This is a genomic window from Providencia sp. PROV202 (assembly GCF_028479565.1).
In the GTDB taxonomy this organism is placed as follows: domain Bacteria; phylum Pseudomonadota; class Gammaproteobacteria; order Enterobacterales; family Enterobacteriaceae; genus Providencia; species Providencia zhijiangensis.
Map to the genome: position 1 here is coordinate 115,343 of NZ_JAMPNV010000012.1, position 57,671 is coordinate 173,013.

The 57,671-nt window shown below is 44.2% G+C and carries 60 protein-coding genes (2 of these 60 running past the window's edge); 35 read left to right on the forward strand and 25 right to left on the reverse strand.

The genetic code is table 11. From position 1 onward, the window contains the following. The 7 genes from PR799_RS09580 to PR799_RS09610 all read left to right on the forward strand — a co-directional run. A protein-coding gene (locus tag PR799_RS09580) for a fimbria/pilus outer membrane usher protein (protein ID WP_272521844.1) crosses the window boundary here: on the forward strand, positions 1-2,240 show its 3' portion. The gene continues 256 nt to the left of window position 1, outside the view; the window shows 2,240 of its 2,496 coding nt (coding positions 257-2,496); its start codon lies off the left edge, out of view; it ends in the stop codon at positions 2,238-2,240. Positions 2,241-2,251: 11 nt separating this feature from the next. After that, a complete protein-coding gene (locus PR799_RS09585; RefSeq protein WP_272521845.1) occupies positions 2,252-3,226 on the forward strand; it encodes a fimbrial protein in 975 nt (324 codons plus the stop codon). A gap of 9 nt (positions 3,227-3,235) precedes the next feature. Beyond that, entirely contained in the window at positions 3,236-3,742 is a 507-nt protein-coding gene (locus PR799_RS09590; protein ID WP_272521846.1) for a fimbrial protein, read from the forward strand. Between the two features lie 10 nt (positions 3,743-3,752). Next, on the forward strand, positions 3,753-4,247 hold the full coding sequence (locus PR799_RS09595) for a fimbrial protein (RefSeq protein ID WP_272521847.1): 495 nt from the start codon (positions 3,753-3,755) through the stop codon (positions 4,245-4,247). 258 nt (positions 4,248-4,505) lie between these two features. Then, positions 4,506-4,790 (forward strand): helix-turn-helix domain-containing protein, encoded by a 285-nt coding sequence (locus PR799_RS09600; RefSeq protein ID WP_442959915.1) that lies wholly within the window; start codon positions 4,506-4,508, stop codon positions 4,788-4,790. Positions 4,791-4,969: 179 nt separating this feature from the next. Further along, positions 4,970-5,197: a helix-turn-helix domain-containing protein gene (locus PR799_RS09605; protein ID WP_272521850.1), complete on the forward strand. Its 228-nt coding sequence runs from the start codon at positions 4,970-4,972 to the stop codon at positions 5,195-5,197. Between the two features lie 77 nt (positions 5,198-5,274). Further along, positions 5,275-5,562 carry a helix-turn-helix domain-containing protein gene (locus PR799_RS09610; RefSeq protein ID WP_272521851.1) on the forward strand — a complete coding sequence of 96 codons (288 nt, stop codon included), beginning with the start codon at positions 5,275-5,277 and terminating at the stop codon, positions 5,560-5,562. 67 nt (positions 5,563-5,629) lie between these two features. On the opposite strand, the gene PR799_RS09615 is transcribed toward PR799_RS09610, so the two are convergent. Next, positions 5,630-6,520, reverse strand: a complete 891-nt coding sequence (locus PR799_RS09615; protein ID WP_272521852.1) for a LysR family transcriptional regulator — start codon at positions 6,518-6,520, stop codon at positions 5,630-5,632. Positions 6,521-6,674: 154 nt separating this feature from the next. On the opposite strand from PR799_RS09615, the gene ampC reads away from it, so the two are divergent. Next, positions 6,675-7,817: a class C beta-lactamase gene (gene ampC, locus PR799_RS09620; RefSeq protein WP_272521854.1), complete on the forward strand. Its 1,143-nt coding sequence runs from the start codon at positions 6,675-6,677 to the stop codon at positions 7,815-7,817. Positions 7,818-8,082: 265 nt separating this feature from the next. Here the strand turns inward: ampC and hemN are convergent, their stop codons facing one another. The 14 genes from hemN to greB all read right to left on the reverse strand — a co-directional run bounded on the left by hemN (position 8,083) and on the right by greB (position 22,508). Next, positions 8,083-9,456: an oxygen-independent coproporphyrinogen III oxidase gene (hemN, locus tag PR799_RS09625; protein ID WP_272521855.1), complete on the reverse strand. Its 1,374-nt coding sequence runs from the start codon at positions 9,454-9,456 to the stop codon at positions 8,083-8,085. A 215-nt stretch (positions 9,457-9,671) separates the two neighbouring features. Continuing rightward, positions 9,672-10,190 carry a Der GTPase-activating protein YihI gene (gene yihI / locus PR799_RS09630; RefSeq protein ID WP_154626395.1) on the reverse strand — a complete coding sequence of 173 codons (519 nt, stop codon included), beginning with the start codon at positions 10,188-10,190 and terminating at the stop codon, positions 9,672-9,674. Between the two features lie 441 nt (positions 10,191-10,631). After that, positions 10,632-11,966: an NCS2 family permease gene (locus PR799_RS09635; RefSeq protein WP_272521856.1), complete on the reverse strand. Its 1,335-nt coding sequence runs from the start codon at positions 11,964-11,966 to the stop codon at positions 10,632-10,634. 227 nt (positions 11,967-12,193) lie between these two features. After that, positions 12,194-12,946 (reverse strand): amino acid ABC transporter permease, encoded by a 753-nt coding sequence (locus PR799_RS09640; protein ID WP_154626391.1) that lies wholly within the window; start codon positions 12,944-12,946, stop codon positions 12,194-12,196. A 1-nt stretch (position 12,947) separates the two neighbouring features. Beyond that, a complete protein-coding gene (locus tag PR799_RS09645) occupies positions 12,948-13,700 on the reverse strand; it encodes an amino acid ABC transporter permease (RefSeq protein ID WP_272521857.1) in 753 nt (250 codons plus the stop codon). Between the two features lie 74 nt (positions 13,701-13,774). Then, on the reverse strand, positions 13,775-14,614 hold the full coding sequence (locus tag PR799_RS09650; protein ID WP_036948477.1) for an ABC transporter substrate-binding protein: 840 nt from the start codon (positions 14,612-14,614) through the stop codon (positions 13,775-13,777). Positions 14,615-14,854: 240 nt separating this feature from the next. Further along, on the reverse strand, positions 14,855-15,586 hold the full coding sequence (gene phoU / locus PR799_RS09655; RefSeq protein WP_154626387.1) for a phosphate signaling complex protein PhoU: 732 nt from the start codon (positions 15,584-15,586) through the stop codon (positions 14,855-14,857). A 13-nt stretch (positions 15,587-15,599) separates the two neighbouring features. Beyond that, on the reverse strand, positions 15,600-16,376 hold the full coding sequence (gene pstB, locus PR799_RS09660; protein WP_154602252.1) for a phosphate ABC transporter ATP-binding protein PstB: 777 nt from the start codon (positions 16,374-16,376) through the stop codon (positions 15,600-15,602). A gap of 38 nt (positions 16,377-16,414) precedes the next feature. Continuing rightward, positions 16,415-17,296 (reverse strand): phosphate ABC transporter permease PstA, encoded by an 882-nt coding sequence (gene pstA, locus PR799_RS09665; protein ID WP_036948467.1) that lies wholly within the window; start codon positions 17,294-17,296, stop codon positions 16,415-16,417. Position 17,297: 1 nt separating this feature from the next. Next, positions 17,298-18,254 (reverse strand): phosphate ABC transporter permease PstC, encoded by a 957-nt coding sequence (gene pstC / locus PR799_RS09670; RefSeq protein ID WP_154626385.1) that lies wholly within the window; start codon positions 18,252-18,254, stop codon positions 17,298-17,300. Positions 18,255-18,364: 110 nt separating this feature from the next. After that, positions 18,365-19,408, reverse strand: a complete 1,044-nt coding sequence (gene pstS, locus PR799_RS09675; protein ID WP_154626383.1) for a phosphate ABC transporter substrate-binding protein PstS — start codon at positions 19,406-19,408, stop codon at positions 18,365-18,367. A 452-nt stretch (positions 19,409-19,860) separates the two neighbouring features. Next, positions 19,861-21,192, reverse strand: coding sequence for a two-component system sensor histidine kinase EnvZ (gene envZ / locus PR799_RS09680; RefSeq protein ID WP_154626381.1), 1,332 nt, complete (start codon positions 21,190-21,192; stop codon positions 19,861-19,863). Beyond that, positions 21,189-21,908: an osmolarity response regulator transcription factor OmpR gene (gene ompR / locus PR799_RS09685; RefSeq protein ID WP_036948456.1), complete on the reverse strand. Its 720-nt coding sequence runs from the start codon at positions 21,906-21,908 to the stop codon at positions 21,189-21,191. The genes envZ and ompR overlap by 4 nt, the downstream gene beginning before the upstream one ends. A gap of 114 nt (positions 21,909-22,022) precedes the next feature. Further along, positions 22,023-22,508 carry a transcription elongation factor GreB gene (gene greB, locus PR799_RS09690; RefSeq protein ID WP_036948453.1) on the reverse strand — a complete coding sequence of 162 codons (486 nt, stop codon included), beginning with the start codon at positions 22,506-22,508 and terminating at the stop codon, positions 22,023-22,025. 162 nt (positions 22,509-22,670) lie between these two features. Here greB and PR799_RS09695 point away from each other — a divergent pair, with 162 nt between their 5' ends. The 4 genes from PR799_RS09695 to PR799_RS09710 all read left to right on the forward strand — a co-directional run bounded on the left by PR799_RS09695 (position 22,671) and on the right by PR799_RS09710 (position 28,311). Beyond that, positions 22,671-25,013, forward strand: coding sequence for a Tex family protein (locus PR799_RS09695; RefSeq protein ID WP_272521858.1), 2,343 nt, complete (start codon positions 22,671-22,673; stop codon positions 25,011-25,013). Between the two features lie 448 nt (positions 25,014-25,461). Beyond that, positions 25,462-25,692 (forward strand): ferrous iron transporter A, encoded by a 231-nt coding sequence (feoA, locus tag PR799_RS09700; protein ID WP_154626375.1) that lies wholly within the window; start codon positions 25,462-25,464, stop codon positions 25,690-25,692. A 56-nt stretch (positions 25,693-25,748) separates the two neighbouring features. After that, positions 25,749-28,067: a Fe(2+) transporter permease subunit FeoB gene (gene feoB / locus PR799_RS09705; RefSeq protein ID WP_272521864.1), complete on the forward strand. Its 2,319-nt coding sequence runs from the start codon at positions 25,749-25,751 to the stop codon at positions 28,065-28,067. A gap of 10 nt (positions 28,068-28,077) precedes the next feature. Continuing rightward, positions 28,078-28,311, forward strand: a complete 234-nt coding sequence (locus tag PR799_RS09710) for a FeoC-like transcriptional regulator (protein WP_154602247.1) — start codon at positions 28,078-28,080, stop codon at positions 28,309-28,311. Positions 28,312-28,350: 39 nt separating this feature from the next. Here the strand turns inward: PR799_RS09710 and bioH are convergent, their stop codons facing one another. Continuing rightward, on the reverse strand, positions 28,351-29,124 hold the full coding sequence (bioH, locus tag PR799_RS09715) for a pimeloyl-ACP methyl ester esterase BioH (protein ID WP_154626546.1): 774 nt from the start codon (positions 29,122-29,124) through the stop codon (positions 28,351-28,353). Positions 29,125-29,180: 56 nt separating this feature from the next. Here bioH and PR799_RS09720 point away from each other — a divergent pair, with 56 nt between their 5' ends. From PR799_RS09720 to glpD, 6 genes are all read left to right on the forward strand, one after another. Further along, a complete protein-coding gene (locus PR799_RS09720) occupies positions 29,181-29,864 on the forward strand; it encodes a phosphoribosyltransferase family protein (protein WP_272521865.1) in 684 nt (227 codons plus the stop codon). A gap of 63 nt (positions 29,865-29,927) precedes the next feature. Beyond that, positions 29,928-30,506, forward strand: a complete 579-nt coding sequence (gene nfuA / locus PR799_RS09725) for a Fe-S biogenesis protein NfuA (protein ID WP_036948432.1) — start codon at positions 29,928-29,930, stop codon at positions 30,504-30,506. A 99-nt stretch (positions 30,507-30,605) separates the two neighbouring features. Further along, the gene (gene glpE / locus PR799_RS09730) at positions 30,606-30,929 is read left to right on the forward strand and encodes a thiosulfate sulfurtransferase GlpE (RefSeq protein WP_036948430.1); all 324 of its coding nucleotides are present in this window, start codon (positions 30,606-30,608) and stop codon (positions 30,927-30,929) included. Positions 30,930-30,945: 16 nt separating this feature from the next. After that, on the forward strand, positions 30,946-31,800 hold the full coding sequence (glpG, locus tag PR799_RS09735; RefSeq protein ID WP_272521867.1) for a rhomboid family intramembrane serine protease GlpG: 855 nt from the start codon (positions 30,946-30,948) through the stop codon (positions 31,798-31,800). 27 nt (positions 31,801-31,827) lie between these two features. Then, positions 31,828-32,586: a DeoR/GlpR family transcriptional regulator gene (locus PR799_RS09740; protein WP_036948423.1), complete on the forward strand. Its 759-nt coding sequence runs from the start codon at positions 31,828-31,830 to the stop codon at positions 32,584-32,586. A 258-nt stretch (positions 32,587-32,844) separates the two neighbouring features. Further along, a complete protein-coding gene (gene glpD, locus PR799_RS09745; protein ID WP_272521868.1) occupies positions 32,845-34,347 on the forward strand; it encodes a glycerol-3-phosphate dehydrogenase in 1,503 nt (500 codons plus the stop codon). A 93-nt stretch (positions 34,348-34,440) separates the two neighbouring features. On the opposite strand, the gene PR799_RS09750 is transcribed toward glpD, so the two are convergent. After that, a complete protein-coding gene (locus PR799_RS09750; protein WP_272521869.1) occupies positions 34,441-34,629 on the reverse strand; it encodes a hypothetical protein in 189 nt (62 codons plus the stop codon). A 431-nt stretch (positions 34,630-35,060) separates the two neighbouring features. Between PR799_RS09750 and PR799_RS09755 the strand changes: the two genes are divergently transcribed. Beyond that, positions 35,061-36,644, forward strand: a complete 1,584-nt coding sequence (locus PR799_RS09755; protein ID WP_272521870.1) for an ATP-binding cassette domain-containing protein — start codon at positions 35,061-35,063, stop codon at positions 36,642-36,644. A gap of 47 nt (positions 36,645-36,691) precedes the next feature. On the opposite strand, the gene PR799_RS09760 is transcribed toward PR799_RS09755, so the two are convergent. Genes PR799_RS09760 through PR799_RS09770 form a run of 3 tightly spaced genes read right to left on the reverse strand, consistent with a single transcriptional unit; the run spans position 36,692 to position 38,122 of the window. Then, on the reverse strand, positions 36,692-37,222 hold the full coding sequence (locus PR799_RS09760) for a DUF2569 family protein (protein WP_154626361.1): 531 nt from the start codon (positions 37,220-37,222) through the stop codon (positions 36,692-36,694). 14 nt (positions 37,223-37,236) lie between these two features. After that, entirely contained in the window at positions 37,237-37,596 is a 360-nt protein-coding gene (locus PR799_RS09765; RefSeq protein WP_154626359.1) for a DUF488 domain-containing protein, read from the reverse strand. 28 nt (positions 37,597-37,624) lie between these two features. Further along, a complete protein-coding gene (locus tag PR799_RS09770; RefSeq protein WP_154626357.1) occupies positions 37,625-38,122 on the reverse strand; it encodes a DUF2569 domain-containing protein in 498 nt (165 codons plus the stop codon). A 210-nt stretch (positions 38,123-38,332) separates the two neighbouring features. On the opposite strand from PR799_RS09770, the gene PR799_RS09775 reads away from it, so the two are divergent. Then, positions 38,333-39,250 carry a DNA-3-methyladenine glycosylase family protein gene (locus tag PR799_RS09775; protein ID WP_272521872.1) on the forward strand — a complete coding sequence of 306 codons (918 nt, stop codon included), beginning with the start codon at positions 38,333-38,335 and terminating at the stop codon, positions 39,248-39,250. A gap of 67 nt (positions 39,251-39,317) precedes the next feature. Here the strand turns inward: PR799_RS09775 and poxB are convergent, their stop codons facing one another. Together poxB and PR799_RS09785 are read right to left on the reverse strand one after the other, a co-directional pair. Further along, positions 39,318-41,042, reverse strand: a complete 1,725-nt coding sequence (poxB, locus tag PR799_RS09780; RefSeq protein WP_036948406.1) for a ubiquinone-dependent pyruvate dehydrogenase — start codon at positions 41,040-41,042, stop codon at positions 39,318-39,320. A gap of 300 nt (positions 41,043-41,342) precedes the next feature. Further along, a complete protein-coding gene (locus PR799_RS09785) occupies positions 41,343-42,311 on the reverse strand; it encodes a 3-oxoacyl-ACP synthase III family protein (protein ID WP_272521873.1) in 969 nt (322 codons plus the stop codon). A gap of 368 nt (positions 42,312-42,679) precedes the next feature. On the opposite strand from PR799_RS09785, the gene proP reads away from it, so the two are divergent. The 7 genes from proP (at position 42,680) to PR799_RS09820 (ending at position 48,789) form a co-directional block, all read left to right on the forward strand. Further along, positions 42,680-44,182, forward strand: coding sequence for a glycine betaine/L-proline transporter ProP (proP, locus tag PR799_RS09790; RefSeq protein WP_154626349.1), 1,503 nt, complete (start codon positions 42,680-42,682; stop codon positions 44,180-44,182). A 25-nt stretch (positions 44,183-44,207) separates the two neighbouring features. Next, the gene (gene phrB, locus PR799_RS09795) at positions 44,208-45,632 is read left to right on the forward strand and encodes a deoxyribodipyrimidine photo-lyase (protein WP_272521874.1); all 1,425 of its coding nucleotides are present in this window, start codon (positions 44,208-44,210) and stop codon (positions 45,630-45,632) included. 220 nt (positions 45,633-45,852) lie between these two features. After that, the gene (locus tag PR799_RS09800) at positions 45,853-47,256 is read left to right on the forward strand and encodes an S-type pyocin domain-containing protein (RefSeq protein WP_230088553.1); all 1,404 of its coding nucleotides are present in this window, start codon (positions 45,853-45,855) and stop codon (positions 47,254-47,256) included. Beyond that, entirely contained in the window at positions 47,253-47,759 is a 507-nt protein-coding gene (locus PR799_RS09805; protein WP_154626345.1) for a DUF6392 family protein, read from the forward strand. Before PR799_RS09800 ends, PR799_RS09805 begins: the two co-directional genes overlap by 4 nt. Then, positions 47,756-48,265 carry a DUF6392 family protein gene (locus PR799_RS09810; protein ID WP_272521877.1) on the forward strand — a complete coding sequence of 170 codons (510 nt, stop codon included), beginning with the start codon at positions 47,756-47,758 and terminating at the stop codon, positions 48,263-48,265. Before PR799_RS09805 ends, PR799_RS09810 begins: the two co-directional genes overlap by 4 nt. Then, entirely contained in the window at positions 48,262-48,432 is a 171-nt protein-coding gene (locus PR799_RS09815) for a DUF6392 family protein (RefSeq protein ID WP_336298634.1), read from the forward strand. The genes PR799_RS09810 and PR799_RS09815 overlap by 4 nt, the downstream gene beginning before the upstream one ends. Positions 48,433-48,477: 45 nt before the next feature. After that, entirely contained in the window at positions 48,478-48,789 is a 312-nt protein-coding gene (locus PR799_RS09820) for a monooxygenase (RefSeq protein WP_036966425.1), read from the forward strand. Positions 48,790-48,834: 45 nt separating this feature from the next. On the opposite strand, the gene PR799_RS09825 is transcribed toward PR799_RS09820, so the two are convergent. The 3 genes from PR799_RS09825 to paaZ form a co-directional block, all read right to left on the reverse strand. Next, on the reverse strand, positions 48,835-49,128 hold the full coding sequence (locus PR799_RS09825; RefSeq protein WP_154626343.1) for a type II toxin-antitoxin system RelE/ParE family toxin: 294 nt from the start codon (positions 49,126-49,128) through the stop codon (positions 48,835-48,837). After that, a complete protein-coding gene (locus PR799_RS09830; protein WP_006663118.1) occupies positions 49,121-49,363 on the reverse strand; it encodes a type II toxin-antitoxin system ParD family antitoxin in 243 nt (80 codons plus the stop codon). The genes PR799_RS09825 and PR799_RS09830 overlap by 8 nt, the downstream gene beginning before the upstream one ends. A gap of 201 nt (positions 49,364-49,564) precedes the next feature. After that, complete coding sequence (gene paaZ, locus PR799_RS09835; protein WP_154626341.1) at positions 49,565-51,625, reverse strand: phenylacetic acid degradation bifunctional protein PaaZ; 2,061 nt, start codon at positions 51,623-51,625, stop codon at positions 49,565-49,567. Between the two features lie 326 nt (positions 51,626-51,951). Between paaZ and paaA the strand changes: the two genes are divergently transcribed. The 8 genes in view from paaA to PR799_RS09875 are tightly spaced (at most 20 nt apart) and all read left to right on the forward strand, a layout consistent with a single transcriptional unit that may run on beyond the window. Continuing rightward, positions 51,952-52,890 (forward strand): 1,2-phenylacetyl-CoA epoxidase subunit PaaA, encoded by a 939-nt coding sequence (gene paaA / locus PR799_RS09840; RefSeq protein WP_154626339.1) that lies wholly within the window; start codon positions 51,952-51,954, stop codon positions 52,888-52,890. A gap of 20 nt (positions 52,891-52,910) precedes the next feature. Further along, complete coding sequence (gene paaB / locus PR799_RS09845) at positions 52,911-53,198, forward strand: 1,2-phenylacetyl-CoA epoxidase subunit PaaB (protein WP_036948387.1); 288 nt, start codon at positions 52,911-52,913, stop codon at positions 53,196-53,198. A 10-nt stretch (positions 53,199-53,208) separates the two neighbouring features. Then, entirely contained in the window at positions 53,209-53,967 is a 759-nt protein-coding gene (gene paaC, locus PR799_RS09850) for a 1,2-phenylacetyl-CoA epoxidase subunit PaaC (RefSeq protein ID WP_154626337.1), read from the forward strand. Positions 53,968-53,972: 5 nt separating this feature from the next. After that, complete coding sequence (paaD, locus tag PR799_RS09855; protein WP_154626335.1) at positions 53,973-54,473, forward strand: 1,2-phenylacetyl-CoA epoxidase subunit PaaD; 501 nt, start codon at positions 53,973-53,975, stop codon at positions 54,471-54,473. 10 nt (positions 54,474-54,483) lie between these two features. After that, entirely contained in the window at positions 54,484-55,539 is a 1,056-nt protein-coding gene (paaE, locus tag PR799_RS09860; RefSeq protein ID WP_272521878.1) for a 1,2-phenylacetyl-CoA epoxidase subunit PaaE, read from the forward strand. Between the two features lie 9 nt (positions 55,540-55,548). Continuing rightward, positions 55,549-56,322 carry a 2,3-dehydroadipyl-CoA hydratase PaaF gene (gene paaF, locus PR799_RS09865; RefSeq protein WP_154626330.1) on the forward strand — a complete coding sequence of 258 codons (774 nt, stop codon included), beginning with the start codon at positions 55,549-55,551 and terminating at the stop codon, positions 56,320-56,322. A gap of 2 nt (positions 56,323-56,324) precedes the next feature. Further along, entirely contained in the window at positions 56,325-57,134 is an 810-nt protein-coding gene (gene paaG / locus PR799_RS09870; RefSeq protein ID WP_272521879.1) for a 2-(1,2-epoxy-1,2-dihydrophenyl)acetyl-CoA isomerase PaaG, read from the forward strand. A 2-nt stretch (positions 57,135-57,136) separates the two neighbouring features. Continuing rightward, positions 57,137-57,671: the start of a 3-hydroxyacyl-CoA dehydrogenase gene (locus PR799_RS09875; RefSeq protein WP_272521880.1), read on the forward strand. Its footprint extends 1,058 nt past the window's final position; the window shows 535 of its 1,593 coding nt (coding positions 1-535); it begins with the start codon at positions 57,137-57,139; the stop codon falls past the right edge of the window.

Genomic DNA, 57,671 nt, shown 5'->3' on the forward strand with positions numbered 1-57,671 from the left:
TGACGCTCAGTGACTTAAAAGATGTCGGCGTTAAAGTTGCAGATTATCCGAATTTACACACAGAGGGAAATACCTGTGTCAATCTTACTGCAATTCCAGATGCTAACAGTGAATTTGAATTTGGTTCTCAGCGGCTGTATTTAAGTATTCCGCAAATTGCGTTGAATATGAACCCACGAGGCTACGTCGATCTTGCTGCGATTGATGATGGGGTCAATGCGTTATTACTCAATTATAGCTATAACGGCTCACGTAATACGGATCGTAAAAATGATAAAAATAGCTCTAACTCTAACTATGTAAACCTACGTCCGGGACTCAATGTCGGCCCGTGGCGTCTGCGTAATTACACCACATGGCAAAGTAGTGACGGGCAACGGAATAAATGGGACACGGTATACACCTATTTGAGCCGTAATATCAATGCGATAAAAAGCCAGTTAATTCTCGGGGATAGTACATCACCTTCGGCTATTTTTGATAGTGTGCCCTTTCGTGGAGCCCAGCTTGCCACCGACGATGATATGAATCCAGAAAGCTTGCGAGGCTATGCGCCTGTAGTGCGTGGTATTGCTCGCAGTAATGCGCAGATCACCATTCGTCAAAACGGTTACACCATTTACCAAACAGACGTTGCGGCAGGCCCTTTTGAAATTAACGATCTCTACCCAACAGGGGGAAGTGGAGACTTGCACGTTACGATCAAAGAAGCCAACGGCAGCGAGCAGTATCAAATTATTCCGTATGCTTCTTTGCCGGTTTTACAGCGTGAAGGCTATGTCTCTTACAGTGTGACGGGCGGGCAATACCGCAGCTATGATAGCAGTGTGGATAAAAAACCCTTCGCACAATTCACATTGATCTACGGCTTACCGTGGGGGCTGACTGCCTTTGGCGGGAGTCAAGTGAGTGATAAGTATCAAGCTTATTCCGTTGGCGCAGGACAAAACTTAGGGCGATTTGGTGCGTTATCGATTGACGTCACCCACGCGAATTCCACCTTAAATAATGGCACCAGCGAAAGCGGGCAATCTTACCGCTTTCGTTATAACAAAAACCTGAATGACATCGGCACCAACATCGCGCTTGCGGGCTACCGTTATTCAACTCAAGGCTTTTACAGCCTGGCAGAAGTGTTTGACGGTTATCGAAAAAATGGTTTTAGCCCATTGTACGAACGTCGCCGCAACCGCGGGGAAATCACACTAAGCCAGAGCTTAGGAGATCGTTGGGGGTCGTTATCTGTCGGGTTCGTGAGTGAAGATTACTGGAACAGCGATCGCAAAACTCAGTCTACGACTATTGGCTATAACAATAGTTGGAACAATATCAGTTACGGGCTGAACTACAGTTACAACAAAAATACCAACCCGAACCAAAACAGTGGTGGACGCAATAATAAAGAGGATGATCATCAATTTGCCTTTACGGTCAGTGTGCCGTTTAGCGTGTTCGAAGACACCTTCTATTACAACTTTAACAGTACCAGCAGCAGCGCCAATGGCTCATCGGGCAGTATGGGGATTTCAGCAACTCAGCTAAATAACCGTTTGAATTGGAGCGCGCAGCAAAATTTCCCAACCCGAGATTCTGGCGCGTCAGGTAACTTGAATGGTAGCTATCGTGGGCAATACGGGGAAATTTCAGGCGGAACGGGCTACAGCACCAATAATTACACACTGTATTACGGTGCGAGTGGCAGTGTGGTGGCGCATTCCGGAGGAGTCGTATTAGGTCAGCAATTGGGTGAAACCGCTGCCTTAGTGGAGATTCCCGATGCTGCTAACGTTCCGATATTGAACCAAACCGGCGTACAGACTAACGGGCAAGGCTACGCATTAGTCCCCTATGTCACGGCTTATCGCAGTAATGGGATCCAGATTGATACCAGTAAATTACCAAGTGATACCGAAGTGGAGTTAACGACCCAGAATGTCGCGCCAAGCCGTGGAGCCATTGCCAAAGCCAGCTTCAATGCCAATGTGGGCTATCGCGCTATCATGACCTTACATTTTAAAGATGGCAACCCCGTGCCATTCGGGGCACAGGCGATTTTCCCCAATAATAATCAGCTCAATGCCATGGTGGGGAATGACGGAGAAATTTACCTATCGGGAATGCCGGAAAGCGGTTCATATACCATTCAATATAACGATAAACAGCAGTGCCAAGTGACGTATAACTTAGCAGGCTTACCGAATTATATTGGCTTATATAAAACCACTGCGGTTTGCCAATAAGGAAAAATAAAATGAAAAAATCATTAATTAATATAACATTACTAATATTAAGTGGTGTTGGTTATTCTGAAATAGCGAGGGGGGCTTGTACGCAGAATCCACAACTTCAAGGACTCAGAGTTAACGTACCTGCAAAGTCCATTAATATTCAATACGATGATATAAGCTCCAATGTGGTTTTATATACAGCAAATATTCCATTCGGTATAAGTGGGACAGAAACGCATTTGGTTAATGCGAGGGATTGTGGACAATCGTATTTACGAGGAAATTATCTTTCTGGTTGGAGTGTAAATGCAAATAAAATTGCGCCCACAAATATAGATGGAATTGGTGTAAGAATTAATGCGGTGGGTATTGGTCAATTTAATACTATCTTTGGACCATCTACAACCGGTTGGCGAATAGACAATAACCAATGGGTTTTTGAAGTTATAAAAACAAAACAAGTTATAACATCTGATTACATTAAATCTGGTGATGTTGCCAGTTTAACGATAACAAACTCATCCCCAGCTTCAACTTGGAATGTTTCATCGTTATCCATACCAAGCAATGCGATTAAAATTAATGTACTCGGCTGTTCCTTAAAAAACAATCAAAATACTTACAATATTAATATGGGGACTTGGTATGACACCCAATTTAAAAATATTAATGATACTCAAGGTACAGTTAATATTCCCATTGCATTAAGTTGCTTATCGGGTACCAATATTAAAGTCACAGTAACGTCAGATACAATTGATAATGCCGCAACTGGTCGCTTGGGATTAGTAGGCGCAGATAAAGCCACAGGTATCGCAATTCAATTATTGAATAACGCAGGAACACCTATTGCATTAAATCAAAAATTTACTCAACAAGATGGCGTGACTCAAACAGATTATATTTTTGGTTGGAAAGCCCGTTATATTAAAACTGCGGCAACAATTACACCGGGTACAGCCAATGCCAATGCTACGGTTAATATTCGCTATGAATAGAGGTTTAAAATGAAAAAGTTACTTGTCGCCTTACTATTCTTAAATATACCGATAAGCGTTTATGCAGCAGATACTGTGTATTTAAAATTCACCGGTAATATAAAGGCAGCCACTTGCAATTTATCAACAGGAAATAATTTAGATGTAGATTTAACCACCATTCCTTTAGATACATTTTATAGTGGAACGAAAGCCTCAGATTGGAAGACATTTACTATTGAATTAAAAGACTGTTCCTCATTTATTAATAGCGTGAGGCTCACCTTTTCTGGTACCGCCGATAATGCGGATGTCGCAAGCCTATATAAAAATAGTGGTACTGCCACCAATATAGCCATTCAACTGCAAAGTGGCGATGGCGCTACACCGCTGGGTAATACCAAAATATTAACTATTCCAACCAGCGGGCAACCTTTGGTGAGTGTCCCTCTACGCACACGGGCATTTTCCTCGCTCGGTAATGGTACCGCGGGCACCTTATCCGCCAATATTACTGCCACCATTACCTATTTATAAAAGGCTGATTATGAAAAGAATATTATTCAGTTTACTTGGCTTGTTCGCCCTGCCAGCGATGGCTGAAAGCGTCAATATTTATGTGCACGGTAACGTAGTCGTCATGCCCTGCAAAGTAGAAAACACCAGTTATAACGTGGAGTTAGGTAAGATAAATCGTTGGAATTATCGTAGCCCTGCGCAAAGCCCGTGGGTGGATTTTTCTATCAAATTAGTTGATTGCCCCGTTTCAACAAAAAGTGCCAAATTCAGTGTCAATGGCACTGCCGACGCTATCGACAATAACTATTTTGTGAATACCGGTAGCTCGACTGGCGGTTTACTCCATTTAGCACAAAAGGGTAATAAAGCCACTATCAAGAATGGCAGTGTGCTAAATATCGTTATCAACAGCACCACAAAATCTGCTGAAATTCCATTATCTGCAAGGATGATTAGCCTTCAACCGATGTTCATGCCAGGAGACTTTAAAAGTCATTTAGAGTTTTCACTAAGTTATCCATAAAAAGTGATTATAAATATATCATTCTAATCGCCTAGTGATATTTATATTTTATATCGGTTTTAAGTAAGGAATATCTAATGGCTAATTATATTTCTTGTTGAAAATCAAAATATATTAAAATGGTAGCAATGGTAACATCGGGAATGGAAAATATAAATATCACTGTAAATGTTCGTTATAAATAGATAGGAAATAGATTGTTTATTACATATTTTATGAATATGCAATTCTATTAAACAGTGAAGAAAGGAGTAAATGATGCCAGAATACTATCCTATTTCCCGAATTATTGGTAAAAAGATTACGTATTATAGAAAAATGAATGGAATGTCTCTTTGTGACATTTCTAAAATGATTCATGTCAGTGAACAACAGCAATCCCGCTATGAACGCGGTGTTAATCGTATTAATTTAGATAGGCTTCACCAGTATGCTAGGATATTTAGCATTGACTTAATCGATTTTTTTGATCTCAATGAATATGATGCCGATAATATAAAGCAGAACATTGAAAAACAATCTAATAAAGATAATACTAAATAGTAATTTAAGCATAATCGCCATTTATTGAGAAAAATTTTAATTTATTGATCTAACACTATAGTTTCTTAGAGTGATTAATGTTAAGTTGATAATCATATTGAGCTCATTATACTTTATTAGATCATCGAACTAAGATTGATTTGTTTTGAATTATTACTTTATTCACAGGGATACTCAATATGTCTAAAAATTATCTCATATCTAAAATTATTGGTAGTAAGATCATTTATTATCGAAAAATGAATGGAGTCACATTACAGAAGCTTGCTGATACAATCGGCGTGAGTAAACAACAGCAGTCACGTTATGAAAGAGGAGTTAATAGAATTAATTTAGATAGATTAGCTCAATATGCAAACTATTTTGATATTGATCTTAACCGTCTTTTAGACATCAATGATATATAAGTATTTTAATATCTTCTACTTATTTAATAATCATCGCTAAATAGCTCTCATAATAAATATACCTAGGAGTTAAAGATATGGAGAAAATAGTATCAAAAGCTGTCGGTTTAAAAATAAGAGCCCTTAGAGAGAGCCGCGGCATTAGTGGAAAAAAACTCAGTGAGTTAATGGGAATCAGCCAACAACACTTATCTCGCTACGAAAATGGCGATGTGAATATTCATGTGGATACGCTCTACCATTTTTCACTTATTTTTTCAGTCGATCCTGCCTATTTCTTTGCGGAGTTTAATGAAAGAACGGGCAGCCGCGAGGAGCAAGACAGTAAAAAAAGTTATTACGCCGCTGAGTCAGTGGTTGTTTAATGACTGCTTTTCACAGCTCATTTTATTTTGCAATCGGTGCTTCAGAATTTAAGCACCGATTTATCATCTATAACCCATGCCCGTTATTGGATTCTTCCAGTAACCATTGCTGAAAAATCGCCATTGCTGGTGTCATTGATTTGGATTTTAATCGACTCAGCCAATAACCGCCGAGGGTCACGGAAATATCAAACGGTTGCACCAAATCCCCAGCTCTGAGTTCCCGCTCAAACATGCAACTTGGGGCTATGGCAACACCGTCCATCAGTAAAGCCGCTTCGACCATTAAACAGGAAGAATCAAAAACAGGCCCTTTCACGCGCCACGGTTCCACATTCGCCGCTAAAAACCATTTTTCCCATTCATCTTTACGATAAGAGCGCATCAACGGAAAATTTTGTAAATCAATAGGATGCTTAAGTTTATGAGCGACCTTTTCAGCGCAAAGTACCGTATGCGGCGCAGAAAATAGCGGTGTATTTTCCACTAATGGCCAAAGCCCTTCCCCAAAACGGATCGCAAAATCAACCCCTTCCCCGGCTAAATTCACCACGTTATTGTGGGTCATAATACGCAGATCAATATAAGGATAGAGGTCGGAAAAACGCGATAAACGCGGTAATAACCAACCCACCGCAAAGGTACCCACCACAGAAACATTCAAGACTTCATGGTAATGGCCATCTTCGAATTGCTGCAATAATGCTTCGATTTGGTCGAAAGATCGGCTAACCACAGGCAATAATGCCAAACCTTCATCAGTTAGCGCCAGCCCTCTTGGTAAACGAATAAATAGCTCCAAGCCTAATTGCTCTTCCAGCGCACGCACTTGCTGGCTTACTGCGGCTTGAGTCACATTTAGCTCCATGCCCGCCCGCGTAAAGCTTAAGTGACGCGCTGATGCCTCAAAAGCTCTGAGAGCATTCAGCGGTAAACGGTAACGAGCGTTCTCAGCCATAAGATTTTCTTTTGCCTCATCGAATTTTATATCGTTTTAATTCATGCGCGAAAAGCCGCATACTCCAACACCAGAATCACTCTTCCTTTGGTATGTGACCGCTTTTTGCTTGTCACTCATCATAACTAAAACTTTTATTTAAATGGATATCTGTATGAAAAATCTTTTTCGTCGCGGACGGCTGCTTGTCGCCGTCAGTTTAGCATTAACATCATTATCCAGCGCAGCATTAACGCAGTCTGACGTGGACAGTATTATCAAACCGTTAATGAAACAGCAGCAAATTCCAGGCATGTCGGTGGCAATTTCCGTTGATGGACAACACTTTATTTACCATTATGGAATTCAATCCAAGCAGACCAACGCTCCTGTCACCGATAATACGCTGTATGAAATTGGCTCTTTATCAAAAACATTCACGGCAACACTAGCGTCCTATGCCCAAGTGCAAGGTAAGCTCGATTTTTCTCAGCCCGTGAGTCACTATTTGCCAGAATTAAAAAATACGGCATTTGATAAAGTGACAGTGATGAATTTAGCCACACATACTTCTGGTTTATCTCTCTTTGTTCCCAACACCGTGACGAATAGTGCTGAGTTAATCCAGTATTATCAACAATGGTCTCCAGAAAAACCGATTGGTGAATATCGTTCTTATTCCAATCTCGGAGTGGGTTTATTGGGAATGGTTACCGCAAAACAGCTGGGAACGACATTTTCGCAAGCAACAGATAACATGATGTTACCTGCTTTGGGGATGAAACATACCTATTTGCAGGTACCTCAAGATCAGCAACAGAATTATGCTCAAGGTTATAATAAGCAACATCAACCTGTCCGCGTAACCCCAGAGATCTTAGATAATGAAGCCTACGGTTTGAAATCGACAGCTAAGGATTTGATTCGTTTTCTCGATATCAATATGCAGGTCGTCGACGTGAAAAAAACTTGGCAGGAAGCAGTCGAAGATACCCATACGGGTGTGTATATGACGGATTCTTTTGTGCAAGATTTAATGTGGGAAAGTTATCCATGGCCAGTCTCTTTGGCTCAATTGCAACAAGGTAACCGTGATGATATGGCACTTAAACCGCAAAAAGTTGAAGCTATTCAACCGCCGCTGCCACCAGAGTCTGCCGCTCTCTATAACAAAACCGGCTCTACCAATGGGTTTGCAGCTTATGCTGCCTTTATTCCCGACGAAAAAATTGGCATCGTTCTGCTTTCCAACCAGTGGTATCCAATCCCTGAGCGCATCAACGCCGCCTACCAGCTAATCGAAAAAGTGAAACACTAGCCCTGTGAAATATGCAGAATCTGGAATCTGGAATCTGGAATCTGGAATCTGGAATCTGGAATCTGGAATCTGGAATCTGGAATCTGGAATCTGGAATCTGGAATCTGGAATGTTTTAAATAACTATCTAATAAACATCCAATGTTCTAAATAATTCACGTTGTGGCTAGGCGTCAAACGAGGTTATCTCGGGGAGCATACAAAAGTATGTGACCCGAGTGACCGAGAGCAGACAACAAAGCCACGGCGTGAAGTATGACGAACATTTAGATGACCCGGGAGAATTGGCGAACACGCATTTGACTTCTAAGATAAACATCAAAACACATACACACATTACGAATCAGCAATCGCCCGCGCGGCGTGACTTTTATCCCCGTTTCACTGACTTCCACCAGCCCATCTTCTGCCATTGGTTTGAGTAGTTCCAGGTCTTCTTTGAAATAGGTTTTGAAGTCAATTGGGTAGAGCGCTTCAATTTGCGCAAAGTTCAATTGGAAGTTGCAGATCAATGTTTTGATCACATCACGGCGCAGGCAATCGTCATCTGTTAGCACTAATCCACGCCATAGGGCATGCCCTTTTTCTTCCACTTGCGCGTAGTAGGTTTTTAAATCTTTCTGATTTTGGGCGTAGTTATCGCCGAGCATACTGATCGCAGATACCCCTAATCCTAATAAATCGCAATCCCCTTGGGTGGTATAACCTTGGAAATTACGATGTAAAATTCCTTCTCGCTGTGCCACTGCCAGTTCATCTTCTGGGCGAGCAAAGTGATCCATCCCGATAAATTGATAACCGCCGGATGTCAGCGTTGCGATAGTATCTTGCAGAATATCCAGTTTTTGCTCCGCCGTTGGCAGGTCTTCATCTTTGATTTTACGCTGCGCCGCAAATAAATTCGGTAAATGCGCGTAGTTGAAAACGCTTAAACGATCGGGCGCAAGCTCCGCCACTTTTTTCAATGTAAACGCGAAGCTTTCAGGGGTCTGTTTTGGTAAACCGTAAATCAGGTCGATACTTGTTGAAGTGAAGCCAGTCTCTTTCGCACGTTTAATTAGCGCAAAAATAAACTCTTCATCTTGCTCGCGGTTAACCAGAACTTGCACTTCTTTATTAAAGTCTTGGACCCCCATGCTTAGGCGATTAAAGCCTTCACTGCGCAGATGGTCAATCATGTCGAGTTCGATTTCACGGGGATCGACTTCAATGGACATCTCCGCATCCGGCGCAAAATGAAAATGTTTTTTCAGCAAGCCAACTAAATGACTCACTTGTGCCTTGTCTAGATACGTTGGTGTACCGCCGCCCCAGTGCATTTGAGTCACTGTACGATTTTTAAGTAACGCAGCACGCTGGATAATTTCTTTTTCAATGACTTCTAAATACTCATCCGCTTTATGTTTTTGGCGAGTGACTAGCTTATTACAGCCGCAGAAATAGCACAGTTTGTGGCAAAATGGGATATGCACATACAGAGACAAAGGACGGTCAGGATAACGTTGGGTTGCCTCAATAAAAGCCTGTTCGTTGTAGTCTTGATTAAACTCTAAGGCTGTTGGATAAGAGGTATAACGCGGGCCTGAATAGTTATATTTCTGGATGAGAGAGAGATCCCAAACAATATTTTGCTCTGACATTGATATTCCTTAATTGACCACAAGCTCGAAAGCATCACTGTTAATTATATCTCTTTAGATTATTTTTTAGCTATTTATGTAAAGAGTCTATACCGCAAAGATTATAGCGATGTTAGGAAAAACAGATCTGATGCAACATCAAAGAAAAGGAAGATAGGCGAGAAATTAAGCAGCGTTCCTCCCGCTTAGCACGAGAGGAACAAATAGAGAGGTAATTATTTACTTTTTAAGATGCGCATAATGTCATCAAATTTCTCTTCTTCCTCTTCATCACCGTCTTCGTCCGCATATTCGATACCGAGAATATTCATCAGTTCATCGATGCGATCTAAGCAGGTATCAACATATTGCTGCTCTTGCGCAGTAATGGTTTCGCCATCTTCCAGGCGTGCCAGAATCGCATCTAAGCGATCGTTGCTTTCTAGCATTTCCAGTTCTTTTTCTGGCGTCAGTTTTTCTTTAGCAACTGGCTTTTCTTTCACGACAGGACGCACTACCGGCTGGTTACTTTCAACCACCAATGGAATTGGTTTTTTACTACCAATACGTGGGTCAGCCTGAACATTTTGTCCATTTTTTTGACCATTCGAAGCACCATCTTGGTTACGGCTACCAGACTTATGCCCGCGATGTTTTTTCTCGCGTTTACGCTCACGGCCTTCTGCGTTGAGCTCTTCTTTCGTCTTACGGTATTTTTTCTTCAGTTTTGCGGTCGGTTTTTTCGGTGAATTCATGGTTTGCTACCTTGATAAAATCAGTTTCTGCTGCGGAATCTAGCAGGATCCCTTAAGCAGCGAAAGCACTACTTTGCAATTTAGGTGAATTTTATCTCACTTTGCATTCGCAACAGTACTTTAATGATTATACCTTAAATAATTTGAGTTGCATTCAAGCAACAAAAAGGGAAGCCCGTTGAAGGGTCTTGCACTCAGAATAGAGATTTATGTTTTGAGCGATATTCTAGGTAATTCAAGTTGCCTAAGCATTCCAATGCTCTCAATAGCTGTATCACCAGGGGGCAAAAATAGAGAGTCACCTTGAGCAATGCTCTAAATAGTTTGTGCTGTAGCAAGGCGGCAAGAGTTGCTAATCCCTAGGAGCATACACAAGTATGTGACTAGGGTTAGCAATTGAAGCCAACGCCGCTACAGCGCAAAATATGACGAGCATTAATATTAGGCGTCGATCCAGATCATTTTGAGTAAGAACATCGCTGCGACTAAAATCACACACAGACCCAGATCACGCCAGCGCCCCGTACCAATCTTCATCGCACAGTACGCAATAAAGCCTAACGCAATACCTTCGGTAATCGAGAAGCTAAACGGCATCATGACCGCAGTAATAAACGCCGGAACGGATTCCGTTAAGTCATCCCATTTCACGCGCGTTAAGCTTGAAGTCATCAGAACGCCAACATAAATCAGCGCGCCTGCGGTTGCATAAGCAGGAACCATGCCTGCCAGCGGAGAGATAAACATGGTCAACAGGAATAACACACCAACGACAATCGCGGTTAAACCTGTACGACCGCCCACCGATACCCCTGAAGAGCTTTCGATGTACGCCGTTACGGACGAAGTCCCCATTGCTGAGCCTGCCACGGAACTTAAGCTATCCACATACAACGCTTGCTTCATGCGAGGGAAAGTCCCGCGCTCGTTGGTAATACCGGCTTTGTCTGTTACCCCAATCATAGTGCCCGAGGAGTCAAACAGGTTCACCAACATAAAGGCAAAGATAACCCCAGAAAGTGCCAGATCCAGTGAGCCAGCAAAGTCCACTTGGCCAACAACACTGGTAATACTTGGTGGCATTGAGAAAATGCCTGTATATTTCACATCGCCCAGCGCTAAGCCAATCAGCGTCGTCACGGCGATAGACACCAATACTGCCGCATGAATATTACGCGCCGCTAAAATGGCAATAATGAAAAAGCCTAATGCCCCTAACCACACATTATGGTGAGTTAGGTTACCAATCGAGACTAAGGTATCTGGGTTTGCGACGATAATACCGGAGTTCTTCAGTCCCATCATGGCGATAAACAGACCGATACCGCTGGTGATCCCCACGCGTAAACTCAGAGGAATATTCGCGATAATCCAATAACGAATCCGGAATAACGTCAGAATAAATAAGCCCACTGCGCCCCAGAATACCGCGCCCATAGCGACTTGCCATGAATAGCCCATCGCCCCAACGACCACAAAAGCAAAGAAAGCGTTTAGCCCCATCGCAGGTGCAACGGCGATAGGTAAGTTTGCCAGTAAGCCCATTAAAATACTGCCGATGGCTGCAATTAAACAGGTAGTTACGAATACCGCTTTGATATCCATGCCAGCGACGGACAAAATTTGTGGGTTAACGAAAACGATATATACCATCGTCAGGAAGGTGGTGAACCCTGCAACAAGCTCTGTTCTTGCGGTGGTGCCGTGTTCTTGTAATTTAAACACACGCTGAAACAGACCCTGCGATTGCGAGGAGCCAGATGATTGATTAGTCATTAAAATGCGCCTTGTCGAAATGTCATGCCCTAGATTGCCAATGGATGCGTGGTGGGCACGAAAAAAAGTTTTTTTCGGCTCATGGTACAACTAAACGGTCCAAAAGAAAACGATTGCGTCATTTTAAATAAGTCACATTTCCTAACTGACTGATACTGTAAATGAATATCGAGGGAGATATGGCGGTTGTCACACCGCCATTGAGGAATTTCGCCGCCTTTGTACGATTAAGAAAGCGCAATCAGCTTTTGACGGCGCCAAAACAGCCAACCGCGTTTTGCTGAACGGCTGCGCGTTGCACTTTTATCACTGAGTCTTTTCGCCACTTGATTGGCAATAATTTCTACTGACAGGCACATCACAAAGTAGATAAATGCCACAAACAGGAACACCTCCAACGGATAGATCATTTCACGGTTATTCACCTGTGTGGCTAAGAATGACAGCTCCGCCACTCCTACAATATACGCCAGGGAGGTATCTTTAATTAACGCAACCCATTGGTTAATAAAGGAAGGCACCATCATACGTAAGGCTTGAGGTAACACCACATTCCAGAGAACCTGCCAACGATTAAACCCTAACGATAACCCCGCGTTCCATTGCCCTTGACCGATAGCAAGAATTCCCGCTTTCACACCATGCGCTAGATAGGCTGAAGTGATCAACGCCAGTGCACATACTACCGCCGCAACGCCTGGAATTTCGGTTCCGAAGACAATCGGCAATAGAAAGTAAGTCCAAAAAATCAACATAATGACGGGAATGGCACGGAAAAACCCTAAAACAGCGGCAAAAAGGTTCATCCAGAAACCACGTAGCATCGCCAGTGCAATACCGCCCAATGTACCGAGGACAATAGATGCGGCGCCAGCCAATATGCTCATAATTAGCGTTAGAGCAGCTCCTTCCAATGGTCCATCAGGGTAAGCCCCAAATAGCAAATATTGCCAGTTGTCTGTAATGATTGAAAAATCCATCTTATACCCCCTGAGCCAACTGACGCTGTTGTCGCCACTGACCCCAGCCTTCCATAAAGGCGATAATTGCGATGTACAGTACTGTTGCTAAACCAAATGCAGCAAATGTTTGTAATGATTGACTATCCACTTGGCGTGATACATAAGAGAGCTCCGCTACCCCGATCGCCATGGTTAATGATGAGTTTTTGACGACGTTCATGTATTGCCCTAACAGTGGCGGTAACGCGATTTTTACGGCTTGCGGTAAAATCACTAAACGCATGGACTGCCATGAAGTCAGCCCTAAAGCGAGAGCCGCTTGTTTCTGCCCTTGGCGCACTCCTCGGATACCTGAGCGCACTTCTTCCGCAATGAAAGGTATGGTGTATAGCGTCAAACCGACAAATCCCGCCAAAAACTCAAAGGATGGCCAGCTTAATGTCATCCCTAAAAATTCCATTTCATGAGGCGTATTCAGCCATTCCATCGCTGATTCAGGGAGAATCTCTCCCGAGGCGAAGTACCAGAAAAACAGTTGCACCAATAGCGGCGTATTACGGAAAATCGAAATATAAACAGTCACAAACCAGCGTAGCGGCGCAATTTGACTGTCTCTTGCTGAAGCAGCAATAAAACCTAATAGCGTGGCAGCGATGATCGTACAAATCGAGATCCAAACTGTGAGCAAAAAGCCATAGCCAAACCACTCAAGGTATTGTGGTGCTAGTAGATGCGCAGACCAGAAGTCACCGCTAAAAAATTTGTCGAACATATTTCGCCTCGCTATAACTGACAACCCCTGCAACATGGCAGGGGCGTTTACTCTCACTAAACGACATCATTAACTTAAGATTTAGGCTGTTCGCTCAAAGGGGCAAATTTGAATTCACCGCGTGGTTGTGCCGCTTTGGTGTCTGGACCAAACCAACGGTTATAAATTTCATTCGCTTTGCCTTCTTTCTCCAGTTTCAGCAAGGTGGCGTTTACGTTCTCAATTAAACGTGTTTCCCCTTTGCTCGCGCCTAACGCTTGGTACTCTTTTGTTAAGCTAAACGGTGAAATTTCAAAGTCTGCTTTCACTTTTTCTGGTAAGTTACCTAGCAAGCCCACCAGTTTAGCGTCGTCTTGGGTGATCGCTTGTACGTTACCGTTACGCAGCGCTGCGAAAGCTTGCGGGGTATCGTCGTAAGAGATGACTTTGGTATTCGGGAAGCGTTCACGCAGAGTCACTTCCTGCACGGTGCCTTTATCTGCACCAATACGCAGTGGGGCGATATCTTCAGGGGTTTTCAGTACGCCTTTACGAGCGATAAATTTTTGCCCTGTTGCAAAGTCAGGAATGGAGAAATCCACCTGTTTTGCACGTTCGTCTGTAATTGTGAAGTTGGCACCAATCAGGTCAACTTTGCCGGATGTTAGCAGTGGAATGCGGTTAGCCGGGTTGGTTGGACGCAGCTCTAATTTCACGCCAAGATCATCCGCAATCGCTTGAGCGATATCGATATCATAGCCGGCGAGTTTTTTGGTTTTAGGATCAATAAATCCGAATGGGGGATTACTGTCAAAAACAGAAATGCGGATCACTCCCGCTTGTTTAATATCATCTAATTTATCTGCGCTAGCGACATTCGCTGTCAGCGCCAGACCTGCAACTAAAAGTGCGGAAGTAAGAAAACGAGCTTTCATTGAATACCCCTAACGGTAAATTTGTGTAAATCGACCATCACAAGCTATCAACTATTTCTTAGCACTTGAAATAATATTAAATAATATATTTATATCAATTTGGAATATGCATGGACATAAAAAAAGGGGTGAAAATCCATCGGAGCGACCCCTAAAATGTTGCAGATTAAGACTCTTATCGAGCAAGAAGAAAATGAAGAAGATGAACACTGAGGTGTGAACACCTCAGTGGTTTAACAATTACTCTTTATTGCTGTCTTTCGAGCTAGTCAGCATTCTTTCAAGGCTGTCCCCACCCACATGGCGGAAATCTTGCCCTTTAACATAGTAGAAAATAAATTCACAAATGTTCTGGCAACGGTCACCGATACGCTCAATGGAGCGAGCACAGAACAGCGCGGTTAAAACGCTTGGAATGGTACGCGGATCTTCCATCATGTACGTCATTAACTGACGAACAATCCCTTCGTACTCTTGGTCTACCTTTTCATCTTCACGATAAATACGGATAGCTTCTTCCAAGTCCATGCGCGCAAAAGCATCCAGCACGTCATGCAGCATTTGCACGGTATGGCGACCTAATGATTCCAAGCTCACCAATAATGGCTGATGCTGCTGAGAGAATTTTTCCAGTGCGGTTTGGCAGATTTTATCCGCGACGTCACCGATTCTTTCCAGTTCAGCGATAGTTTTTGAGATTGCCATAATCAAACGTAAGTCACTTGCCGTCGGCTGGCGCTTGGCAATGATCTTGACGCACTCTTCGTCGATTGCCACTTCCATCATGTTAACCTTATGGTCGTTGGCAATCACTTCTCGCGCTAGGGCTTCATCCTGATTATGCATTGCAGTGATGGCCTTGGTGAGCTGCTCTTCAACTAGCCCCCCCATGGTCATCAACTCAGTATGGATATGTTCCAGTTCAGCGTTGAACTGCCCTGATATATGTTTGTTGTGGTTCAGCGTATCCATCGTCGGCTCCATATCAACCGTAGCGGCCAGTAATATAATCTTCAGTTTGTTTCATTTCTGGGGTGGTGAACATCTTGTCAGTGTTGTTAAATTCCACCAACTCACCCAAGTACATAAATGCCGTGTAATCAGAGCAGCGTGCCGCTTGTTGCATGTTGTGGGTCACTATCACCACCGTGTATTCTGACTTCAATTCCGTGATCAGCTCTTCAATACGCCCCGTTGAGATTGGGTCCAGAGCAGAACATGGCTCATCAAGTAACAGAACTTCTGGGCGAATAGCGATACCGCGCGCAATACACAGACGCTGTTGCTGACCACCAGAGAGGCTGTAGCCGCTTTGGTGAAGTTTATCTTTGGTTTCATTCCACAGTGCCGCTTTTGTCAGTGCCCACTGCACACGCTCGTCCATTTCGACGCGGGACAGCTTTTCAAATAAACGCACACCGAACGCGATATTGTCGTAGATAGACATTGGGAATGGCGTGGGTTTTTGGAACACCATACCGACTTTCGCACGTAATAACGCGATGTCTTGTTTGTCAGTCAGGATGTTTTGACCATCCAGTAAAATTTCGCCTTCAGCGCGTTGCTCGCCATACAGTTCGTACATTTTGTTGAAGGTACGCAGCAGCGTGGATTTACCACAACCTGATGGGCCGATAAACGCGGTCACTTTGTTCTTTTCAATGTCTAAAGAGATATTCTTCAGCGCGTGAAACTTTCCATAGTAGAAGTTAAGGTCACGAACTTTAATTTTACTGTTTGCAATATCGTTTGCATTAATCATGGCTACTTCTCTCTATCAATTCTTTTATTCGTCTGGGATTAGTGTTTTTTCTGTGCAAACACAACACGGGCAATGATATTGATTAACAGGACACATAGGGTGATAAGGAGAACCCCTGCCCATGCTAATTGCTGCCATTCAGAGAACGGACTCATTGCAAATTTGAAGATAGTCACTGGTAAGTTAGCAATTGGCTCATTCATGTCGGTACTCCAGAATTGATTTGACAGTGACGTGAACAGCAGCGGTGCGGTTTCCCCAGCAATACGCGCGATAGCCAGCAAAATACCAGTAATAATCCCAGATACAGATGCTTTTAATGTAATGGATAAAATCATTTTCCATTTTGGCGTGCCCAGTGCATATGCCGCTTCACGCAGGCTATCAGGCACGAGCTTCAACATGTTCTCAGTGGTACGGATAACAATTGGGATTTGCAGTAATGCAAGTGCAATCACCCCTGCCCAACCCGAGAAATGCTGCATTTGAGCCACCACAATGGTGTAAACAAACAAACCAACCACAATTGAAGGCGCAGATAACAGAATGTCGTTAATAAAACGCGTCACTGAAGCTAACCACGACTTACGACCATATTCCGCTAAGTAGATACCCGCTAAGATCCCTAATGGTGTTCCGATAACGGTCGCCCATAAGATTAGCAATCCACTTCCCACAATGGCGTTCGCCAAACCACCGCCTTCTGTATTTGGCGGCGGTGTCATTTCAGTAAACAGATTGAGGGACATGCCATCAATCCCTTTGGTTACCGTGGAGAATAAAATCCACACTAACCAGAACAAACCAAATGCCATCGTCAGCATAGAGACTAATAATGCCATTCTGTTGACTTGACGGCGCCATGCTTGGCGGCGTGCACGTTCTTTTTGATTCACTACAACAGGTTCAGAAATCGACATATTAGCGTCCCTCATTCTTAGCAAGGCGCATTACCATCAGCTTGGAAATCGCCAGAACGATGAAGGTAATCACAAACAGAATTAAACCAAGTTCCATCAGTGCCGCTGTGTGTAAACCACTTTCCGCTTCAGCAAATTCGTTCGCCAGCGCAGAGGTAATACTGTTACCCGGCATAAACAGTGAAGGGCTATCGAGCTGGTAAGTGTTACCAATGACGAATGTCACCGCCATGGTTTCTCCCAGAGCACGACCTAACCCCAGCATCACTCCGCCAATCACTCCATTACGGGTATAAGGCAGAACGATATTCCAAATCACTTCCCATGTGGTACAGCCAATTCCGTAGGCTGACTCTTTCATCATCACAGGAGTTTGTTCAAATACATCGCGCATTACCGAGGCGATATAAGGGATGATCATAATGGCAAGGATAATACCTGCCGCAAGAATACCGATACCAAATGCTGGGCCTGAGAACAGTTCGCCAACAATTGGAATGCTCGACATGACATTACCAACGGGTTCTTGGAAGTATTCTGCAAATAACGGTGCGAAGACAAAGAGTCCCCACATACCATAAACAATACTTGGGATTGCAGCGAGAAGCTCAATCGCAATACCTAATGGGCGTTTTAACCAGTTAGGTGCTAGCTCTGTTAAGAATAATGCGATACCAAAACTCACGGGTACGGCAATGATCAGAGCGATTAATGATGTGACGATGGTGCCGTAGATAGGCACTAATGCACCAAATTGTTCTGCTGGCGCATCCCACTCTTTATTCCACAAAAACGAAAACCCGAATTTCTGCATACTTGGCCAAGATGCGAAAATCAGGGAAATAATAATGCCACCAAGCATGAGGAGAGTGATTAGCGCTGCTATTTTGACTAATGCACTAAAAATCACGTCGCCCGATTTACTAGGGGCTTTGAATGCCGTTATTTTTTCGGCCATGCGCTTTGTTCTCATTCCATGCCTACTTTTCAGTAGGACTTACGTTACTACGGTGAATAAGCGGGAGCTATTCCTCAGCCCCGCTTACCCTTTTCCAACCCGAGGGGCACTTAGAACAGTGCTTTACCTTGGCTATCTTTTACTTCTGTTTTCCATGCTGCACGTACTGCGGTCACAACTTCTTGAGGTAATACAGCGTAATCTAATGCTTCTGCTTGTTTACCACCTTTGTCGTAAGCCCAGTTGAAGAAATCAAGAACCGCTTTACCTTTCTCAGCATCCGCTTGTTGCTTGTGAACTAAAATGAATGTGGTCGAGGTAATTGGCCATGCGTTAGCACCTTCACGGTTAGTCAGGTCTTGTGCAAATGATTTAGACCAGTCCACTTTTTTCGCTGCTGCGCTAAAGCTTTCACCTGTTGGTGAAACTGGCTGACCATCTGCAGAAACCAGCTTAGTATACGCAAGATTATTCTGTTTTGCGTAAGCATATTCTACATAACCGATAGAGCCTGGCAGACGTTGAACAAAGGCTGCAACGCCGTCGTTACCTTTACCGCCTACGCTGTTTTTCGGCCAGTTAACCGTTGAACCTGCACCAACTTCATCTTTCCAATTTGAGCTAACTTTTGCTAAGTAGCTTGTGAAGACGAATGTGGTACCAGAACCATCAGAGCGGCGAACCACAGCGATATTTTGGTCAGGTAATTTTACGTTTGGATTCAATTTTGCGATAGCTGGGTCATTCCATTTAGTAATTTTACCTAAGTAGATGTCGCCCAGAGTTTTACCATCAAGAACCAGCTGATTAGATTCGATGCCTTTAACGTTTACCGCTAAAACCACGCCACCAATCACGGTTGGGAATTGGAATAAGCCGTCTTCTTTGAGTTTTTCATCAGTCAATGGTGCATCAGACGCACCGAAATCAACTGTTTTTGCATTAATTTGTTTTACACCACCAGAAGAACCGATCCCCTGATAGTTAATTTTATTACCTGTTTCTTTCTGATAAGTATCTGCCCACTTCGCATAAACAGGAGCAGGGAATGTCGCGCCAGCTCCGGTCAGGCTGGTAGCAGCAAAAGAAGACATTGCAGTCAGAGATAAGGTTGCTGCCATTACGCTTGCTAGTGTGGTACGCATCATTTTCATAATCCCTCCGGGGATGTAAGAAATAATCAAGTATTAAATTATTGGGTGTATGTCACGGTAGGGAAAATAGGACAATTGAGTTACGGCAATATGTCAGGTTTATGACAGTTTTATGACATTTGCGGATTTTATCGACATGATTAAGTGTAGCAGAATGGGATAAAAATAATTTTTTTCTTATTTTTCAACCAACTAAATAAGATTAATGAATATGACAGCTTAGCGTTTGGAATATGACATATTGTCATAAATGAAAAAATTTCTTTCTCTTTTTCTCGTTCTATCTTTCTATCTTTCTATCTTTCTATCTATCTTTCTAACACAGTATATCTCTAAGTAGTTCGTGTTGTAGCTAGGAGGCAAACGAGTTAAGCCCTAGGAGCATACATGAGTATGTGACTAGGGTTAACGAGAGCAGCCAACAACGCTACAACGCGAAATACGACGAGATATCAGTCTTCGCGTTCTTTTAGGGGGAGAAGGGCTCTAATAGCAAACCCGCCGCGCTCACTTTTATGGATCTCAATATTCCCTTCGTGAGCATCTATAATTCTGCGAATTATCGCAAGCCCCAGCCCTGTACCTTTGTTGCTGCGGGCTTTTTCACCCTGTACGAACGGCTGGAATAGGCGTTGAATGTCTTCTTCTTTGATCCCTGCACCGTCATCTTCAACTTGGAACCAAACGTAATCTTCGTTTTTACCACTGCTGACTTTGATCCAGCCATTTCCGTAGCGATAAGCGTTGACTATCATGTTGGTAATCGCGCGTTTGATAGCAAGATGGTTACCATTAAACATCACTGGCCCTGGGACTAAATTGGTTTCAATTTCTCCCACGACGTTGGTTTCAGCAACAACAGCCTCATTGAGGATGGTGTTAAGGTCGCAGAACTCCATATCCATCTCTTGCCCTGTTTTCAGGTAAGACATGAATTGACCGATGATTGCGTCACACTCTTCAATATCTTTATTGATAGATTCAGCAAGATAACCATCTTCAGGCCCCATCATTTCCGTTGCGAGACGAATGCGGGTTAGTGGCGTTCTAAGGTCATGACTGACCCCTGCCATTAATACTGTACGATCATTTTCGAGGGATTTTATCCCTGCCGCCATATGGTTGAACGAACGAATAGCCGCACGCACCTCAGTGGCACCTTTCTCTTGCATCGGCGGCATAACATGCCCCTTACCGACCTCACCCGCGTGATACTCCAGCTCTAATAATGGCTTGTTTTGATAGCGAATATAGAGCCAAACCCCCGCAAAGATAGTGAGGAAGACCGTGAGTGTATAGCGGAAAACTTGAGAAAACTGATTCTGACCGATTTCGGTGAGTGGAACGCGCACCCAAATATCCGGTGCTAGGTAGGATGTTAACCACAATATCGGATACTCACGCCCAAGTTCCAGATGCACGCTGGCCTTACCACCTAAGTATTCCGACATGTTTTCACTTAAAAAATCATACTCTTTTGCCCAGTTTAATCCCTCTTCCATCGCCGCTGAATGGGCGTAAAAGGTAATCCCAAGCTCATTGTAGATTTTTTTACGTAATGCGGGTGAAACTCGCACTGAGGTTCCATCTTGTAGAACCATTTTCTCTGTCATTAATGTTCGCACTTCATAAGCAAGCACTTTATTGAACTGCTGTAAGCTTGGCATCACAACAAAATTCAATACAACCATGTAGCTGGTCACAAGGCTTGCGAACAGGAGCGCAACGAACAAAAATAACGAGCGAGAAAATGTACTACGTCGTGAGAACCTCAGTCGCTTCATGCTTTACTTCCATCTGGAACAAATACGTATCCTAAGCCCCAAACGGTTTGAATGTAACGTGGGTGCGCAGGATCTTCTTCAATCATACGGCGTAAACGTGAAATTTGAACGTCGATAGAACGTTCCATCGCACTGTATTCACGACCTCGAGCCAAACTCATCAGTTTGTCACGAGATAATGGTTCGCGTGGATAAGAAACTAATACTTTCAACACCGCAAACTCACCACTGGTTAATGGCATATTCTCTTCGCCTTGGAACATTTCACGGGTTCCGAGGTTCAGTTTGAATTTACCAAAAGTGATGACGGCATCATCTTGCGATGGCGCACCCGGTAACTCGTTCGCTTGGCGACGCAGCACCGCACGAATACGCGCTAACAGTTCACGAGGGTTAAACGGTTTAGGGATATAGTCATCCGCACCAATTTCTAAGCCCACAATACGGTCAACTTCTTCGCCTTTCGCGGTAACCATAATGATTGGAATTGGGTTGTTTTGACTACGTAAACGACGGCAAATAGATAAGCCATCTTCCCCAGGAAGCATTAAGTCCAATACGATTAAATGAATAGATTCCCGCGTTAGAATTCTGTCCATCTGTTCAGCATTCGCTGCACTTCTTACCTGAAAACCCTGCTCGGTGAGGTAACGTTCAAGCAGAGCACGTAAACGCATATCATCATCGACGACGAGAACTTTATAACTTTCCTGCATTTATAGCCCCCAAAGTGTGGAATTTTAGAATTATTCTGCTGATGAAAGTAACAAAAATAATATTCATGCCATTAATTTACCATTAACACTAACTTTAATGAATCATTTTACTCTTTAACTGATTAATGGTTTATAGCTAATCTCTAGCACAAAATACGTGACTTTTCCGCCCGGCGTGGTAACGACCACTTCATCATCAACCTGCTTGCCAATTAATGCGCGAGCGACTGGTGAATCGATAGAAATCCACTGCTTAGCAGGATCAAATTCATCAGCCCCCACTAACCGGAAAATTCTGATATTTTCATTATCATCTTCAAGCTTAACCCATGCGCCAAAAAATACACGCCCCTCTTGTCGAGGATCGGGTTCAACAATTCTAAGCTGATCCAATCTTTTGGATAAAAAACGAATACGGCGGTCTATTTCCCGCAACCGTTTTTTACCGTAGATATATTCTGCGTTTTCGGAACGGTCTCCCTGAGCTGCGGCTTCAGAGACGGATTGTGTTACTCGAGGGCGCTCTTCTTTCCAAAGATACTTAAGTTCTTTGTCTAAAGCGTCCCATCCTTCACGGGTAATTAAAAGGCTCTTATTCATCTCATTAAAGGTATATAAATCGGATAATTATAATATTTTATAAAATATAATCTGCGACTTGCCTACCACTAGGCAAAAATTCTGTCTGGCAATTCTGTCTACCAGCAAGTATAACTGTGCAGTCTATTTTCACTGTTCTTTGAGTAGGTATTTAAACACGACATGAATGAAACTCTAAGCCAAATTATTGCGGCCGAACTACAAGCCCAACCAAAACAGGTGTTTTCAGCCATTACATTATTGGATGAAGGCAATACCGTCCCATTTATCGCCCGCTACCGTAAAGAGGTTACGGGGGGATTGGATGACACTCAGCTACGTCAGCTAGAGAGCCGTTTAGGGTATTTGAGAGAGTTAAACGACCGTAAGCAAACCATTCTAAAATCCATTGAGGAACAAGGTAAGCTTACTCCAGAACTCGCTTCTGCCATCAATACAACGCTGAATAAAACCGAACTCGAAGACCTTTACCTTCCTTACAAACCAAAGCGCCGTACTCGTGGGCAAATTGCTATCGAAGCGGGCTTAGAACCCTTAGCGGATACGTTGTGGAACGATCCGAGCCAATCACCGGATACACTTGCACAAAGCTATATTGACGCAGATAAAGGCATCGCGGATACCAAAGCCGCTTTAGATGGTGCTCGCTACATCCTAATGGAACGTTTCGCCGAAGATGCATCCTTATTAGCGAAAGTTCGCGACTATATTTGGAAAAATGCGCACATTGTTTCTGTTGTTGCTGATGGCAAACAGACTGAAGGTGTGAAATTTAGCGACTATTTTGATCACCATGAACCCGTTGCTCACGTTCCTTCACACCGCGCTTTGGCCATGTTCCGTGGTCGCAATGAAGGTGTTTTGCAGTTATCCCTCAACTGTGACCCTCAGTTTGAAGAGCCGCCAAAAGAGAGCTATTGCGAAGAAATTATTACTCGCCATTTAGATGTGCGTTTGAACAATGCCCCCGCTGATCAATGGCGTAAAGCCGTCATCAGCTGGACTTGGCGAGTCAAAGTGCTACTGCACTTAGAAACTGAAATCATGAGCGCCCTGCGCGAGAAAGCGGAAGAAGAAGCGATTAACGTATTTGCCCGTAATCTTAGTGACTTATTGATGGCAGCTCCTGCGGGTATGCGTGCCACGATGGGGCTCGATCCGGGCTTACGTACAGGTGTAAAAGTGGCAGTCGTTGATGCGACGGGTAAAGTGATGGCGACGGATACCATTTACCCGCACACTGGCCAAGCTGCCAAAGCGGCTGCTATCGTGGCAGCATTATGTCAAAAATATCACGTCGAGCTGGTCGCGATTGGTAACGGAACCGCATCACGAGAAACGGAGCGCTTCTTTGCTGAAGTACAAAAACAGTTCCCTGACGTCACGGCACAAAAAGTGATTGTCAGTGAAGCAGGCGCCTCTGTTTATTCTGCTTCTGAACTGGCAGCATTAGAATTTCCTGACTTAGACGTATCTCTGCGTGGCGCGGTTTCTATTGCTCGCCGCTTACAAGACCCACTAGCTGAGCTGGTGAAAATCGACCCGAAATCTATCGGGGTCGGCCAGTACCAACATGATGTTAGCCAAACTCAGCTAGCCCGTAAGTTAGATGCGGTCGTTGAAGACTGCGTAAACTCCGTCGGCGTAGATTTAAATACCGCTTCTGTGGCGCTACTCACCCGTGTTGCAGGGTTGAGCAAAATGATCGCGCAAAATGTTGTCGATTGGCGCGATGCGAATGGTCAATTTAATGACAGAAAACAGTTGCTCAAAGTCGCTCGTTTAGGGCCAAAAGCCTTTGAGCAGTGTGCTGGTTTCTTACGTATCACCAATGGGGATAACCCACTGGATGCCTCAACGGTTCACCCAGAAGCCTACCCAATTGTTGAAAAAATCCTTGCAGCTGTGCGCCAGCCACTAAAAGAAATTATGGGCAATTCACAGGTATTAAATGGCTTAAGCCCACGTGAATTTACCACCGAACAGTTTGGAGTTCCTACCGTTACAGACATCATTAAAGAGCTGGAAAAACCGGGTCGTGACCCACGCCCTGAGTTTAAAACGGCGACCTTTGCTGACGGTGTCGAAACAATGAATGACTTAACACCGGGAATGATCTTAGAAGGCGCAGTGACTAACGTCACTAACTTCGGGGCATTTGTGGATATTGGTGTTCATCAAGATGGTCTGGTGCATATTTCTTCCCTTTCAAACAGCTACGTTGAAGATCCTCACAAAGTTGTCAAAACGGGTGACATTGTGAAAGTCAAAGTGCTGGATGTGGATATTGCTCGTAAGCGTATTGCACTCACTATGCGCTTAGATGAACAAGCAGGTGAAGGTAGCAGCGCACCTCGCAGTGCGGCTCCAGCGCAAGATAGAAATACCCGCAAAGCCCCTGCTTCGCGAGGGAATGCACGAGGAAATTCATCATCTAACTCTGCGGCGTCTAGCAACAGTGCGATGAGTGATGCACTGGCTGCCGCTTTTGGTAAAAAACGCTAAGACATGATGCCCTTGCCGTTTCATCGGTAAGGGCATTTATTAAAATGCATTTAATCACCTCTCAGTATTTAATTTAAACATATTCCATTTTTCTTATAAAAATAAATTAAATAACTAATTCAATTTATTATCTGCATTTTGTCTTATTTAATTATATTAGTTAACAATACTAACATCTGCATTTTAGTTTTAAAAAACGCCACCAACTAAATCCCTTTTTGATCCACATCATTTAATATTGCCCGAAAAAGAGGCTAAATATAACCATGGTAGATGATTATGATTCTCATTGTTAATTAGATTTAATTTTATCTTCCACTCTATTTCTTTTAAAGATAACCACTTTTATAATAATAATTATCAATATTATTCTTAATAACACTCTCTGTAATTTAACATCGTAATTTTCATGTTAAATCAACAGAATAAACCGTAATTGGAAGGTACTATGTCCATACTTCCTCAATGCAGTTATAAAATACTTGGCTTTTCACCAGAGATAAGTCCAGCCTATCGCCAAAAACTGCTCTCCCTTGGTCTGCTCCCAGGCTCAGTGTTCAAAGTTGTGCGCGTAGCGCCGTTTGGTGATCCTGTGCAAATTGAAACTCATCGCGTCAGCTTAGTATTACGCAAAAAAGATTTAGCACTCATTAACTTAGATGAAGCGCAAACGAACTAATTATTTTTGGATTAATTCCAATAAAGATTTTCATTTTCACGACTGGCATACACACTATGAAACCATTAACTATCGGCCTTATTGGCAACCCTAACGCAGGTAAAACAACCTTGTTTAACCAGTTAACAGGGTCACGTCAGCGCGTCGGTAACTGGGCAGGAGTGACCGTCGAACGTAAAGTTGGACGCTTCCACACCCCTGAACACAAGATTGAACTTGTTGATTTACCAGGTACTTATTCCCTTACGACTATTTCAGAGCAAACCTCTCTCGATGAGCAAATCGCCTGCTACTTTATTTTAAGTGGCGAAGCCGACATGTTGATCAACGTGGTGGATGCCTCAAACCTCGAGCGCAATTTATATCTGACATTACAACTTGTTGAGCTAGGTGTTCCCTGCATCGTCGCACTGAACATGTTGGATATAGCCAAAAGCCAACATATCGATATCGATGTAAAACAGCTCGAAAAACAGCTCGGTTGCCCAGTGATCCCAATGGTCTCTACCCGTGCAACAGGCCTTGAACAGCTCAAACAAGCGATTGATAGCCATCCTCAAAATAGCCAACAAGCCCTAGTGCAATATCCACCACAACTGTTACAAACCGTGGATATGCTTTCAGAGCAAATTTCTGCTCAGCAATTTAGTCAGCAGCAGCGCCGTTGGTTAGCTCTCCAAATTTTAGAAGGCGATATTTATAGCCGCCAGCGAGCTGATATCTCCGAACAAGTATTTGCTGAAACTCGCCTTAAACTCAAAGAGACCTTGCAAGAAGAACCTGAGTTACTCATTGCAGATGCTCGCTATCAATCCATTGCCTCAATTTGTGACGCCGCGATTAATAACAGTGCCGCTGAGCCGAATAAACTCACTCAAGCGCTGGATAAATTTATCTTGAGCCGCTGGCTTGGCGTGCCAATTTTCTTGTTCGTGATGTACCTGATGTTCGTCCTTGCGATCAATATCGGTGGCGCTTTACAGCCGTTCTTTGAAGGGGCGTCTGAGGCTATCTTTATTCATGGCATTCAATGGATTGGTGCAACCGCAAACTTCCCTGATTGGTTGACCGTTTTCCTTGCTCAAGGTGTTGGCGGTGGTATCAATACGGTTCTGCCACTAGTACCACAAATCGGTATGATGTACCTGTTTTTATCTATTTTGGAAGACTCCGGCTATATGGCTCGAGCGGCTTTCGTGATGGATAGACTGATGCAAGCACTGGGTTTACCGGGTAAATCTTTTGTTCCTTTGATTGTTGGCTTCGGTTGTAACGTACCTTCCATCATGGGCGCACGCACCTTAGATGCACCTCGTGAACGCTTGATCACCGTGCTTATGGCGCCGTTTATGTCCTGCGGCGCTCGCTTAGCTATTTTCGCAGTATTTGCAGCGGCGTTCTTTGGTAAAAATGGCGCAAGCGTCGTGTTTTCCCTCTACATTCTCGGTATTGTCGTGGCAATCCTAACAGGCCTGCTACTGAAACATACCTTGATGCGCGGTGAAGCATCCCCGTTTGTGATGGAACTGCCGGTCTACCATGTACCTCATGCAAAAACATTGCTCATCCAAACTTGGCAGCGTTTAAAAGGCTTCGTGATCCGTGCGGGTAAAGTCATTGTGGTGGCGAGCATTTTCATTGGCGCGCTAAACAGCTTTTCGTTATCCGGCAAGCCTGTGGACAACATCAATGATTCCGCGCTGGCTTCCGTCAGTAAAGTGATCACTCCAGTATTACAGCCTATTGGTGTGCACAATGATAACTGGCAAGCAACTGTCGGTTTGATCACTGGTGCAATGGCTAAAGAAGTGGTTGTTGGGACCTTAAATACCCTGTACACCGCCGAGGCGATCACCAGCGAACCTTTCGATGCCGAATCTTTTGACCTGCTCGATGAGTTAGGTGCAGCAGTCACGGATACATGGGATAGCTTAAAAGAGACATTCTCCATCAGTGCATTATCCAACCCAATCGAAGCGAGTATGGGTGATGCCGAGATGGCAACAGGCTCCATGGGGACCATGGCGGCGAAATTTGGTTCGGATATCGCAGCGTATAGTTACTTAATCTTTGTGCTGCTGTATGTGCCTTGTGTGTCAGTAATGGGGGCAATCGCCCGTGAAACCAACAAAAGCTGGATGACATTCTCTATTCTGTGGGGATTAAACGTGGCTTATAGCCTCGCAGCACTGTTCTATCAAACTGCCACATTTAGCGAACATCCACAAAGCAGCTTGGTCATAATTGGTGCTGTGCTGCTGTTTAATATTGTACTCATCACCTTCCTACGCCGTATGCGCAGCCGTGTGACGTTCAATATTAAATCCAAAACAGCGCAACAGTGTTCTGGTTGTTCTAACAACAGTTGCCACTAAGGAAAATACGATGGCCAGCTTGCTACAAGTCCGAGATTTAATTGCATTATATGGGCAAGCTGACATTGCGCTTCTGAGTTCTCAACTAAACGCCCCTGCTGCACTGGTGAATGCGATGGCTGAAAAGCTGGTCAGCATGGGGAAAATTGAAAAAGTCGATGTAAGCGCGTGCCTTACGGGTACCAGTTGTAAAGGATGCCCCGAGAGTCACGATTGCTCACATTTTGTCTATAAGATTAAATAGTGGTTTTCATCTCAGCGAATCAGCTTCTAATGCTCTGATTTAGCTCAATGACTTCGCAAACTGAATCAATGTTTCACAAAACTCATCGGGATGAGAAATAAACGGCGCATGGGCGCTATTGCGCATCACAACGGATAATGAATTAGGATACAACTCGTCTAATTTCCCTACGATTTTACGCGGAACCAAGCCATCTAAATAACCATAAATGCGTAAGAAAGGCACCTGTAAATGAGTGAGTTCCTCACGTAAATCTTCAGTACGTAAAGATTCCAGCCCCATATTCAAGGCTTCAACCGATGGCATTGGCAGCGCCAATACTACAGATTTCAATGTACGCGCATCCTCACGGGCGCTTTCAGTTCCCAATGTTTGCAGTGCTAAAAAACGCTCAACGGTACGCTGGAAATTTTCAGACAGCATCTGTTCAAAATTAAGTAAGACTTCAGGTTTGATACCTTGCCACTCATCATGAGCGCCAAAGCAAGGGGAAGATGCTACGGTGATTAAGGCTTTTACCTCATTTGGGTGATCGAGCGCGATACGGCTTGCCACTAACCCACCGAGTGACCATCCCAGCCAAATCGCATTTTTAGGCGCCTGTTCCCAGACAACATCAGCCATGGATTGAATACTCATTGGCGTAAAATCATGGCTACGCCCATAACCCGGTAAATCAACTAAATGGATGCGAAATTGCGAAGCCAGTCGAGGAATAATTGTTTGCCAGACTTCGGCGTTCAATCCCCATCCGTGCAGTAACACAATATCTTGTTTTCCTTCACCCACTGTCTGCCAATATAGCGTCGCCATGATTACACTCTCTTCAATATTATTTTCATTCTGATTTTTCAATCTAGGACTCGCCTATGCTAGCAATGGAAGGGGTCTGTTGGCTATGCCGACAGTTATTAAAAATTCCCCATCAAGGGATATGTAGCTTTTGTATCAAAAGCTTACCGCCAATGCCGAAAGTTTGTCCACAATGCGCTCTCCCGAGTGAATATCACCAATTTCCTTGCGGACGCTGCCTTGTGCAGCCACCACCTTGGCAGAAGCTAATTACCATAACGCCGTATCAAGCGCCGTTACGCCAGCTTATCCATCAATATAAATTTCGTTATCGACCCCAGCTTGCCATCCCTCTGACGCGAGTGTTTTTACTTTATTGGTTGAATGGATATCGCCAACAGCAATGGAAAAAACCCGACTTATTGATAACCATTCCTCCCCATCCTCGACGATGTTGGCATCGAGGATTTGATCACATGGCATTAATTGGTGGTAATTTGACCACATGGTTAAATATTGCCTATTCGCAAAATTCATTATTGCGCTCTCGTGATACACTGGCGCAAGTTTCATTAACACGTAAGCAGCGCCGCAATAACCTAAAAGAGGCATTTACCCTTGAAACTTCGGTTTCAGGTCTACACATAGCTATTATTGATGATGTGATTACAACTGGCTCAACCATGCATGCAGCCGCTCAATTGTTGATTTGTGCGGGAGCGCATACTGTTGACGCGTGGTCACTCTGTCGCACCTTGTAGGATGGGTGTAAATGGGCGTATTATAACCAACTAAAGCAGTCAACTATTATTGAGCAAGAGATTATGATTAATATTACAGAAGCAGCACAGACTCACTTCTCCAAGTTATTGGAAAGCCAAGAGTCAGGAACCCAAATTCGAGTATTTGTCATTAACCCAGGCACACCAACCGCTGAGTGTGGTGTTTCTTATTGCCCTCCTGGTGCCGTAGAAGCCACCGATAAAGAGCTGAAGTTTGAAAAACTCTCTGCTTACGTTGATGAAATTAGTGCACCATTCTTAGAAGATGCTGAGATTGATTTCGTCACTGACCAATTAGGCTCTCAATTAACCTTAAAAGCACCGAATGCGAAAATGCGTAAAGTGTCTGAAGATGCGCCATTAATTGAGCGTGTTGAATACGTTTTACAGTCACAAATTAACCCACAACTAGCGAGCCATGGTGGTCGTGTTTCATTAATGGAAATCACCGAAGATGGTTTTGCTATCCTGCAATTCGGCGGCGGCTGTAACGGTTGTTCCATGGTCGATGTGACGCTGAAAGAAGGTATCGAAAAAGAATTACTGAAAATGTTCGAAGGTGAATTAAAAGGCGTTAAAGACCTGACTGAACACCAACGCGGCGAGCACTCTTTCTACTAATAGATTCTGCTCACCCGCATTTTCTACTGAGTATCGGAGCATCCTCAGCACACCTGTGGATGCTCTTTCATAACATTTCTTCTAACTTTCCGGTATTTTATGGACCATTTTGAGACACTAACACCCGAACAAGCTTATCAGCACTGGTTAGATGGCACTGCTATTCTTGTCGATGTTCGCGATCCCCAAAGTTTTCGTGCTGGTCACGCGACAGGCGCTTATCACTTAACCAATGAGTCACTTCACCCGTTTGTCGAAAAAACAGATTACGAACAAACGATTATGGTGATGTGCTACCACGGTCACAGCAGCCAAGGCGCGGCGCAATACTTAATTAATATTGGTTTTGAATCTGTATATAGCATTAATGGCGGATTTGAGGCATGGTCACGGGAATACCCACAAGCCATTACGGCGCTCTAAACGAGACAACGTATTTATGATCCACATTATCTCTTTTGAAAATCCACGGATGGCTCAAGCGTTTGTCGATTATATGGCAGGACAAAATATCCAACTACAGCTCCATCCTTCCAACGACCAACAACATTCAACACATTATGAACTTTGGCTCGCCGATGAGCAGCATACTGAGCAAGTACGCCAAGAGTTAGAAGCCTTTTTACGTAACCCTAATGATCCTCGTTACCTCGAAGCCAGCTGGCAAACGGGTCGTACAGACGCCCAATTTCAATATCGTAACTATCTGACATTCAGTTATTTAAAACAGCAATCCGGCCCATTGACTATCGCCGTTATTTTGCTGTCTATCGCGGTCTATCTTTGGGTCACCCTGACAGATCCTCGTGTCGTTCTATACTATTTAGGTTGGCCTATTGGTGATCAGCAAAGCGAATTGTGGCGTTGGATAAGCCCAGCGTTCGTTCACTTTTCTATTTCGCACATTGGTTTCAACCTTGCGCTCTGGTGGTTTTTGGCCGGGCAAGTTGAGAAAAAAATGGGCACAGGAAAACTGTTCACCATTTTATTAGTCTCCGCATTATTCAGTAACTGGGGTCAATCCCTATTCAGTGAAAATAACTTCGGTGGCTTATCGGGTGTCGTTTATGCACTGGTTAGCTATGTTTGGCTCACTGGCGAACGTCGCCCAGAAATCGGTATCGGCATCCCTCGCGGGCTCATGGTATTCTCGATTATCTGGTTATTCTTCGGTTACTTTGACCTGCTCGGTATGGACATTGCTAATGCCGCACATACTTCAGGGTTAATTATCGGATTATTGATGGGAATATGGGATAATAGGCTCAGTTTTAAACACCAAGGTTCCAAATAGAACATTTTATAATTAGAGGCTAATGCTGTGAAACAAACCCAGAGACATGATGCAATTGTTGAACTTGTGCGTCTTCAGGGATATGTCAGTACTGAAGAACTTGTCGAGCAGTTTGAGGTTAGCCCTCAGACCATTCGCCGAGACCTCAATGATCTTGCTGAACAAAATAAAATCCTACGACACCATGGTGGCGCAGCCTTGCCTTCGAGTTCCGTCAATACCGCCTACAATGACCGCAAAACCATGTGGTCTGAGGAAAAAGCGCGTATTGCTCAACGTGTGGCAAGCCAAATTCCTGACGGCGCAACCCTATTTATTGATATTGGTACAACCCCTGAGGCTGTCGCCCACGCATTGGTTAATCATAAAAACCTGCGCGTCGTGACCAACAACCTGAACGTCGCAACATTGCTCATGGCAAAAGAGGATTTTCGTTTGATTCTCGCAGGCGGTGAAGTTCGTTCTCGTGATGGCGGGATTGTCGGTGAAGCCACCCTCGACTTTATCTCTCAGTTTAGGCTGGATTATGGCATTCTGGGGATCAGTGGGATTGATATGGATGGCTCATTGCTTGAGTTTGATTATCATGAAGTTCGCACCAAGCGCGCGATTATTGAAAACTCTCGTCATGTCATGTTGGTTACCGACCACTCCAAATTTGGTCGAAATGCGATGGTAAATTTAGGTAATATGAATCTAATCAATACCTTGTTTACCACCCAAGCACCTCCAGCCAGTATTCTAAAGGTTATCGAACAGCATAACGTTCAATTAGAGCTCTGCTAGCCCCCAGCTTTAACTTTCCCAATGATGGTAGCTTGTCTACCATCAATTCTTATTTTTTCCTTTCTTTTCATTCTGTTGTCATCCCTTTGTCATATTACCAATTTATTAAACAGATTAAATTTATACACAAAATGTTATTAGCATCACGCGCTTGTTATTTTTATGGATTACAGGTTGGCAGACGTACAAAATTTGATTACAATCAAATGAGCGAAAACGAACATTATAGAAAATGGTTCGAACATCTCAGGGGGATGCATGGAAACGAAAGACTTGATTGTAATTGGCGGCGGAATCAACGGCGCTGGTATTGCAGCTGATGCTGCTGGGCGTGGATTATCTGTACTGCTGCTTGAATCTCAAGACTTAGCGAGTGCAACTTCATCTGCAAGTTCGAAACTGATCCACGGTGGTTTACGCTACCTCGAACATTATGAATTTAGACTGGTGAGTGAAGCACTTGCAGAGCGTGAGGTCTTATTACGACTGGCTCCGCACATCGCATTCCCAATGCGCTTCCGTCTACCTCATCAGCCTCACTTACGCCCAGCTTGGATGATCCGTATTGGCCTATTCCTGTACGATCACTTAGGCAAACGCGTTAGCCTGCCAAGTAGCAAGAGCTTAAAATTCAACCAAAATTCTGTGTTGAAACCAGAACTAACCAAAGGTTTCGAATACTCAGATTGCTGGGTTGATGATGCGCGTTTAGTGGTATTGAACGCTCAAGAAGTAGTTCGTAAAAACGGTGAAGTTCGCACTCGCACAAAAGTGACTCGCGCATACCGTGAAAATGGTCTTTGGGTGGTTGAAGCTCAAGACTTACGTACTGGCGAAACTCATACTTGGAAAGCTAAAGGTCTAGTCAACGCAACAGGACCTTGGGTTAAAGAGTTCTTCGATGATGGCTTAAAACTGAAATCCCCTTATGGTATTCGTCTGATCAAAGGCAGCCATATTGTGGTTCCACGCGCTCACGATGAGCCACAAGCGTATATCCTGCAAAACGAAGATAACCGAATCGTCTTTGTGATCCCTTGGATGGATGAATTCTCAATTATCGGTACTACCGATGTTGAGTACAAAGGGGATCCAAAAGATGTGAAAATTGACGAAAACGAAGTCAATTATCTGCTGAAAGTGTATAACGATCACTTCAAAAAACAGCTGACCAAACAAGATATTGTGTGGGATTACTCAGGTGTTCGCCCTCTGTGTGATGACGAATCAGACTCTCCACAAGCTATCACTCGTGACTACACATTAGATGTTCACGATGAAGATGGAAAAGCGCCATTACTGTCAGTATTCGGTGGTAAATTAACCACTTACCGTAAACTGGCTGAAGCGGCTGTAGGTAAATTAGCGGCATACTATCCGCATGCTGGCGAGCCTTGGACTAAAAACGGTCAATTACCGGGTGGCGATATCGAAGGTTGTGACCGCGATGGTTACGCACGCGTATTAACCCAGCATTACCCATGGCTCCCAGAAGGCTTAGCACTGCGTTACGCAAGAACTTACGGCAGCAACAGTAAGTTGATTTTAGCGGGCGCAAACTCACTGTCTGATTTAGGTGAAGCATTCGGCGCAAATGTCTATGAAGCCGAATTACGCTACTTGGTCGAAAATGAGTGGGTTGTAGAATTAGACGATGCAATTTGGCGTCGTACCAAATTGGGCATGTGGCTGAACGACGCTGAGAAACAGCGCATTGCACAATGGCTTGCAGAGCACACGAAAGTGGCTGTGACAGCATAATCTCGTAAGAGATACGCAGTAAGATAGAATCGTAAAAAACTCGTTGTTGTACCAAAAGCGCCTATCTGTGCCCACAGACTGGCGCTTTTACTTTTATGAACACTCTAAAAATTGAATATTGTCATCAATTCTGGATTGAATCTGTTTCAATGTCGTGGACGTAATGTTATTAGGGTAAAGCTCATTTGCGATATCGCTAAATTGGCGAGCGACATGGTATAGGCGCAATATCATCTCATCCGCTTCTTGCGCTGTGATATCCGCAACATCCGCCTGCGTCATTTTAATGTCAGTCGCTCTAAACGTAATCTTTCACAGAGTTTTTTGATAACTTCACTCGGTTTACTCAAGCTTAAATCCAACATATTATGCCTTAAGTTAAAATATCGCCGTTAACACACAATATTATGGATTTAGAAGACAATTACTGAAAGTTTACTTTTTATACAGCCCATGCTTGCATCCACCTCGCAACCCTGTTTATAATTCACCCGCAATTTTGCCCCTTCTAAAGTGAGTCTTTCCGACGATGAACTAAGTCCTGCCAGAAAATATTCACAATACCTTGTTTAAGGTCATTATTTTTCTGTTCTTGGCAGACACAGTTTTCATCGCTTCTTTTTCGAAATAGGCTTTTTAAAAGAAAATGCTTCGAAAAATAATAGTGCGAAAGATAGCGTAACGTTGTCTGCCCTCTCTATTTGGAGGTCTCTATGACAATAGCTAATCCAGCTCTCGCGTGCCATTTTTCACAATTAACCATCGAGTTCGACCAATCCACACTCTTTCCGCCATTGAGTGGTAGCTTATTTCGCCAAAAAAATGCACTGATTGGTCACAATGGTCGTGGAAAATCCGTATTAATGCGATTACTTGCCGAACAACTCACCCCCACTCACGGTAAAGTTGATTGGCATTTACCGATAATTCATGTGGATCAACTCAACCGCTTAACGGGTAATACCATTGCTCAAGCACTAGGTATTGATGCACTTTGGCAAGCTTTTTTACGCATTGAACAAGGTCTTGGCACCATGACCGATTTCGAGCTAACGGAAGATAATTGGCATCTGCCTGCAACATGGGAAATGCTGTTAGCGTCTGCGCAGCTAACAGCATCAATGGATGCCACTATAGAACAACTCAGCGGTGGTGAACGCACTCGCCTAGCGTTATGTGGTGCATTTTTACATCCTGACCATTTTCTTTTACTCGACGAACCCGACAACCACCTTGACCAACAAGGACGCCATTGGCTAAGTGAAAAGCTCAGTCAGCACAAAGCTGGCTGTTTAGTCATCAGCCATAACCGCCATCTTCTTGAAGAAATGAACGCTATTTTTGAATTAACCGATAAAGGCTTAGTGGAATACGGTGGAAATTACACCCTGTATGATGAGCAAAAAACCTTTGCTATCAATGCGATTGAAGCAGAAGGCGAACAACTCGAAAAACAGATCCGCCAAGAGAAAAAACAGCAGCAAGCCACCCTACAAAAAGCTGCTCAGCGACGCAAGCAAGGTGAAAGCATTCGCTATGGCGGTTCCCAATCCTTATTGTTACTCGATATGCAGAAAAATAGATCCGAAAAAAGGCAATCTAGTGTAGCGGAGCGTCACCAGCGTGTATTAGGCGAATTACAACATCAACATCAGCAAAATCAAGACAAAGTTAGCCATATTCAGCCTCAAAAGATGGTACTCAGTTACCGAAGCGAAGGTGGAAAAATGCGCATTTTTGTCTCCCAATTGGCACTACCTTATGGGCAAACGGCACCACTCTCATTTACCGCCTATAGCGGTGAACATTGGCATATTCAAGGGCGCAATGGCTCTGGAAAATCCACCCTATTAAAAGTGTTGGCAAATCAGTTGCAGGCGCTGTCTGGAGAATGTCGCATCAGCGGTGATTTTTGCTATTTAGACCAACATCTGAATCTTTTGGATAAGTCATTACCCGTTGCCGAGGCACTCTATCAATATCAGCCAGCGATTTCCGTAGAGCAGTGGAGAACTCAATTGGGTATGTTACGTATTCGAGGGGATAAATCGTTACTGCCGTTGTGCCAGCTCAGTGGTGGCGAGCAGCTCAAAGCGACACTCCTAGCTTTGACGCATAGCTCTCATCCTCCCGCCGTTTTACTGCTCGATGAGCCAGATAATCACTTAGATTTAGATTCAAAACAGCTGTTGGAAGGGCTATTACGGGATTACCAAGGGACGCTGTTACTGGTTTCTCATGATGAGGCATTTGTGGAGCAATGCAATATTACCCATTACTTACAACTAGGCAGTTAATAAAGATTAAATAATTAGCTGTATGGGCTGTGCTTTACAGCCCTTTCTTAATTCACAAAGGTCTTTTTTACGCGGGCAGAAACCAGAAAATAGGGAACCCAAATCAAGCAATAAAAACTGCCATTAAAAAAGCTGGTAATGTAGCTATAGTCGATTTCGAGGTGAAACGCGACGGGAAAGGCGATGCGCGAGGCACCAATCACTGCGACATAGAGCATCATCGTAATGATAAACAACCCTTTAACCATGGATTTCTTTTTAAATACCGCAATGAACGACCCCACCATTAATGCGATAATCACCCCAAGGCTGAGCTGAACAGCATAAAATCCAGAGGCAAAACCTGACATATAAAAGTCCGATGCAGGGTTTGTTGCCAGCGACCAAGCACCTTGAACCTCAGCAATATCATTCACCATCATTTTGACCAAATTACCCAGCATATACAGCTGACCTAACAGAGGTAAAATCAGCCAGCCACCAATCCCTTGGAGGGATTTTTGAGGTTTAGTATGACTCTGCACCGGTATTTGAGCCGCGGGCAATGATTCGGGGTTAGATGATAAATTCACATCCATAGTAATAACCTTTTTTATTCTTTACGTTCTTTGAGTTTTTCTTCGATAAAAGCTTTCAGTACCAATGCCTGATTATGTTGCGTATCTTTGGCGCTATATAACAACGTGATGTCCCCTTGCTGCGCTTTCGCAAATACAGCGTGCCATGCATCATTTTGCTGTAGTTCTTGCTGATATTGCGTTACAAACTGCTCAAACTGGTCAGTATGTTGATGAAACCATTTGCGCAATTCATTGGAGGGCGCAACCGCTTTGTTCCATTCATCACACTGCAAATCTACCTTTTTGATCCCACGAGGCCACAGTCTATCCACCAAAATGCGATAACCATCTTGAGGGCTACAAGGGTCATAGACTCGTTTACAGTAAATCATCAGCAGGCTCCACAGTCATTGGGGTTTACTAATTAATAAACGTATTGCGAACACGCACAGAGACAAAAAAGTAAGGCACCCAGACGAAACAACCAAATAACCCTCGTATCAATTCACGAATATCATTGGAATCTATTTCGAGGTCTAACAATTGATTGGCAAGCACCAAATCAAAAACCATCACAGCCAATGAAAAAATTTGGAAAAAGGCATACACCTTAATAATTAATTTTTTCTTAGTGAAAAAGAGATAACAAAGATACAGAACTGTACCGTAAATAATCGCGTTACCAACCGTTTCAAAATATATCACTTCTTTGAATAACGGAATGAAATAGTCTGAACCTGGGGACGTCAATTCGCTCCAGTATTCAATCACTTCTTGATTATGATGCCAAAGTCTAAACGGCATAAATAGTGCCGAAAAAATCACCCCAAGCAAGGGGAGAATTAACCATCCACCGATACCATTTAATTCTGGCTTAGGCTTTGGCGCAGGGAGCATTTCATTATTTTCTGCGTTCATCTTCACATCCTTGATTTAATTTATGCAGTTAATCTGCTCACCTATTTGCGCAAGAATTTGCTGAATAGGTATGGGCAAGCTAAATTAGCACATGATTATCTGAATCACCTTTTTGCTAAGCTAACATACTCTAACGGCTAAAAATGTAGCGTGTGACGTTTTTTGTCAAAAATTAACCAAAAATGAGCATAAATCAGAAGAAGACGAACTATGGCATCAACGCAATCCGTTTCTATATCACTGCCACTTCATTACCGTATTGATGATTTTTTTGCCTTTCACTTGAGGGATCCGCAAAATATCGCCGAGATTGTTGAAAAAAACACCTTGCGCAAAGGGATCATCTGGCAAGAACACGCTGCGCAAATTCGCCTATCCATTAACGGCCAAGCCACTGACAATAAACAAGCAATATTGCAGCTTGATGTTGATAATGCAGAAACATCGCCTTCCTTAAATGAGCTACACACGCTTGCGATTCATTTACTCGGATTGAATCAACCCATTGAGCAATTTGAAGAAAAATACCTTACCCACCCAATACTGGGTAAACTGATTGCGCCACAGCGAGGTGTGCGAGTGTATCAATCCGCCACCACGTTTGAAGCGCTCGTATGGGCCATTATCGGCCAGCAAATTAGTGTTCTTGCTGCCATCGCCATCCGCCGACGTTTTATTCAAGCTGTCGGGCAGCAGCATTCATCAGGCATTTGGTGCTTTCCCACCGTCGCCTCAGTCATCAATGTGGACGATGAAATTTTACGGCAAGCGGGTTTTTCTCTTGGAAAAATCATCGCCTTACGCGGGCTGAGTGCCGCTATTCAGGCGGGTGAATTAGACCTAGACAACGCCGTTACCCCTGAAAACGTCCATGAGGTCACCGAAAAATTGCTGGCTATCAAAGGTATTGGACCTTGGACAGTAAGTTATGGATTGCTGCGCGGATTTAATTACCTAGATGGTTCCCTGCATGGGGATGTTGCCGTACGGCGCAATTTACAAACTTTATTAGCTCAAGATGCGCAACCATCTGCGAAAGAAACCCAACAATGGCTAGCCCAATTTGCACCGTGGCGAGCACTGATTGCCGCTCATCTTTGGCGCAGCCAATCCGCTGCAGGATATTAAACAAAAATCCCTAATCCAGTACGCTGAATTAGGGATTTATTTATGATGCTACTCGATTAGATAGTGATTAACGCAACCAGTTGGTTTTCACCAATTGCACCACTTCATCACCGCGACCGCTCATAATTGCCTTCAGCATATATAAGCTAAAACCTTTGGCTTCTTGCGCTTCAATCTCTGGAGGCATTGAAAGCTCTTGCTTCGCCGTCAATACATCCACAACAACTGGGCCATCATGAGCAAAAGCTTCTTTCAGCGCACCGTCCAGATCTTCACTTTTCTCAACGCGAATACCTTTGATACCTGCCGCATTGGCAATTGCTGCAAAGTTTGGATTCTGTAAATCGGTGCCCGCAGTCATAAAGCCTGCAACCTTCATTTCCATCGCCACAAAGCCCAACACGCCGTTGTTATGAATGATGATTTTTACTGGTAATTTCATCTGCGACAGCGAAATAAAGTCACCCATCAACATACTGAAACCACCATCGCCACACATTGCAACCACTTGGCGATTTTTATCAACCGCTTGCGCACCAATCGCTTGTGGCATTGCGTTTGCCATCGAACCATGGTTAAACGAACCGATCAGGCGACGTTTACCGTTCATTTTCAAGTAACGCGCAGCCCACACCGTTGGTGTGCCCACATCGCAGGTAAAGATAGTATCGTCGTTCGCCAGCTCGCTCAGCTTGGTGGCTAAATATTGTGGATGGATCAGCCCTTCATGGCCCGGCTTAGCTAAATCATCCAGCCCTTTACGCGCCTCGGCATAGTGCTTCAGTGCACCATCCAAATGTTTACGATTCTGCTTCGCCGTTAAATGTGGCTGTAGGGCAGTCAATGTCGCCTTAATATCCCCGATTAGCCCCATATCAATATGGCAATGGGAGCCTAAGCTTCCGGCATTCAGGTCAATTTGAATAATTTTCGCGTCTGTTGGGTAGAACGGACGATATGGGAATTGGGTACCTAACAACACAACGGTATCCGCATTCATCATTGCGTGGTAGCCTGATGAAAAACCGATTAACCCTGTCATTCCCACACTATTTGGGTTATCCCACTCAATATGCTCTTTACCGCGCAACGCATGTACCACTGGCGCATTCAAAGTTTCTGCCAGTTTCACCACTTCATCATGAGCGCCAGCACAGCCATTACCGCAGAACAACGTGATGTTTTCTGACTGATTCAGTGCTTCTGCTAATTTTTCAATTTCAGGACGCTGAGGCATGATCAGAGGTGCTTGTGGCTGATACCACTCTTCTTTCGCCGATTCTGGTGCATCTTTCAGGGCGATATCACCCGGAATAACGACAACGGAAACGCCTTTATTCAGGATCGCTTTACGCATCGCTATGCCCAGAACTTGTTGAATTTGCTCAGGGTTAGTCACCATTTCACAATAGTGGCTACATTCACGGAACAGTTCTGTTGGATGGGTTTCTTGGAAGTAATTACTACCGATTTCACTCGATGGGATATGCGCAGCAATGGCTAATACAGGTACACGGTTACGATGGCAATCATACAACCCGTTGATTAAGTGCATGTTTCCAGGTCCACAAGAACCCGCACACACCGCTAACTCACCCGTTAGTTGCGCTTCTGCGCCCGCGGCAAATGCAGCCACTTCTTCATGACGGGTACCTAACCACTCAATAGCCCCTTGCTTACGTAAACTATCCGTTAAACCGTTTAATGAGTCCCCAGTGACTCCCCAGATGCGCTTAACACCTGCGTTATCCAGTACTTTCGCAATATAGGATGCAATACTCTGTTTTTTCATAATGGCACTCTTTTTAAGTCGGATTAAATTCAGTTTATTCTTGTTAACCGCTACATATTTAACAAGCGATGCTGCTCTTAAAATACTTCCCGTAATATTCTTTCAATTCTAACTAAATCAATTCACCATTCCTACCAATGCAGTACATTCAAAAACAGAACAAGATATTCATCCGCGAATATCGAAAGAAGAATGAGATAACAGGACAAATTTAAGGTCGTAAAAAGAAGGTTAGTTTCAGTTATGAACAACCCAGCAAAATCCCGTTTATTTTGCACGTATCGAAAATCATAAATCTCTTTATATTTTCCAAAGAACGATTCCGAATTGATAACCTGCACCTAACGTCCAAAATAAGACAATATCTTCATCACGGAGTAAATTCTTTTTCTGGTGGCAATAATAAGCAATAAATGGGCTAGTTGCCCCTGTATAACCATATTCATCCGCAATATATTCTATTTTTTTATTAGGAATATTTAATGCTTCTGCCAATTCTGAAATATTGCTTTTCATTACCTGAGAGAAGAAAAAACAACTTATATCATCAATAGTTAACCCATTACTTTTTAATAATTTGTCAATGTGATAAATAGCATGAGGCAAACACTCTTTTGTTGTAAATTTACCCCAGTAAATTTTCTCATCTTGCATATTTTGGCTCTGTGAAAAACCATGCTTAGGAAAACGGGTCTCCCGGCAAAAATTCGAATCCGTATAATAAAAGCTATCCATCAAACCAGAGCTTGTCCCGTTTTGTACTTTTTCTAATGTCATAGCAACTGCTGCATCCCCAAAGAGAACCGATGGGAATAGCTCATTTTGATTACATAGATTTGAAAGATGGTCCGAGGCAACAATAAGGGCTTTTTTAGCTGTTTTTTTCATCTTTAGTATGATTGCAGCCTGCTCGAATGCCATTAACATTCCGAGGCAATTACCGTTAATATCAATACATACACACTCATTTTTTAAGGCTAAATGATGATGTAAATATAGGGCATTAAGTGGTGACAAATATTCCATCGTCGTTGAGGCAAATATCAAAACATCGATATCCTTATCACTCATTGAGGCTAATGCATTAATCGACATCGTCAACGCATTTTCATCAGGCTGGATCGTGATATATCGCTGCCTCTGCCCAAAATCATTCAATAATTCCGGTAAATTTTTGACATTTGGATACTTATCAAAATAATATTGGTTATTCCTAATATTTTCAGGATGGTAGATATGAATAGATGAAATTTTTATTGCCTCATTCATTGCATTTCCCTTATTTGTATTAGTTCCCCCCATGGTATAACCCACCAATTAATAAAAAACAATCAACACAAACCACCACATTTTACATTTTGTCGATATTATTGTATTATTGAATCATATTTGACTATCTAAAGGTGATATTTTTGCTTTATTTTAAAAACATAATAAATCAGTATTTCCCTATCAATACACTTCGTTATAAAAACTTGATATAGCTTATTCAACAAGCTTCTTAATCAATAAATTTCCATTCAATTAGTTTAGATACTGCATTTAATTATCCATACTAATTTTCATTATTTGCAGATTGTCCGAGCAAATCGGATCGGGAAACCCACATCTTAAAATTCAAATAAGAGGATGGTTCCATGAAGATCAGAAAGAAAAAAGAAAAACCATTAAATATCAACGATATTACAATTATTGATGATGGAAAATTGAAAAAAGCAATCACAGCGGCTTCGCTGGGTAATGCGATGGAATGGTTCGACTTCGGTGTTTACGGCTTCTTAGCCTATGTACTGGGTCAAGTCTTCTTTCCGGACGCATCACCGAGCGTTCAGATGATTGCGGCGTTAGCCACCTTCTCCGTACCTTTCTTGGTTAGACCCCTTGGGGGCGTTGTCTTCGGTATTCTCGGGGATAAATACGGTCGACAAAAAGTGCTGTCCATGACCATTATTATTATGGCAATCAGTACCTTCTGTATCGGTCTGATCCCATCATACGAGAAAATTGGTATTTGGGCGCCTATCTTATTACTGCTCGCTAAATTGGCTCAAGGTTTCTCAGTAGGTGGTGAATATTCCGGTGCAGCCATCTTTGTTGCTGAATATTCCCCTGACCGTAAGCGTGGCTTTATGGGCAGTTGGTTAGACTTCGGTTCTATCGCAGGTTTTGTGATGGGTGCAGGTGTCGTCGTACTGATTTCAAGCCTTGTCGGAGAAGCTAACTTCCACGATTGGGGATGGAGAATTCCGTTCTTCTTAGCCTTACCGTTAGGTATTATCGGTCTCTATTTACGTCATTCATTGGAAGAAACCCCTGCATTCCAGCAACATATTGAAAGCTTAGAGCAGCAAGACAAAGCCAATATCCAGAACCCACCGAAAGTCTCTTTCCGTGAAGTTGCATCTAAATATTGGAAAAGCTTGATGATTTGTGTCGGCTTAGTTATCGCCACTAACGTGACGTACTATATGCTGCTGACCTATATGCCGAGCTATTTGTCCCATAATTTGAACTACTCGACCGACCACGGTGTGTTGATTATTATCGCTATTATGATTGGTATGCTGTTTGTTCAGCCAATCATTGGTTTAGCCAGTGACAAAATTGGTCGCCGACCTTTTGTGATCATGGGCAGCGTAGGGTTAATTGTGTTGGCTTACCCCGCATTTATGATGATTAATAGCGGCTCTGTTGGCTTAATTTTTGTCGGATTGTTGATTCTTGCAGTATTACTCAACTGCTTTACAGGGGTGATGGCATCGATTTTACCGGCTATTTTCCCTACCCATATTCGTTATAGTGCATTAGCCATCGCTTTTAATATTTCGGTATTAATTGCGGGTGCAACACCAACAGCGGCGGCATGGTTAGTTGAAGCGACTAATGACTTGTATATGCCTGCATATTATCTGATAGTCATTGCATTAATTGGTCTGTATACCGGTATTAGAATGCCAGAAACGGCCAATAAACCACTGCGTGGTGCAACACCGGCGGCCTCAGATAAAGCGGAGGCAAAAGAAATTTTGAGTGAGCATTTTGACAATATCGAACAGAAAGTTGAAGATATCGAGCAACAAATTGCCGAGCTGGAAAAACAGCGCCAATCGCTAATCAACCAGCACCCAAAATTAGATTAACCCTTAAAAAACAGCGAGGAAAGCGATGTCGGCTTGTCACTTAGTTTGGTTTCGCAACGATCTACGAGTCACCGATAATAAAGCGCTTACCTTTGCTTGTGAGGATCCTACTGCCACTGTGATTGGCGTCTATATTGCGACGCCAGAACAGTGGGCAGCTCACAACGTATCACCAAGGCAAATTGCCTTTTTGCATCAAAATCTGGTGGAGCTACAACACGCTTTAGCGAAACGGGGTATTCCCCTGATTTGCCATACCACGGCGACCTTTGCGGATTCCGTGAAATGGTTGCTGGATTTTGCCCAACAGCAAAATGCCACAGGGTTATATTTCAATCACCAGTACGAGTTAAATGAACGCTTGAGGGATGAACAGTTACGCCAGCAGTCGCAACATCTGAATATTTTCACCTATGATGATGCGCTATTACTTCCGCCAGGTTCAGTGACGACCCAAAAAGAGGATATGTACCAAGTCTATACCCCGTTTCGGCGCGCCTTTTTGAGCCAATTGCTGATGAGTGATTTTCGCTCGTTTCCTGCACCCAAACCACGGGGAGCCGCGTTAACCGTTGAAAATACACCTCCACTTTTTGCTCATCAACCTGTTGAAACTTCATCGCAATTTATTGCCGGAGAGCAAGCTGCATTAGCGAAGTTACGGCAGTTTTGCAGCGAGCGCGTACAAGATTACCAACGCGACCGAGATATTCCCGCCATTGATGGTACTAGCCAATTATCCCCGTATTTAGCCCTTGGGGTGCTTTCACCTCGCCAATGTGTGAATCGCTTATTGGCAGAGAACCCGCAGGTTTTTGACTCCCAAGAAAGTGGCGGTTTTAGCTGGCTAAATGAATTAATTTGGCGAGAATTTTATAGTCATCTACTGGTCGCTTTTCCACGCCTTTGTCGCCACCAGCCATTTATTAAATGGACGCAACATATTCAATGGAATCCTGATGACGCTATATTTTCGGCATGGAAAAGTGGACAAACAGGCTACCCAATTGTGGATGCCGCCATGCGCCAGCTCAACCAAACAGGCTGGATGCATAACCGGCTACGGATGATTGTGGCGAGTTTTTTAGTCAAGGATTTGCTAGTCGATTGGCGCAAAGGCGAGCACTACTTTATGAGCCAGTTAATCGATGGCACTTTGGCGGCGAATAATGGCGGCTGGCAATGGTCAGCGTCAACGGGGGTTGATGCCTCGCCGTGGTTCCGTATTTTTAACCCAACCACTCAGGGGAAAAAATTCGATCCACAAGGCACGTTTATCCGCGAGTGGCTTCCCGAACTTCGCGATGTTCCCGAGACGTTTATTCACGAACCCCATACATGGACTGAATCTCACCAAGTCTCTCTGAATTATCCAACCCCCATAGTTGACCATAAGCAAGCACGGCTGATGACGCTGGAAGCGTTTGAGGCAGGAAAGCAGGCTGTATAGCGTTAGTTTTGCCATTTTTTCACGAGCTCCATACTGATATAACGCTTCCTTTTCATTTTCTGAAACATCCTTATTTCCTCAATCTATAATTCTACCTTATCTAAAATTCAGACTAAGTCTAAATCAATTAAATGGTGAATTTGAGTTAATCTCACTATACGGTCTTAATGAGGTCATAACATTTTAAGATTGAAGCCTGCTGCTAAAAGGAGATGCTCGGATGCCAGAAAATAATTACATTGGAAGTGCAAGTAGCCGAACAAATATAGGAACATCAACGACAACGGTTTATGTCACCGTCCCGAAACTACGATTTTTCATGGAGCCTAGAGCGCTATCTTTTGCTCCTGCTCAATCTATCCCGCTTTCTCCACCAGCAACCTCAATATCAAAACCATCAATATCCCCGAAAGATGCCTTAGATGTTTTAACTCAGGTAGTTAAAGCGCCAAATCCGATGACGATATTATTGATGGGTCTCTTTTACTCACCGAGTGTGGGTGATGCGACAATGGACCGTATTTTTATTGGTCGTCCTCTTGAGAAGCGACTCATTTTTGGTGGTTTTTCTCGTTCTGCATCAACGGTATCTACCTATGACTATACGTCGGAAGCTTTTTTAAGAGAAATAGCTGCGGCAAAAAGTACGGTAACAACCCGTGTTCGTTTTCGAGTCATAGTAGACGAAGAGACGGGAAACCCGAAAATTGCTGGGTATGAAGTGGATGAAAAAAGTGGATTAGATAGGGTAAGAGTCCGCTTTGCTGAAATTCATGAGGATGGCACGGCGACATTTTCAGACCCTGAGTTTAAAGGGCAATTTTTTTGGGATCTCAAAGAGAATACGGTGGAATACAATGATTACACCGCTCAAGAAGTCGCAGAAAAACCAATATTAGGTTTTCAGTCCGTTAAATTTAGTTTAGATAACGGACGTCGGGAAAGCATCGTTCATGATGGTGGTGAAATTGGACATACATCCCCACCAACCCCTTTACCTGAACCGCAAAAAATTTGGAGTTTGCCAAATCCCATTCCCGATATTGAAAAACCAGAAATAACCGTAAGTCCGATACCCGAGCAATCAACGGGATGGATTGAATGGGTGCCTATTCACGAAACGGATTTTAATGATTATGTGATTGTCGATCCTCGAGGGGAAGTACCTGCAATCTATGTGTTTTTTCAAAAAGAGCCAGTCGATGATTTGGAAGTGGATTATTACGATAATTTTAAAGGGCGCCCTAGAAAAGATTTGTATGAAGTTGACCATCTGCCATCTCAAGCTGCTATTAAGCTCTATTTAATTAAAAAATATCCTGATATTTCAAAGGAAAAGCTCGATATAATGTTAGGGCAAGTAGCATCAATTGCTATCCCTAAAGAAGTTCATCGGAAATGCAGTGAAACTTACGGTGGACGAAATAACAGTTGGGTTGATCTTGACGATGGCTCATCACTACGTCGAAAGGTATTCGATGCACAAAATTTACGAGAAGCCGTTGAGCGAAATTGGGCAGCTAACCGAGAATGTTTGGAAAATGAAGGTTACGATAACAAATTACTGGATGAAAAATTAGACAAAATACACGAGCTAAACGAAGCAAAAGGATTATACAAATGAGTGTAAATATTGAAGCGTTAGTACAACGGTTAGGGGATACCTATGATGAACTTTATCGTGACGGGTTAATCCCTTATAAAACAAAACCTCAAGGCAACTCTGGAGATGATGATTTAAGCCTGAGAATGACAAAAGAGTATGTATTTTTATCTTTTGATAATCCATCTAAAAAATTATCACAGATTACGATGACGTTGATCCCTGATAATGTCAAAAATCAATGGGTTTTCCCAAATAAAATACCTTTTGGATTAGAACAAGTCATGACTGACCGCTGGTTTTATGCACACATAGGTGACCCTATAAGAGTTGCCCCAGAAAAAGTAGTTATGGGCTTTGAATTTGGTAAATCAGAAGTATTTATTTTAAATGATTCAAGTCTGAAGAAAAAAACATCTATTTTGGTCAGTTATCATCCTGTAATGAAAGGTTTTGCACAATCAGTAACATTTGAGTTGTTAGATAACTTAGAAAAACGCTGGAAAGTAGATCATTACAAATGAGTGTAAATATTGAAACGTTAGTACAACGGTTAGGGGATACCTATGATGAACTTTGTCACGACGGGTTAATCCCTTATAAAACAAAACCTCAAGGCAACTCTGGAGATGATGTATTAACACTTAGAATGTCAAAGGAATATACATTTTTAGCATTTGATAATCCGTCCAAAAAATTATCACAGATTACTATGACTCTCATACCAGATAATAAGCGTAATGGGTGGATTTTCCCGAACCAAATTCCCTTTGGATTAGAGCAAGTGATGTCTGATGTTTGGTTTTATGAGCATATAGGCAATCCAATAAGGCAAGCTCCTGAAGATGTTATTTTGGGTATTCCTATAGGAAAAACAGAGGTATTTAAACTAAGCATTACAACGCAATCTATGGAGCCTATAGCTATGATTGTGAGCTTTCATCCCGAGATGAAAACGCTTGCTCAAGAAGTTACTTTTGAAGTATTAGCGAATTTAGAAAAACGCTGGAAAGTAGATCATTACAAATGAGTGTAAACATTGAAGCGTTAGTACAACGGTTAGGGGATACCTATGATGAGCTTTATCGCGACGGGTTAATCCCTTATAAAACTAAGCCCCAAGGGAATTCAGCTCATGATATCCACACTCCCTGCCCTTATTTCCCCCCAATCCCCAATTTGATCAATCCTAAATAGAAATTACTGGTTATGATAACCAGACAACAACATTAGGAGGCAATGATGCAGGTGATTTTACAGGTTGATTTCCCATACCAAGGCCCATGGGGTGACGAGATGGCGGCGGCAATGGAAGGATTAGCGCAATCCATTAACCAAGAACCGGGGTTTATTTGGAAGATTTGGACTGAAAACCAACAGACCCAACGGGCGGGGGGCATTTACTTATTTGCTAACCAAGCCGATGCGCAAGCGTATCTCGAAATGCACAGTGCGCGACTCAAATCCTTTGGTGTACCTGAAGTCAGCGGGCAAATTTTTAGTGTAAATACCGCACTCAGCCAGCTGAACCAAGCGCAATTTATTCAAAAATAGTTTCTATGGAGAGGGCATTTTTGCTTTCTCTTATCCCGTTAAAATTTACTCAGCAAAATCCAATTCATCGACATCCACAGATTGATGAATAACGCGAGAGATAAAAATAAATGGGGTTTGGGGCATGTAATATATGGAATGTTTTTTAAACTCAAATCGCCTCATCCCTTCACATATCCAATGACACTCTTTTCCTATCCATGGCGAACTAGCCAGTAACTCAAACGTTTTTTTTAATTCATTATGGTATTTTTTCGCTTGATTAACACCGAACTGCCGTATTGTGTAACGAGCAATTTGATAAATATCTTCTTCCGCAACTTGGGAAATTTTATACATTTAAATCCTTTTCCGCTCTGGCAAAAATGTCATCCATACTGCTTTCACTTTCAGGTGAATTCAGTCCATCCAATACCATTTTTCTCACATATTCAAGCCGTTGCTCTCTCTCTTCCATCATACGCAATGCGTCCCTTATCACTTCTGATGTATTGCCATAGCGACCAGACTGGATCATATCGCCAATAAAACGGTTGAAGTGCTCCCCCAATGTCACACTTGTTACTCTCGCCATAAACTCACCCACCATCGAATTGTATTACTCAGTCATACAACTATAGCAATGAATTTCTGTTGCTTCCAGCCAGCAAAAACTGAGGGGGCATTTTTGCCCTCTCAGGCCATTGACAAACCCATCAGGTTTAGAAATGGCTCTTTTGGGTTGTAAAATTAACAAGGAAAATCAATTCATTGATTTTCGCCTGATAACACAACATCAAAAATCCCCGTGGCGACGTTCCACCAGCGTTAAAATACTGTACAGCGCCACAATGTCATTATGCTGATTAAACACTTGGACATCCCACTCGATAACCCCATTAGGCTTATCTTCGGCTTTTTTCTGCACCTTTTTGATCTTTTTCTTGCATGTTAAGCGCACTTGGATGGTATCGCCAATTTTTACAGGTTCGATAAAACGTAAGTTTTCCATCCCATAGTTAGCGATAACCGGCCCAACTCCCGCATCCACAAACAGGCCCGCCGCCGCCGATACCACAAAATAACCGTGGGCGATGCGCTCGCCAAACATGGATTGCTCGGCGCCGAGTTTATCCACATGCACATAGAAATTGTCCCCGCTAAGGCAGGCAAAATTCACAATATCCGCTTCAGTCACCGTGCGTCTCGCGGTCAGTAACGTGTCGCCAATCACTAACTCTTCGAAATATTTACGGAATGGATGCACCACATCGGCAATGGCCTCAGCCCCGCGCATCCACTGTTTGCTAATTGCGGTCAGCATGGATGGGCTACCTTGAAGTGCCGTGCGCTGCATATAATGTTTTACGGCTCGCAAACCACCGAGCTCTTCACCGCCCCCAGCACGCCCCGGGCCACCATGTACCAACATTGGCAAAGGCGAGCCGTGCCCCGTGGACTCTTTCGATGCCGCTTCATCCAGAATAAACATCCGTCCGTGCGCCCGTGCCGCTGCGCGGATCACCGTCTGCGCCACTTGGCTATCGGCAGTCACTAACGAGCCAACTAAGCTTCCGCCTCCTAGCGCCGCCAATTGCACCGCTTGATCTAACCCGTCATAACTCATTAATGTCGCCACGGGACCAAACGCCTCGGTTTCATGTACCGCCTGATGCACAAATGGCTCGGCACAGTACAGCAATGTCGGTGGGAAAAATGCCCCTTTTTCGCTATCGCCAGCCACCACCTGCATATTGGTAAAGCTACCACCGCACAAGCGTTCGCAACCATTGGCGAGCAGATAATTCACTTTATCCTGCACGTCTTGGCGCTGTTCAAGGTTAATCAATGCGCCCATTCGAACCCCTTCGGCAGCAGGATCGCCCACCGCGACATTCGAGATGCGCTTTAGGAGGGCATTTTTCACATTTTCCAACTGAGTTTTAGGGACAATAATTCGGCGAATTGCAGTACATTTTTGCCCCGCCTTCGTCGTCATTTCATTAACCACTTCTTTGATAAACAGCGCAAATTCTGGTTGTTCAGGCTGAACATCCGCACCTAAAATGGCGCAGTTCAATGAATCCGCTTCCATCGTAAAAGGCACAGATTTTTGATTGATGCGCGGGTGAGATTTGAGTTTTTGTCCAGTTCCCGCTGAGCCTGTAAAGGTCACCACATCTTCAAAATCAAGGTGGTCGAACATATCCCCAACGCCGCCACAAATTAATTGAATCGCCCCTTCGGGAACTAACCCGCTCTCCACCATCAATTTCACCATCGCGTGAGTCAGTTGCGCGGATGCGCTAGCAGGTTTGATGATAGCAGGCATTCCCGCTAGCCACGTTGGCGCCAGTTTTTCTAGCATACCCCAGCACGGAAAGTTGAACGCATTGATGTGCAAAGCCACGCCACGGCGCGACGTTAAAATATGGCGGGCAACAAACTGCCCCTGTTTTGATAGCGGGATCATCTCGTCTTCTGACCACACGGTATCATCCGGCAGCTCACGGCTTGCCAGCCCCGCGTAGGAAAATAGAGTGCCTATCCCCCCTTCGATATCTACCCAACTGTCTGATTTAGTGGCGCCTGTCTGGGCTGAAATGGCGTATAACGCCTCTTTATGGGCAAGCAAATGTCGAGCAACGGCTTTGAGCATCTCTCCACGCTGTTGAAACGTTAATTTTCCTAGCGCCTCACCACCGACATCACGTCCGTATTGTAGGCTTTGCGCTAATGGCAGCCCTTCAGAGGTCACGGCATAGAGTGCTTCATTGGTTAGCGCATGAAAAATCGGACGACCTTCCTCTGCTCCTGTTGCCCACTTCCCCATAATGTAACTTGTTAAATGTTGCATGTTCCATCTCCAGAAAAACGACAATAAACCACTTTTAGATGTTAAATATGTATCACATAAACAATCATAGATGCCAATCGAAATTTAACAAATAAAACACAAATAGAGTTAATTTGAGTATTTAGGACAAGAATCACACAAAAAATGATGGATTTATCAGTTTGATTTATATAGATATAGTTTAATTACTTGTGAAGTGAATCGCAAAAACCCTACAAACAGCATTGATCTTATTGTTAACTATTCCTAGCATTAATGTTAAATAAATGTGTTTCATATTTTTATATCAACTTTATTTTTATGAATCACTTTAACGGAAGATAACAATGAACAAGCAAAATCAAATCCACTTCGATGCCAAAATCGAAGCCGACATCGCCATCGAGCCCAAAGATTGGATGCCCGATGCCTACCGACAAAACCTCATTCGCCAGATTGGGCAGCACGCCCATTCAGAAGTGATTGGTATGCTGCCGGAAGCCAACTGGCTCACTCGCGCCCCAACCCTACGCCGTAAAGCCGTTCTACTAGCAAAAATTCAAGATGAAGCAGGACATGGTTTATACCTCTACAGCGCCGCAGAGACGTTGGGTTGCTCTCGCCAAGACATCTACCAAAAGATGCTCGACGAAAAGATGAAATACTCCTCCATTTTTAACTATCCGACACTCAACTGGGCAGATGTGGGCGTGATTGGCTGGCTGGTTGATGGCGCAGCAATTGTCAACCAAGTGGCACTGTGCCGTGCCTCTTATGGGCCTTACGCCCGTGCGATGGTGAAAATCTGCAAAGAGGAGAGTTTTCACCAACGCCAAGGCTATGAAACCGTCATGGCACTAGCTGAAGGGACTGATGAGCAAAAAGCCATGCTGCAAGACTCTATCAACCGCTTTTGGTGGCCAGTATTAATGATGTTTGGTCCGAATGATTCTGATTCCCCTCATAGCGCCCAAAGTATGGCGTGGAAAATCAAACGCTTCAGTAATGACGAGCTGCGCCAGAAATTTGTGGATAACACCGTACCGCAGGTGGAAGCCCTCGGCATGACCATCCCCGACCCTGACCTGCACTGGGATGACGCGCTAGGTCACTACCGTTTTGGTGAGATTGATTGGGAAGAGTTCTACCAAGTGATTAAAGGGCAAGGGATCTGCAACCAAGAACGCCTTGATGCGAAACGTAAAGGTTGGGAAGACGGAGCTTGGGTGCGCGAAGGCGCAATGGCTCACAGTCAAAAACAAAAAGCCATTAAATCTGCGGCTTAGCCACCCAGAAGGAAAAGACCATGAACAATCAAGATTGGCCACTGTATGAAGTGTTTGTTCGCAGTAAACAAGGTTTAGCCCACCGCCATGTGGGAAGTTTGCACGCCGCCGATGACCAAATGGCCCTGGAAAATGCTCGCGATGCCTACACTCGCCGTAGCGAAGGTTGCTCCATTTGGGTCGTCAAAGCCGCTCATTTGGTCGCATCTCAACCTGATGAAAAAGATCAATTTTTTGACCCTGCGGATAGCAAGGTTTACCGCCACCCGACCTTTTACACCATCCCTGATGGCATCAAAAACATGTAAGGAGCTTGAAATGACCGAAAAACAGCAGCTCCAACATTATGTTTTACGCCTCGGAGACACTCCACTGATTCTGGCACAACGCCTGTGCGAGTGGTGCGGTCACGCCCCTGAAATCGAAATTGACCTTGCGCTGTCTAACATCGGCTTAGATTTACTGGGGCAAGCGCGCAATTTCCTGAGCTACGCCGCACAACTCAAAGGCGCAGGCTACAACGAAGACAAGCTGGCTTACCTGCGTGATGAGCGTGAATTCAGCAATTTATTGCTTGTTGAACAACCGAATGATGGCTTCAACGATACCCTCGTACGCCAGTTTTTTATCGATGCCTACCATGTGCCCCTGTACAGCGCACTGGCTCAAAGCCGTGACCCACAGCTTGCCGCCATTGCCGAAAAATCCCTTAAAGAAGCCCTGTACCACCTGCGTTTTAGCCGCGGTTGGATGATCCGATTAGGGGATGGTACCGCACTGAGCCAACAAAAAATCCAGCAATCCATCAATCGCTTATGGCGCTTTACGGGCGAATTGTTCCATGCCGATGAAATTGAAATTACGTTAAGCGAGGCAGGCATTGCCGTTGACCCGCGCACACTGCGCAACGTTTGGCTGCAAGCCGTGAATGAAACCTTTGAAGAAGCCACTCTCAGCCTACCTGAGCAAGCTGCTTATCGATTAGGTGGCAAACAAGGCAGCCACACTGAGCACCTCGGTTTAATTCTCACGCAGCTGCAATTTGTGCAACGCGCTTACCCCAACAGCCAGTGGTGATAGCGATGGAACAGAGAATGCAACTTCAATCCCCCGATATTCATCAGATCTGGCAGCAGCTTCAACAGATCCCTGACCCTGAATTGCCAGCTCTGTCTATTACTGATCTCGGCATGGTGCGCCATGTGAAGCCGACCGAACAAGGCTGGCAAATTGGGTTTACCCCAACCTATTCAGGCTGCCCCGCCACCGAATTTTTAATCAATGAAATCAAAACGGTTCTCGATAGCGCGGGTTTTTCACCTGTGGATGTAGAAGTGGTATTAACCCCCGCATGGACGACGGACTGGATGAACCAAGATGCCAAAAGGCGCTTACGTGAATTTGGCATTGCCCCCCCACAAGGCACCGCCTGTGAGCATCCTGAACATACAGGGGCAATTTATTGCCCCCGTTGTGACAGCGAACAGACGGAAAAAATTAGCGAGTTTGGCTCTACCGCCTGCAAAGCGCTGTATCGCTGCAATGAATGCTTAGAACCGTTTGATTACTTTAAATGTATTTAAGGGCACACTCATGACTGTCTTTCACCGTTTAAGTATTGCCGCTATTGACCGTGACACGCCCGATGCCGTGGCGATCACCTTTCATATTCCTGAATCTTTGCAAGCGCAGTATCGTTACCGTCCGGGCCAACATTTGACGTTGAAAGCTGCGATTAACGGCGAAAATCTTCGTCGCTGCTACTCCATCTGTAGCGCCCCCGATGAAAACGGGCTAAAAATTGGCGTTAAAGCTATCTACGAAGGGCGATTTTCTAACTTTATCAACCAACAACTGAATGTTGGGGATAGCTTAGAAGTGATGATCCCCCAAGGGCAATTTGGCTACCAACCCGATAGCCAGCAACAAGGGCACTATTTAGCCGTGGCTGCAGGCTCCGGCATTACCCCGCTGTTATCCATCATCAAAGCCACATTGCAAACCGAGCCAAATAGCCGTTTTGTGCTGATTTACGGTAATCGCAATAGCCGTTCAGTGATGTTCAAAGAAGCCATTGCTGACTTAAAAAACCGCTTTGCTACCCGTTTTCAAGTGCTGTATCTGTTTAGCCAAGAGCCGCAAGAGAGCGCGTTACTCAGCGGGCGCATTGATGCGCAGCAACTTAGTGCCTTAGGGAAATCTCTGCTCAATTTTAGCCAATTCGACCGCGCTTTCATTTGCGGTCCAGAGTCCATGATGGATGAAGTCCAAGAAACTTTAATTCATCACGGCATGGCACAAGAGCGCGTACATACCGAGCGCTTTAATACCTCTGGCGCGAAATTCAAACCGACCATTGCCACCAGTGAAAGCCGTCAAGTTACTCTTTTGTTAGATGGGCGCACCCTAAATATCAATATGGATGGTCAAGATGACAGCATCCTCGACGCCGCACTGCGCCAAGGTGCTGACCTGCCTTACGCCTGTAAAGGTGGTGTTTGCGCCACCTGCAAATGTAAGTTGCGCTCGGGAGAGATTGAAATGGGTGTGAACTACAGCCTCGAGCCTGACCAAATTGCCGCCGGTTATATCCTCAGCTGCCAAGCATGGCCAAAAGGGGATGGCGTGGTATTGGACTTTGATGTGTAGGGATGAGCAATGGAAAATAATTGGATTTTATCTCAACAACATCACCGCGTTCTGACACTAACGCTTAATCGCCCCGATGTACGCAACGCACTGAGTACGCCGTGCCTTGAATTACTGGTTAAGCATCTTGAGCATGCGCAAACCGATGACAATATCGGCGCTATCGTCATCACGGGCAACCCACGTTTCTTTGCCGCAGGGGCTGATCTTAAAGAGCTTCAACAGCAAACCGTTGCCAGCGCCATCACGGATAAACGTCCACAAGTTTGGCGCCGTTTTGCACAAATCAGCAAGCCGATTATTTGTGCCGCCAATGGCTACGCGTTAGGGGCTGGGTTCGAGTTACTGCTCGCCAGCGACATCATTATTGCGGGGGAATCCGCTCGCTTTGGCTTACCGGAAATTACCCTTGGACTGATCCCCGGTGCGGGCGGTACTCAGCGCCTAATTCGCGCAGTGGGCAAATCCCTTGCCATGCAGATGGTACTCACCGGAGAAACCATCAACGCTGAGCAAGCTAAACAAGCCGGATTAGTCAGTGAAGTGTGCGTGGACGCACTCACCCTTGAACGCGCTCAAGCTATCGCCACACGCATCACAGGACATGCGCCTTTAGCCGTAAACGCCGCCAAAGCTGCGCTAGTAAGCGCCCACGAAACTCACCTGACCGAAGGCTTAAAACTGGAGCGCCAGTATTTTGTCAACCTTGCGGGTACTGACGATCGCCAAGAGGGGATCGCCGCCTTTTTCGAAAAACGATCCCCCCAATTTACAGGACGCTAACCATGATAAATGACATCGCTCTCACCGAAGAGATGATCCTTACAACGCTGGAAGATGGGGTGCTCACGATTACCTTAAACCGCCCTGAACGCCTAAATAGCTTTAACGATGAGATGCATTGCCAGCTGAGCACGGCAATAAAAATCGCCGAGCGCGACGAAACTGTACGCTGCTTAGTGATCACTGGCGCAGGTCGTGGATTCTGTGCGGGGCAAGATCTGAACGATCGTAATGTTGCCGTCGGATCCGAAGCCCCTGATCTGGGATTTTCCGTCGAAACTTACTATAACCCACTGATCCGCCGTCTCGTCGCCTTACCCAAGCCGATTATTTGCGCCGTTAACGGTGTTGCCGCAGGTGCGGGAGCGGCAATAGCCCTTGCAGGAGATATTGTTATCGCCGCGAAAAGCGCCAGCTTTATTCAATCATTTTGCCGCCTCGGGCTGGTGCCTGATTCCGGTGGAAGCTGGTTTTTACCACAATTAGTCGGTCGTGCCCGTGCCATGGGTATGGCGATGCTAGGGGATAAAATCAGCGCGGAACAAGCATTGCAGTGGGGCATGATTTGGCAAGTCACGGAAAATGACCAACTCGCCACCACCGTGGGCAACCTCGCGAAGCATCTTGCGACTCAACCGACTTATGGGTTAGGGCTGATCAAAAAAGCCATTCACAGTGCCGCCACTAATACCCTTGATGAGCAGCTCAATTTAGAGCGAGATTTACAGCGCTTAGGCGGGCGCAGCCATGATTATCGCGAAGGCGTCGATGCGTTTTTAAATAAACGCAAACCGACGTTCCAAGGGAAATAACCATGACCGCTTCTCTACAGATACACAATCCACCTATACACGGTCTATCCATAAATAAGGTCGCAGTTATTGGTGCGGGCACCATGGGCATTGGGATTGCGCAAGTCGCTGCCAGTGCAGGTCTGTACGTGCAACTTTTTGATGTCAATACGCAAGTGTTGCAGCAATCTTTAACGGCACTCACCGCTCGTTTACGCAAACGCGTTGAACAAGGTAAAGCGGACGCCAAAAGCACCGCAGACACCCTTACGCGTCTCCATATTGCCGACAGCCTTTCTGCCCTTGCTGACGCCGATTTAGTGATTGAAGCAGTCGCTGAGAAACTCACCATTAAGCAGGCTATATTCAGTGAACTTGAAGATATTTGTCGCGAAAACACGATTTTTGCTAGCAATACTTCGTCATTATCTATCACGGCGATTGCTAGCGTACTCAAGCATCCTGAACGCATGGCTGGCTTGCACTTTTTTAACCCTGCTCCTGTGATGAAGCTAGTCGAAGTGATCCGTGGGCTTGAAACCGCAGAGCACGTGGTTG

What these genes read in the sequence shown, in the direction of transcription:
- PR799_RS09585 (WP_272521845.1), top strand. Translation starts at nt 2,252, where the DNA reads ATGAAAAAATCATTAATTAATATAACATTACTAATATTAAGTGGTGTT.
- PR799_RS09590 (WP_272521846.1), top strand. Translation starts at nt 3,236, where the DNA reads ATGAAAAAGTTACTTGTCGCCTTACTATTCTTAAATATACCGATAAGC.
- PR799_RS09595 (WP_272521847.1), top strand. Translation starts at nt 3,753, where the DNA reads ATGAAAAGAATATTATTCAGTTTACTTGGCTTGTTCGCCCTGCCAGCG.
- PR799_RS09600 (WP_442959915.1), top strand. Translation starts at nt 4,506, where the DNA reads ATGCCAGAATACTATCCTATTTCCCGAATTATTGGTAAAAAGATTACG.
- PR799_RS09605 (WP_272521850.1), top strand. Translation starts at nt 4,970, where the DNA reads ATGTCTAAAAATTATCTCATATCTAAAATTATTGGTAGTAAGATCATT.
- PR799_RS09610 (WP_272521851.1), top strand. Translation starts at nt 5,275, where the DNA reads ATGGAGAAAATAGTATCAAAAGCTGTCGGTTTAAAAATAAGAGCCCTT.
- PR799_RS09615 (WP_272521852.1), bottom strand. Translation starts at nt 6,520, where the DNA reads ATGGCTGAGAACGCTCGTTACCGTTTACCGCTGAATGCTCTCAGAGCT.
- ampC (WP_272521854.1), top strand. Translation starts at nt 6,675, where the DNA reads ATGAAAAATCTTTTTCGTCGCGGACGGCTGCTTGTCGCCGTCAGTTTA.
- hemN (WP_272521855.1), bottom strand. Translation starts at nt 9,456, where the DNA reads ATGTCAGAGCAAAATATTGTTTGGGATCTCTCTCTCATCCAGAAATAT.
- yihI (WP_154626395.1), bottom strand. Translation starts at nt 10,190, where the DNA reads ATGAATTCACCGAAAAAACCGACCGCAAAACTGAAGAAAAAATACCGT.
- PR799_RS09635 (WP_272521856.1), bottom strand. Translation starts at nt 11,966, where the DNA reads ATGACTAATCAATCATCTGGCTCCTCGCAATCGCAGGGTCTGTTTCAG.
- PR799_RS09640 (WP_154626391.1), bottom strand. Translation starts at nt 12,946, where the DNA reads ATGGATTTTTCAATCATTACAGACAACTGGCAATATTTGCTATTTGGG.
- PR799_RS09645 (WP_272521857.1), bottom strand. Translation starts at nt 13,700, where the DNA reads ATGTTCGACAAATTTTTTAGCGGTGACTTCTGGTCTGCGCATCTACTA.
- PR799_RS09650 (WP_036948477.1), bottom strand. Translation starts at nt 14,614, where the DNA reads ATGAAAGCTCGTTTTCTTACTTCCGCACTTTTAGTTGCAGGTCTGGCG.
- phoU (WP_154626387.1), bottom strand. Translation starts at nt 15,586, where the DNA reads ATGGATACGCTGAACCACAACAAACATATATCAGGGCAGTTCAACGCT.
- pstB (WP_154602252.1), bottom strand. Translation starts at nt 16,376, where the DNA reads ATGATTAATGCAAACGATATTGCAAACAGTAAAATTAAAGTTCGTGAC.
- pstA (WP_036948467.1), bottom strand. Translation starts at nt 17,296, where the DNA reads ATGTCGATTTCTGAACCTGTTGTAGTGAATCAAAAAGAACGTGCACGC.
- pstC (WP_154626385.1), bottom strand. Translation starts at nt 18,254, where the DNA reads ATGGCCGAAAAAATAACGGCATTCAAAGCCCCTAGTAAATCGGGCGAC.
- pstS (WP_154626383.1), bottom strand. Translation starts at nt 19,408, where the DNA reads ATGAAAATGATGCGTACCACACTAGCAAGCGTAATGGCAGCAACCTTA.
- envZ (WP_154626381.1), bottom strand. Translation starts at nt 21,192, where the DNA reads ATGAAGCGACTGAGGTTCTCACGACGTAGTACATTTTCTCGCTCGTTA.
- ompR (WP_036948456.1), bottom strand. Translation starts at nt 21,908, where the DNA reads ATGCAGGAAAGTTATAAAGTTCTCGTCGTCGATGATGATATGCGTTTA.
- greB (WP_036948453.1), bottom strand. Translation starts at nt 22,508, where the DNA reads ATGAATAAGAGCCTTTTAATTACCCGTGAAGGATGGGACGCTTTAGAC.
- PR799_RS09695 (WP_272521858.1), top strand. Translation starts at nt 22,671, where the DNA reads ATGAATGAAACTCTAAGCCAAATTATTGCGGCCGAACTACAAGCCCAA.
- feoA (WP_154626375.1), top strand. Translation starts at nt 25,462, where the DNA reads ATGTCCATACTTCCTCAATGCAGTTATAAAATACTTGGCTTTTCACCA.
- feoB (WP_272521864.1), top strand. Translation starts at nt 25,749, where the DNA reads ATGAAACCATTAACTATCGGCCTTATTGGCAACCCTAACGCAGGTAAA.
- PR799_RS09710 (WP_154602247.1), top strand. Translation starts at nt 28,078, where the DNA reads ATGGCCAGCTTGCTACAAGTCCGAGATTTAATTGCATTATATGGGCAA.
- bioH (WP_154626546.1), bottom strand. Translation starts at nt 29,124, where the DNA reads ATGGCGACGCTATATTGGCAGACAGTGGGTGAAGGAAAACAAGATATT.
- PR799_RS09720 (WP_272521865.1), top strand. Translation starts at nt 29,181, where the DNA reads ATGCTAGCAATGGAAGGGGTCTGTTGGCTATGCCGACAGTTATTAAAA.
- nfuA (WP_036948432.1), top strand. Translation starts at nt 29,928, where the DNA reads ATGATTAATATTACAGAAGCAGCACAGACTCACTTCTCCAAGTTATTG.
- glpE (WP_036948430.1), top strand. Translation starts at nt 30,606, where the DNA reads ATGGACCATTTTGAGACACTAACACCCGAACAAGCTTATCAGCACTGG.
- glpG (WP_272521867.1), top strand. Translation starts at nt 30,946, where the DNA reads ATGATCCACATTATCTCTTTTGAAAATCCACGGATGGCTCAAGCGTTT.
- glpD (WP_272521868.1), top strand. Translation starts at nt 32,845, where the DNA reads ATGGAAACGAAAGACTTGATTGTAATTGGCGGCGGAATCAACGGCGCT.
- PR799_RS09750 (WP_272521869.1), bottom strand. Translation starts at nt 34,629, where the DNA reads ATGACGCAGGCGGATGTTGCGGATATCACAGCGCAAGAAGCGGATGAG.
- PR799_RS09755 (WP_272521870.1), top strand. Translation starts at nt 35,061, where the DNA reads ATGACAATAGCTAATCCAGCTCTCGCGTGCCATTTTTCACAATTAACC.
- PR799_RS09760 (WP_154626361.1), bottom strand. Translation starts at nt 37,222, where the DNA reads ATGGATGTGAATTTATCATCTAACCCCGAATCATTGCCCGCGGCTCAA.
- PR799_RS09765 (WP_154626359.1), bottom strand. Translation starts at nt 37,596, where the DNA reads ATGATTTACTGTAAACGAGTCTATGACCCTTGTAGCCCTCAAGATGGT.
- PR799_RS09770 (WP_154626357.1), bottom strand. Translation starts at nt 38,122, where the DNA reads ATGAACGCAGAAAATAATGAAATGCTCCCTGCGCCAAAGCCTAAGCCA.
- PR799_RS09775 (WP_272521872.1), top strand. Translation starts at nt 38,333, where the DNA reads ATGGCATCAACGCAATCCGTTTCTATATCACTGCCACTTCATTACCGT.
- poxB (WP_036948406.1), bottom strand. Translation starts at nt 41,042, where the DNA reads ATGAAAAAACAGAGTATTGCATCCTATATTGCGAAAGTACTGGATAAC.
- PR799_RS09785 (WP_272521873.1), bottom strand. Translation starts at nt 42,311, where the DNA reads ATGAATGAGGCAATAAAAATTTCATCTATTCATATCTACCATCCTGAA.
- proP (WP_154626349.1), top strand. Translation starts at nt 42,680, where the DNA reads ATGAAGATCAGAAAGAAAAAAGAAAAACCATTAAATATCAACGATATT.
- phrB (WP_272521874.1), top strand. Translation starts at nt 44,208, where the DNA reads ATGTCGGCTTGTCACTTAGTTTGGTTTCGCAACGATCTACGAGTCACC.
- PR799_RS09800 (WP_230088553.1), top strand. Translation starts at nt 45,853, where the DNA reads ATGCCAGAAAATAATTACATTGGAAGTGCAAGTAGCCGAACAAATATA.
- PR799_RS09805 (WP_154626345.1), top strand. Translation starts at nt 47,253, where the DNA reads ATGAGTGTAAATATTGAAGCGTTAGTACAACGGTTAGGGGATACCTAT.
- PR799_RS09810 (WP_272521877.1), top strand. Translation starts at nt 47,756, where the DNA reads ATGAGTGTAAATATTGAAACGTTAGTACAACGGTTAGGGGATACCTAT.
- PR799_RS09815 (WP_336298634.1), top strand. Translation starts at nt 48,262, where the DNA reads ATGAGTGTAAACATTGAAGCGTTAGTACAACGGTTAGGGGATACCTAT.
- PR799_RS09820 (WP_036966425.1), top strand. Translation starts at nt 48,478, where the DNA reads ATGCAGGTGATTTTACAGGTTGATTTCCCATACCAAGGCCCATGGGGT.
- PR799_RS09825 (WP_154626343.1), bottom strand. Translation starts at nt 49,128, where the DNA reads ATGTATAAAATTTCCCAAGTTGCGGAAGAAGATATTTATCAAATTGCT.
- PR799_RS09830 (WP_006663118.1), bottom strand. Translation starts at nt 49,363, where the DNA reads ATGGCGAGAGTAACAAGTGTGACATTGGGGGAGCACTTCAACCGTTTT.
- paaZ (WP_154626341.1), bottom strand. Translation starts at nt 51,625, where the DNA reads ATGCAACATTTAACAAGTTACATTATGGGGAAGTGGGCAACAGGAGCA.
- paaA (WP_154626339.1), top strand. Translation starts at nt 51,952, where the DNA reads ATGAACAAGCAAAATCAAATCCACTTCGATGCCAAAATCGAAGCCGAC.
- paaB (WP_036948387.1), top strand. Translation starts at nt 52,911, where the DNA reads ATGAACAATCAAGATTGGCCACTGTATGAAGTGTTTGTTCGCAGTAAA.
- paaC (WP_154626337.1), top strand. Translation starts at nt 53,209, where the DNA reads ATGACCGAAAAACAGCAGCTCCAACATTATGTTTTACGCCTCGGAGAC.
- paaD (WP_154626335.1), top strand. Translation starts at nt 53,973, where the DNA reads ATGGAACAGAGAATGCAACTTCAATCCCCCGATATTCATCAGATCTGG.
- paaE (WP_272521878.1), top strand. Translation starts at nt 54,484, where the DNA reads ATGACTGTCTTTCACCGTTTAAGTATTGCCGCTATTGACCGTGACACG.
- paaF (WP_154626330.1), top strand. Translation starts at nt 55,549, where the DNA reads ATGGAAAATAATTGGATTTTATCTCAACAACATCACCGCGTTCTGACA.
- paaG (WP_272521879.1), top strand. Translation starts at nt 56,325, where the DNA reads ATGATAAATGACATCGCTCTCACCGAAGAGATGATCCTTACAACGCTG.